Origin of the sequence: Microbulbifer elongatus, from assembly GCF_020524885.1 — a bacterium.
In the GTDB taxonomy this organism is placed as follows: Bacteria; Pseudomonadota; Gammaproteobacteria; order Pseudomonadales; family Cellvibrionaceae; genus Microbulbifer; species Microbulbifer elongatus_A.
Genome location: NZ_JAIVKJ010000002.1, coordinates 978,402 through 1,036,072, shown reverse-complemented (window position 1 = coordinate 1,036,072; position 57,671 = coordinate 978,402). Strand labels below are relative to the sequence as shown.

The following is a 57,671-nucleotide window of genomic DNA, read 5'->3' as shown; positions in this document are numbered from 1 at the left end:
TACGTCTGCACACCCATGAAACCACCCTGAGCGTTATCGGGGGCCATGGCGAAATAGAACTTCCAGTTCTTGTAACGGACTGCCGAAGGATGCGAGCCGCTGTAGTAAAAGACATAGTCGCGCGCGGACTCCCCCTTACCCTCCAGGTAGGCACGCTGGTCGACGCCGTCCAGGGTTGTCTTGACGATTCCAGAATACTTACCGGCCTCAATCTGTTGCTTCAACCCGTCCCCAGAGGGGCCGCCGGCAATATTGACCAGAGTGGGCACCCAATCCAGAACCGAGAATATCCCGTTCTCCACCCTGCCCGGCTCAATATGCCCCGGCCAGCGCACTAGCAGCGGTAAACGCATACCACCTTCCCAAGTGGTCAGCTTACCGCCCCGGAAAGGCGTTACACCGCCATCCGGATAGGTGATGGTTTCAGCGCCATTATCTGTGGTGAAGATGACGAGTGTGTTGTCGAGCTGCCCCATGTCCTCGAGCTTTTTCAAAACGTAGCCGATGTTGTCGTCGAGCTGCTTCATGCCGGCTTCGTTGAGGCCCCAGTCCTTGCCGCCCTTCTCTCCGAGCATATCCAGGTACTTGTCTGGAAGCATCGTGGTAACGTGCATACGCGCCGGGTTGTAGTAAACAAAGAAGGGCTTGCCCGTCTTCTTGGGATCATTTCGATCGAGGAAGTCAATCACCTTTGCGGATATTTCCTCATCCACGGTTTTCGACCGCTCCAGCGTCAACGGCCCCTCATCTTTGCAGGTCTGGTTCTTCTCCGTGCCGTCCGAGGAAGTGCACGCGATGATGGGGCGGGGAGGCGTCATACACAGCCCGTCCTTGGGATCGATGGCGCCCGGCGGGTCCGAAAGCCCCCTGACCGGAGTGTTCTTGCACGCTGGTACGACGGTCTGGTCGGTAGGCGATTTGTTGATATCTGGAAAACTCACCCCCTGCATAGCGTCTAAATGGTAGAGATAGCCCCAGAACTCTTGAAAGCCGTGTGCAGTTGGCAGTGAGCCAGTCTTGTCGCCGAGGTGGTTCTTACCAAACTGGCCCGTGTTGTAGCCAAGATCGTTAAGAAACTTGCCGATGGACGGCGTGCCGGGTAACAGGGAGCTGGTCGCACCGGGAAGCTGGGGCAGGAGCATCCCCGCGCGCAAGGGATTCATGCCGGTGACGAACGCTGTGCGCCCGGAAGTGCAGCTCTGCTGTCCGTAATAGTCGGTAAACAGCACACCCTCTTTTGCGATGCGGTCGATGTTTGGCGTCTCACCCACCATCAGCCCGCGGTGGTAGGCACCAACGTTAAAGATCCCGACATCGTCCGGCATAATGAAGAGAATGTTGGGCTTCGTGCCATCCGGCTCCGCGGCAGCAGCCAGCACGCTGGTAGCGACTATTGTCAATGCGCCAATACTGAAGACGAGCGCCGCTCTGCACAGACTGGCTACTACCAATTTCGATGTCCTTATCATTTCCGGTTTCGCTCCACCTTTAGGGTACTTGCGTTCATCGCACGTGAACGTCGGACACCAGCGCACGCGGGTGCTGACTCCGGTGTTTCCTATTTCGTTCCCATCGGCAGCACCACTTGATACCAGGGATCAAACGTATCCAACAGAGAGACGAACTCTTCAAACTTCTTGGCGTCACCATCGAGTTTTATCGAGCCCTTGGTAACCCCTTGTTCCACCTTCAGCTTGCCTGGTGCCGCAAGGGCTGAGGCATCAATAACACCATTGTCCGCAGCCCAGCGCAGAGCCACCGCTACTGGGAAAGAACCGGGGTACATGCGATCGAGGGATACCTCTAAAGCATGAAAGCCGAAACCGACTGCTGCCGGTGCTACACCCTTAACAAGCACACTGTATAGAGCAAATGGTGAATAACGGCTCAATAGCATTTCCATAAAGCCAGTAAAGCACGGTCAGCCCGAACCGTGGCTGATGGGTGCTGACTGAGATGCCGGAAAATTAAAGCAGGCTGGGGCTAGCAAGCAGGAGGGCACCTGACTCTTCTCCCCTGTGGGCGTCATCAGAACCTTACACCTAGACCTTTAAAATGTCGGACAAGCCCAATTCGCCGATTCATTATTGGCGCAGGTTTTCGCCGGCATTTCCAATTACCAGTGCAAGCTCAGGAAGTAGCGGGCGCAGGTCAAAAGCGATCGGCACGCAGCACTTTTTGTAACACCAGTTGTAACACCAGCACGGAAAACCCGCCCCAAAGGCCCGAACTATAACGGCTGGGGACGCGGGTTCGACTCCCGCCATCTATCTCAGTGCGTTACCGCCTGTAGTTGGCCCTTGACAAAGAGTCTGGTAGTTTTAAAACGTCGGTTTTACACACCAGTGGCTCAGAGCACGCCTGATTAGAATATCCTCGAAAAAGAGACACAATAATGACAACGATCTCCACAGATATCTGCCAGTACCTGACTCTCCCTGCACTGAACCAGGAAAAACTTCTTGTCAGATCTGAACCGTTTTCCTTCCTGGTTGCCCGCAACCTGCTCCCACGTGACTCTATTCACGAACTTCAGGAACATTTCCCCAAACTGAGGGGCGCAGGGTATCTTCCCTATGAAAAAGAGGATTGCGGGGAGAGCATCAATCAGCTCATCGATGAAATGACCTCGACAGAGTTTGCCAATGCGATAGGTGATCACCTGGGTGTCGAAGAACTGGCCCAGTACCCCACCTACATTTCCATTTCCCGCAGCCTGAAAAAACGCCACGGCAATATACACACCGACGGAAAATCCAAGATCGCCACCGCTCTGCTCTACCTCAACACTGACTGGCCGACAACGAGCGACGGTTGTCTGCGTTTTCTGAAAAGTATTGATAATTACGAGGATACGGTTGTTCCGGAGATCAAACCCGAGTATGGCACCCTGGCAGCCTTCAAACGGGCAGACAACTCTTTTCATGGCCACCTACCCTACCAGGGTGAGCGTTTGGTCATTCAGGTAGCCTGGCTGGTCAGCGCAAAAGACAAGGCACGCAAGGCCAAGCGCGGCAGGTTTGCGCATAAACTGAAAGCTCTACTGGGCAAGCTTGGGGGAAAAAGTGACGCTGTAACCACCTGAGCAATACTATGCCGGCACCGGGAGAGACGGCTCCAGACCAACCGGTATACCTGGACGGTGACCTGAGCGTGGAAGCTGTCTCTACTGGCGGGGTTACTGGTGGGATTGTCTTTCAAGAGATAGCTTAAAGGGAGATATTACGGCATCTCCAGCAAACTTTTCGACCACGTATTTACCTGCAAACTCTCAGGAATTGATTTCAATTTGGAAATCATGACACCGCACGCACTTGGGTGCGTAAAAAATTCGTTATCGAAGAAATTATTCTGGCCGGCGCTTCCACATTCGGATAATGGCCAATATTTTCGAGCTCCACGATATCAGGATTGGGAATGAGCTCCCGGTATCGCTCTACCATATGCGCACCCGAGATCGGATCGGATAACCCCACGGTCAACCGCGTGGGAATAGAGACTTTCTGCAGTGCCGATACCCAGCGCTCGCGGTACTGGCGCCGCTGATTCATGTAATCCATCAGCCGGTGCATAACCAGCTGCCCACGATTGTGGGTAATGAGTTGCCAAAAATCATCAATCTCTTGCTGCGAAGGCGCTGTAGCGGGGCCGAAAATCTTCCTGAAATTTTTCTCCAGTTTTTTCCGGCTGAACAACCGGGCAAGTAAGCCACCGCAAGGGCTAAGCATGAGTTTTTGGATCAACAATGCACGATGGGTTTCTGGGAACAAACCGCCATTCAAAAGATGCAGCGACTGGATAGAAAAAGTGAGCTCCCCGTCCAGTTGCCGCGACAGCAGTTCTTGTGCAACGGTATCGCCGTAATCATGGGCGATTAGGTGCGCAGCTTCCACACCCAGAGTATCCAGCAAATTTTCAAAGATATCGGCCTGTTCAGATATCAGGTATTTTTGCCGCGGTTTACTGCTGTAGCCAAAGCCCAGCATGTCCAGAGTGATACACCGGTAGTGCCGGGTTAATTCCGGCCAAACTTTTTTCCAGTCCCAGCTGGAGGTCGGAAAACCATGGATCAGCAGCAGCTCTGGCCCCTGACCTTCCACCCGGTAAAAAATTCTATGCCCACGGTAATCGAGATACTGCCCAGAGTCATGCCACGCGGATAACTGCATCGGCCTGCTCCCACGGTCATTTATTTATTGTGTTGAGGCAGTTCTAACATATAAATACAGATTACTCACCCGTTTTACCTGTCCAGGCTGATTTCGGTACCAGGCTGTCGGTACTCTTGGAATCTGGAACAGTCCCCTGCGCTATTCAGGTCTAATTCGGGGTATACCAGATCGGTGATGTCCAGGCGCGCTCCTGAATACTTACCGGCAAGTCTTCCGGTCTCTTTAGATTGTTTCGGACCGCGTCATAAGTGGACCAGCGGGGCGTGGGAATTTGCAGAACGCGGGCATAGTACATCGCGGGTTGCGCGGGATCGAACTCCGGGTCGGTCCAAGTGGCGACCAGCTGGTTATCGCCGATGGTGTTTTCATAGGTCGCATCTTTTTCGTTTACGGTATTGCCCACCGGCGGGATCTTCCCGTCGGGGCCGGGCTTCCTGTCACCGGAAAGTGCGACGTCAAAGATTTTTGACTGCTGCTTGCCTGACTTGTCGACCCAGCCTTTGATGATCTGGATGCGATCGAGGTTCGCGCCGTCTGGCTCCTTAAGAGCCTGTACGATGAAGGTCGGTGCGCCGTCTGTCGCTGCGGGCAAGTCTCCGCCCATCGGTACTCCCTTGGCATAGGCTTGTTTGACGCCATCCTCCGTGCCGAGTGAGATTCCGGACATGTCGAACCCACCGAAGAACCGCACCATTGGGCGGGGCCCGGAGGTAGCGTAAGTCTCTTTGCGTTTGATCGCTTCAAAGATGCCATCCCGGGTGTTGGATTCCGCCCAGACCGCCGCCACCCCACCAGAGCTGAAATCCCGTACCTGCTTGGCTCCTTTTTCATCCACGCCGGGAGGGCCCTCCAGCCGGTGTTTCGGGTCGATCTCGAAGCCAAACTTTCCGGTGTAGTTATCTTCCTCGATCGCTGAGGCGCCGTTATGCGTGTCGGAATCGCCGATAAAGCCAAATTTGAACGGGTTGCCCTTACCTTCACTTTCAAGCTTGAGCCCACGAATTAACGCTTCCCGCGCGTAGCCTCCCTTCTTGTGCTCGGGCGGTGTCGCGGTGGGCGCGAGGGTGTAATCCCAGAGCTCAAAATCACCGAACTCATCGTTGGGAAACAGGGCGGGATGCGTTTCGGAGGTTCCCTTGATTTGTGTAAGCTCATATACGGGTTCGTTGCGCATGCGCGCTGAGGCGTACTCCTTGTCCAGCGAGCTACCGCCAAAAGACTTATCCACAGGGAACATGATCCCATCGCTCGCGTTACCATTGTGCGGCACTGCGAGGAGATCATTGCCTGAGTCACGCTGCGCATCCATCCAGCGCCACAAGTCTTCGGGTTTACTGGAATCGAGGGCTGAGAATGGCGCATCGGGCACTTTGGCACTGTCACGGAAAATGACAACACGGTGGATATTTCGCCAGTCTGGTGCCGATGTCCACTCATATCCGGGCATGGTAGTGAACTTGCCCGGTCTGTAATACTTGTCCGCAATTTTTACGACTTCGGACCACACCGTTCTGGCAAATTTCTTATCGCCGAGAATCGGATCTACATTCGGCGGGTTGGCATACATACCATCACTGATGGTGCCATAAGCATCGAAGGATTTTTTCGGATCGTCACCAGTGATATCGGCCGCCAGCGGGTGCTTGCTGATGGGGCTATCAGGATCCTCCATTTGCGGCAGTGCACCGAGGTACTCCGCGTGATCGGAGACAATGTACCAGTCCAAAGCATTTTGAATTTGTAGCGGCTGCCCGATCCCGTTGCCAGCCGGTATCTCCTCACCCATCGCCCAGCGGTAGGCATCTTCGGGATTCACCCAGGCGGAGTTAATGTATGCGTCGAACGACCAGCGAGTGTGTACGTGTAGATTGCCGAAATACACGTCGCGATTAGGGTTGGCCTTCACCGATTTTGCCGCTGCCGTGTTTTCCGCTTCAGACGAATCGGTTTTAGGGGCATTCGTATCCTCCGCCGGACTCTGCTCACTTGCTGTCGTCGAGTCGGGCGCCCCGCCGGCGTTTTGTGCATCCTGGTTGCCTTTATCGGCGCTGCAAGCAGACAGTAGCGCGACAAACATTATGGTATAGAGCGGAAATCGCATGGGCTTCTCATTTGTTAGCGGAGTGAAGAGGGCTTTTTATCTGCTAATACATAGCAGACCAGAGGGTTCTTGTGGGGAAAAAGATGACGAACTAGAAACTGGCATCTTGATTTTCGCCCTTCACCTAACGCCTCAACCTAATCCCTCCGGACCAACGTGCACCACAAGCTTCCCAAAGTTCTCCCCCTGCAACAAACCGATGAACGCTGACCCCGCGTTTTCCAGACCGGAGACTATGTCCTCTTTGTATTTAATCTGACCCGACGACAACCACGGCACCATAGCGTTCTGAAACTCACCATAGCGATGGCCATAGTCATCAAACACAATAAAGCCCTGCATTTTTATACGTTTGACGAGTACGTTGCTCATTAATAATGGCATGCGATCTGGGCCCGCAGGTAAATCCGTCGCATTGTATTGAGATATCAATCCACACAATGGAATACGCGCTTTCGGATTTAGCAGTGGCAGCACCGCATCAAACACCTTGCCGCCAACATTTTCGTAGTAGATATCAATTCCCTTTGCACATGCCTTGGCAAGTTGCTGATCCAAGTCATCGGCGTGATGATTAAGGCACTCGTCAAACCCAAGTTCATTCACCGCGTAGTCGCATTTTTCCTGACTGCCCGCTATACCAATCACCTTACAGCCCTGGATTTTGCCAATTTGGCCAACCAAGCTGCCTACCGCACCTGTCGCTGCTGCCACCACCAGGGTTTCACCGGACTTGGGTTCACCAATATCCATTAGGCCCATATAGGCGGTTAACCCCGGCATGCCCAATACCCCCAAGCCATAGGATGGGTGTGACATGGCTTTGTCGAGTTTGATCAAACCCTCACCATTTGACAGGCAGTAGTCTTGCCAGCCGCCAAATGCCACCACCAAGTCGCCTTTTTCAAAATCTGCGTTCTTTGATTCTTCAATGCGACAAACGCTGCCACCGACCATCACATCGCCAATGGCAACGGGTTCTGCGTATGATTTTGCGTCGCTCATACGCCCACGCATGTATGGATCGAGCGACAGGTAAATAGTCCTAAGGAGCACCTCACCGTCAGCTGGCGTTGGCACAGCAGTTTCAACAAACTTGAAATTATCTGGTGTAGGCGCGCCGTGCGGGCGAGATGCCAAGGTAACCTGGCGGTTTGTATTGCGAGTTTGATTCATATAGGCACCTGTGCTCTGCTCCGGTGAAACCCAGTGCGATTTTGCACAGGGCATTGTCTATTGCTCGGGATCGGGCAAGCTTCCCCCCAATGAACCTAGCAGAGAGAACCTGGCAGAGACCTAAGATTTTTCATTGAAAAGGGTGCTATCGCCATTCGAAAGGCCAATAGGGATGCCTATACAGAACGGCTCAGGCGGCATGTCGTCTGGCAGCTCGATTACCGAGTAATCGAGTAAGGAACGGCTCCACTCTGCGGTGGAGCCTACTGACTTGGTCGCAGCATACAGAGTGCTGTGGGAGGGGTTGATGACAGACTTAGCGACCGCTTTCTTTGCGGATTTCCTCGATAAAGTCGACGGTAATTTCAGTGACCCCTCGCTCGCGCGCCGCTGCCTCTACCTTCTTCTTCACGGTACCGCGTACAAATACCGGCACAAAGTCCATCGACAGCTCCGCGGCCATATCCCACTTTATCTCAGACTCACTCATAGCTCAGCTCACTTATGGATAGATAGTCAGGTTAGACTTATCACCGGGCCGCACAGCGCAAAATGGAGTGGCGGGCACGATTTCATCTATCAAACCATTGCGCGCCCTACTTCGCCTTGTGGTTTGTCAAAAACACGAGAGAAATGCATCATTGCTCCGGTGTCACCTTTTGACAGCTGCCGCCTAGAAGCTCGATGACTGACAAGTTCTCAAAACCTGCGCGCCCTAGCCTCCACTTGTCTGCCAACCTATCTAGGGTTCGCCCCACTCTTTCCCTTCAACCCAGGTACTGATGAGAAATACTTTGACTTAACACACGGGTAGGCATAGAGTGCCCTTAGTTAAAAAGTAAGCCTCTTGTTTAAATCCTCAGTTTCGTCGTAGTCGTTTTTCTTCGTCCTGTAGCATCTAAATTCCAGTCTTTTTTTTGCTATTCATGCCTCATGAAGGCGTACCCTTGTTTGTTTACAGGAAATTATCATGTCCAATACTACTACCGGCACTGTTAAGTGGTTTAACGAATCCAAAGGTTTTGGCTTTATTGAACAAAAATCTGGTCCCGACGTTTTCGCGCATTTCAGCGAAATCGTAAGCTCAGGTTTCAAAACCCTGACCGAAGGCCAGGCTGTTGAGTTCACCGTGACTCAAGGCCCGAAAGGCCCGCAAGCTGAAAAGATCGTTTGCGCCTGAGCGAATACGCTCAAAGCTGTGGTGGACCAGTCACTGGTTCACTGCTGAGTGGCCTTGAGAGCCACTCCGGTTGCGCTACCCCGGGGGTCGCGCAACCTGAAAGACGGGCACTCCTCCCAAATTCATTGTGAATGCCCACTGCAATACCCACTCAACACTGTTGAGTCATATCCGCCTGCATATCTTGCCGAGTAACACCTGAACTGTCCTGATACATCACTCCAGTTTTTACCAAGCGCAATCTTATTGGCGGTTTTCCCAAGAGGAAATCATGAGTAAATCCCCAATAGCTGCGTTTAACCCACTGGACGCTGAAAAATACAGCCACCCTATTCCCGCGCGTGAGTTCATTATGAGCTTGCTCGAAAAGAACAAGAAAAAGCTCGATCGGGAGCAACTGGCAAAAGTCTTGCACCTCTCTGGCGATCAACAGAAAGAAGCGCTGCGCCGCCGTTTGCGCGCGATGGAGCGCGACGGGCAAATTCTTTTTGATCACGGCAAAGGCTACAGCCTGGTGAAACCCGAAGATCTGGTGAGCGGCCGCGTAATCGGCCACCCGGATGGCTTCGGCTTCCTGAGTAGCGATGACTCCGCCGAAGACCTGTTTTTATCCGACAACGAAATGCTGAGCGTCTTCGACGGCGACCACGTGCAGGCCCGCATCAGCGGTACCGATCGCCGTGGCCGCAAGACCGGCGTTATCGTCAATGTGCTGGAACGCAATACCACACACCTGGTGGGCCGATTGCAGTTTGAAGAGGACCACTACTTCCTCAAGCCGGAAAACAGCCGCATTCCCCATGAGATTGACCTCAATCGCGACGAACTGATGGGCGCGCAGCCCGGACAGTACGTGTTTGTCGAGATTACCGAATTCCCCAGCCGTCGCTACAACGCCTTTGGTCGCGTGACCGAATTACTTGGTGATTCCATGGGGCCCGGTATGGAGATTGACGTCGCCATCCGCAGCCACGGTATTCCCCACAACTGGCCACAAGAAGCAATCCGAGCAGCAAAGCGACTGGGCGGCAGCGTACCCGAGGCCGACAAGCTGCACCGCGCCGACCTGCGGGATTTGCCGTTCGTCACCATCGACGGTGAAGACGCCAAAGACTTTGACGATGCGGTGTATTGTGAAAAAGGCACAAACGGTGACTGGCGCCTGTTCGTGGCCATTGCTGACGTTTCCCACTATGTAGCACCTGCCAGTGCACTGGATCTGGAAGCGCAAAACCGCGCAACTTCCGTGTACTTCCCCGGCCGCGTGGTACCGATGCTGCCGGAGTCACTGTCGAACGGTTTGTGCTCGCTCAATCCGAAGGTAGACCGGCTAGTAATGGTCTGTGAGATGACCATCAGCAAGTCCGGCAAAATGACCGGTTACACGTTTTCCGAAGGCGTGATCCACTCCCATGCCCGACTTACCTATAACCAGGTAAACGCCCTCGTTACCGCTCCGGATTCACGTATGGGACGGGAGACCGCGCGCCGACTTGGCGATACCGCGCCGCACATCCATGCGCTGCACCGCTTGTATGCAGTGTTGAAACGTGCCCGCACCAATCGCGGCGCGATGGATTTTGAGAAACCGGAAGTACAGTTCAAATTCACCGACGACCGTAAGATCGAACGTATTGTCCCGGTCATTCGCAATGACGCGCACAAAATGATTGAAGAGTTCATGCTGAGTGCCAACGTGGCCACTGCAGACTTCCTCAAACGCCAGAAGATACCGGCGCTATATCGTGTGCATGAAGGACCGCGGGATAAAAAGCTCACCGCGTTGCGCTCCTTCCTGAGTGCCAGAGGGCTAAAACTGGCCGGCGGCAACAAGCCCTCGCCTGCGCATTACGATCAACTGTTGCGCAGTATTGATCAGCGACCGGACGCACAGACCATCCGCACCATGATGCTGCGCTCCCTGAGTCAGGCGGAGTACAGCCCGAATAATCTGGGACACTTTGGCCTGGCGTATTCCGCGTATGCACACTTCACCTCTCCCATTCGCCGTTATCCGGACTTGCTGGTCCACCGCGCGATCCGCTCGGAGATCCGCCGCGGGAAGCAACGCAACCCGCTTCGTCGCGCGCTCAAGTTTGTACTCAGTGGAGGCGACGCGCCGGTTAAGCGTTTTGCAAACGCCACACCGCTCGCGCAAGGCAAAAGTTATCCCTACGATAACGCGGAGATGCAGACTCTGGCAGCGCATTGCTCTAACGCCTCACGCCGCGCCGACAAGGCGAGTTGGGACGTCGAAGCCTGGCTGAAATGCGAATATATGCAGGACTTTATCGGTGACACTTTTCAAGGCACAGTGAGTAGCGTTACGGGCTTTGGCCTGTTTATCGAGCTCAACGAGACACTGGTGGAAGGCCTGATACATATCACCGCTTTAAAAAACGATTACTACCACTTTGATGCAAGCGCACAGCAGCTTGTTGGTGAACGCAGTAATAGCCGATTTACTATCGGTGATGGGATCAAGGTACGTGTGGTGGCAGTAGATATGGAGCGGCGTAAGATTGAGTTTGCACTCGCCAGCTAAGCTGGAACAAACATCCCAGAGAACCGTACAGCCTGCGCAATTAGAAACGCGGTTGCTAATCCCGCTGCCGAAAAGCGGTGGTGATGGCGATTTGGTAACGCGAGGAGAACGACAATGTCATTCTGCACTCCGATAGGGGGAGCCAGTTCACCCGCGGCGACTATCAATGCTATCTGAAACAGATAGGTCTCATCAGCAGTATGGGCACGGTGGGTCACTGTGCCGATAATGCTACGTGTGCGGGCAGTTTTTCGCTAACGACTTTTGCCCGCTCGCCGACAGCTCGGGTTTCCGGCCACGCACTGGATGGCCCGCTGTAGGTTATTCCCTTCGCGTTATCGTGGCTAAGTCAAAATACATTGGCTATATTCGACAGGCGCATAAAGCGCCAGTTGCGGGAAAAGACAGCACTGCTGCCTGCCGGCTGCTTACAAGTGCTCGCGTATCTCCTCTCGACTCAACACCGGAGTGATGGTGATATCCGCATTCAGAGCCGCAAAAAGAGCCTCGTTATAGCTCATCAATTTGCTCTGATTCGTCTCCTCCAATATGAACAACGCCGCCCGCTTTCCTTCATGCAGGAAAAAGTATGCGACCGATGGATTCGCCATATTCATAAAGTTATTGAATGCCGCTTCCATCGAGCCATCTAGCGCACTGGCATTTCCTTTCTCTACGGGAATCACCACTTGCATCAAAAGTCGCATACCCATCACCCTTTTATGGAAAACTCGGTTTAACAACCATAGATAACCACAAACCGCAGGTGCGGATTCTGCGGCCAAAGTAGAATGGGAATTTCAGGAAATGAATAGGTGAGTGCTGGCTTACTTGTCGACATGCGCTCAGCCCATGTGCTCAGCCAAAGAAACAAGAGGTCCATTTAGTCATCTCGCTCAACGAGCCTTGCCCTCAAAGCCTGTGACGCCTCCTAATATTCCCTCCAACGCACCTATCCAGTACGCACAAATGACGCTCAATGAATCTCGTACCGGCACAAAACACCTAACGTGATAAGCAAATCGACAAACAGGGTTAAATCATGCGCTTACAAGGAAAGGTTGCCGTAGCGACGGGGGTTTGCGGGGGGATCGGGCATTTTATCGTCAGAAAACTTGTGGACGAGGGAGCCCGTGTCGTTGCTGTCGACCTGTCCCAGGAATCGCTCGACAAGCTAAAGGCTGAATATGGCGATGAAGTCACAACGACGGTGGCCGATGTCTCCAAGTATCCTGATGTCGAGGCCATGATTCAAAAGGCGATTGATCAATACGGACAGGTCGACATTGTCATAAACAACGCCGGCATTGCTTTTCCCAAGCCGCTCCTCGAGCATGATCCCGAAAAAGACTTCGACGGTGTCACCGCGGTTAACCAGAAAGGTGTTTATCACGGCATCCTCGCCGCGGGCAAAGCCATGAAAAAGCAGGGACATGGCGGAGTGATCATTAATACATCGTCCGTCTACGGCACCATGGCCTCGGAGCTGACCTTTACCTACAACGTCAGCAAGGCCGCCGTGGATATGATGACCAAGTGCGCCGCGCTGGAGTATGGTGCGCACAAGATTCGGGTTTGCGCCATAGCCCCGGGGCGTGTAGATACGCCGATGCTCCACCAGTACAAAGATCTCGGCCTCTGGGATCATATCCGGCGTGAGCAGATGCGTGACGAGTTTACCAAACCGGAGGAAATCGCCGACGTGATTGCTTATCTCGCCAGTGATCAGGCCAGCTGTATCAATGGCTGCACAATCTATGCATCCGACGGCTTCGAGAACTTTAAATATCCGTTGAAGCCGGTGTAGCCAGTCGCCGACCGAAAGTGGTAAACCCCGCAATTCCACGATGAAGGTGCAGACTTTTATTCCATTGGCGCCGAACTCATTGAATAATAACAACGTTAAAATTCAATTAAGTTCATCATGATGCCATCGAACAAAATCTCGCTCGCAAGACTCCTTCATCACTGTATTTACCTGGCAATCATTGCAGTACTGGCGGTGGCACTATGGCAGTACCCACGGTGGTTTGGTCCGGAACTGCCGAACTATGGCAAGGCTAAGCGGGAAACAGTGGCGAGAGAGTTCCGCGCAGCCTGGGTGGCCACGGTCGCCAATATTGACTGGCCGAGCAAGCCAGGGCTGTCGGTCGCGCAACAGCAACAGGAGGCTATTGCGTTGCTGGATAAAGTTGCCGCGGCAAATATGAATGCGGTGATTTTTCAGGTTCGCCCTCAGGCAGATGCCCTGTATGTGAGTGAACTGGAGCCTTGGTCGTACTATCTTTCCGGTGAACAGGGGAAAGCGCCAGAGCCCTTCTATGACCCCCTCACATTCTGGATAGAGCAGGCCCACCAGCGCGGCCTTGAACTTCACGCCTGGGTGAACCCCTACCGTGCCCACCACACCCAGGGCGGGCCGGTATCAGAGCACTCTATTGTCAGTAAAAAGCCAGAACTGGTCGCTAAGCTTGCCAATGGTATGTACTGGATGGAGCCTACCCATAAGGAAACCATTGCGCATTCACTGGCGGTGATCGCGGATATTGTGCAGCGGTATGATATCGATGGCATTCACTACGATGATTATTTCTATCCTTACCCCTCATACAATCAGGGTGCGCCCTTTCCTGATAGCAAAAGCTATCACGCCTATCAACAGCAGGGTGGCCAGCTCGGTCTATCTGACTGGCGCCGCGACGCCGTTAATCGCTTCGTCGAAGAAATCTACCGCGAAGTAAAACGCATCAAGCCCCACGTAAAAGTCGGTATCAGCCCCTTCGGAATATGGCGCCCCAAGTACCCGGAAACCATCGCTGGCTTTGACCAGCATGAGCAACTCTATGCAGATGCCCGGCTCTGGCTGAACGAAGGCTGGCTGGATTATTTCACGCCCCAGCTGTACTGGAACATCAACCGCATTGAACAGAGTTATCCCATGCTCCTGGCTTGGTGGCATGGCGAAAACCACAAGCAGCGTCACCTATGGCCGGGTTTAAGTAGTAATCAAGTGGCAACGAGACAGGGCAGCGACGAAATCATTAACCAGATCCTTTTTACCCGCGCGATGTTACAAGAGCAAACCGGACAGGTTTTCTGGAATGTCAAAACCGTGAGTGAGAACCCCGGGTTCGCGCAGCTATTAAAAGATACGGTGTTTCATCACCAGGCTCTGGTACCCGCGTCACCCTGGCTGGATAGCAGCCCCCCCACGGCACCCGAGGTGCGCTATCAATCAACCGCCGACGGCCTGACCGTTCTGTGGGAACCTCGCGGTGACGAGGCGGCGTCCCGGTGGTTGCTGTATTATCAAGTCGGTGGGAGTTGGCACTATAAAATCTTCACCGGGGATGTACTGAATTACAAGTTTAACCTGCGGGATGAAGTTGCAGCGATTGCCGTTATCGCCATAGATCGTAATGGACTGGAGAGTGACCGTATCGATCATCAGATAGTGCTGACACCAAGCCCATCCTGAGGGACGAATATCCACCCCTCCGCTTTCGGCGTGTCCGCATCCGGCCAACATAATTCATCTGGCTGATGTTGGAATAACCAGGCCACAAGCGCACACAACAAGGCATCGCGCTTGTCTTCATGATCAATACCGAACCCAAATCCGGCAGTGGTCCACGCCTCCGCCTGTGTGGTTGCAGAATCAGTGCGGAAGGCTTGCAAGAAGTCGCGCATCTTCCGAGATGGCTTGCAGGCCGACGGATAGGCTTCGAAAGCGGTAAGCGCACTGCCTTTACACCAGACGCCGGCATCTGCGACCTCAGGCGCAAATCGGGCGAGCGTGTGCATTCCCTTGGTGGCCTGGCTGCCGATCATATCTTTAATCGGAGACAGTGGTCTCAGGCCATGCCGGAAAAGGAACTGCTCGGTGTGGCGGAACAGGTAGGGATTACTTGCTGAACTGCCAATATCGCCGGCGGCACCGCGACCGGTAACCAGCTGCAGGAAAGACTGAGAAAAACCAAGGGGAGTATCGATGGCCATCACCACCGGAGGGCAGTCCCCCTGAATATCGACTTCGCACAGGCGCAGGAGCGACTGAATCCACTCCTGTGTGTTCCCAGCCTCATTGATCGCAACGCGCAGGTTACCGCGCCAGGGTCGGCCAAGAATGTTGCGCTCGCGGTCCAACACCACCAGTGCATCACGGCTGCTGGCATTTTTATCGCAGTTCCATCCGCCCACATCCCAGCCAATGAAAAGCGCGTCGTCATTCTTCATTGCTTCAGGCTCTGTAAATATCGGTGGCTCTCGCCCTCCTCCACCTCACAACACCCGCGGGTCGCGAGATAGTGCTGATTGAATACCGCAAAATAATGCCGCAGTGTTTCCGCCGACTGTGTTTGCTGTGCCAGTAGCAGACAACTGATGGCCGCTTCCGCCGTTGAGAAGCGGTGGCTTCTCCCGGAATCCCTGACGGAGTAGGAGCGGACCAGGGTTTCCGGCAGACTCAGGCACGGAACATCGTCCAGCCAGCGGCTCAGGCCGATCATCCGACTGCACTGTTTCCAGGTACCGTCCAACAGGATCAGCGTGGTCTTCTTTTTTGCAGCGGGAAGTGCGTGCACCACCTTTCTGTTGCAGTTTTCGGTACCGTCTGCGGGAAAAACCACGTAACAATCTCTGCACGGGTCTTCAAGTATTTCCCTGAGCCCCTCGGGTACCTCCAGGCGATTCCACAGGAATGCCCTGGTACCGGGAAACACGTCGACAATCAGCCGCCCGGTATTTGTGGGTTTGAACAACTCCTTGCGGTGCATCAGCAACACAAACTCCACCGAACTCTCCGCAGTGGGGCGCAAGGCACACATGCAGGCAAAGGCCCCCATCTGGCAATCGGGGCACCGCTGAACGCTTTTACCTTTGGCCTGGAAGGGCTTGGTGGATTTGGCGAGTTCGCGCTCGCGCAGGCGGGTGTAATGATTGGAGTGCATGGCCAGTTTCATACTGCGGCTGGGTTGGCGAGATTTTACACGCACACGCCACCGCCCTGAACGGAATTTAGTAAGGGGATGGGCACCCGTCAGTCAGCGGTTTTCACGAACTATCTGTCACCCCTAGCCATCATACCAGTCGACCTTGCCTGTAAGACCAATCGTGGTAACATCTCATTACTGTCGAAAAACCAAGGCGAAACCAACGGGTAACTCGCCAGCGCGACCGATAGGAAAATTTACTCGCTCGGGAATATTATCAGTGAAAATAGACTATGCGTCCTCAGGCCGCCGCATTTATCAGCAGGTGGTTGAAAAGATGTTGACGCTGCTCGACAGCGGCGAATACCCACCCGGTGTGCGTCTGCCATCTGAGCGCGAGCTTTCGGAAATGTTCGATGTGAGCCGCCCCAGTATCCGTGAAGCCATCATCGCCCTTGAGGTAATGGGGCGGGTAGCGGTGCGTACCGGATCCGGTGTCTATGTGATCGAGCCGGTCAACAACTTTACCGACACTAAGGATTTCAGCCCGTTTGAGCTGACCGAGGCACGTGTTCTGGTAGAGGGCGAACTGGCGGCTTTGGCAGCAACCACCATTACCGAAGAACAGCTGGAAGACTTGCGCCTTGCATACCGGGATATGGTGCGTGAAAACGAAGAGGGCAACCTCACGTCCGAGCGCGCCGACCGCAAGTTTCACGAAGTGATTTCCCGCGCGACCAATAACCGAGTGCTCATGAGCACCATTGATCGCCTGTGGGATATCCAGGAGCACTCTCCGGACATCCAGAGTGCGCATAAATCGGTGTGCAAAAAAGACGGACAAAAGCGCCTGGCAGAACACAAGGCCATTCTTCAGGCCCTGGAAGCACGCGATCCCTGCGCGGCACGCAAGGCCATGCGCCTGCACTTTGCGCGCTCGCTGAATGCGCTACACGATGCCTCGGAAGCCAAAGCGGTTGAGGTAGTGCGCCGCGAAGTATCCGAGCGCCGCAAGCGCTTCTCTATCGATCGCCTCGACGACACCGTCGGCCTCTGATACCAGGCCAGAGTTTACTCAAAAACTAGAGCCATATAGCGGCAACGCTATACGGCTTTTCTTGTCCCCCGGATCCCCCCAAGAACAGCCTCTCCCCCAATCGCCACAAAAAAGATGGGCACAAAAAAGCCCGCACAAGGCGGGCGAATACTTTCCGACAGGCGGCACCTCGTCGGATGGAGAAGAGACAACCAATCAAACAAACCGAAGAACCTGCAACCTTTTCCAAGCGGATTGGTTGCAGGCCCTCCTGTGCCATGGATCCCGGGCCCAAGCAACGGGCCGTTTACTCGGGATCAGGTATAGCACTTAGAACTTGGCTTTCAGGCCAAGGAATACACGCGGACCGTAGCTGTTCAGCTCACCGAGGTTGTCCCGGGTATAGAAGTACTGCTTCTTCGGCTCATCAAACAGGTTAATGGCTTCCAGGCTCAGCTTCACTGCATCGGTCAGCTGGTAAGACGCCTTCATTTCCCAAACGCCTACATCACCTACATAGCGCAGTCGGGTACCGTTACTGGTGTAGGGCTGGAAGTACTCGCTGCGGTACTTGTAGATCAGGCTCGTATCGAGATCGCCGATCTGATAATACAGCTGCCCAGAGAAGACATTTTCAGAGAAACCGGGGATATTACCCGGCGCGACAATACCGATATTCTCGGAAACCACATTGCCGCTCTCATCCAGCACAACTGAGTCACCATACAGGCTGTCTTCAAACTCGAAGTCAGAGTCAGCATGGTTGAAGCTCGCCTTTACACCCAGGCCGCTCAAGTAGCTCGGCAGGTAAGAAAAGCGGTGCGTTGCGGTCATCTCGAAACCCGTCAGTGCACTGGTGTCGTCATCTGTGCGGGTAATCGCGAATTCGGCAGGAATGGTCTGACCATCGACTTCAAAATATTCGGTGATCTGGGCAGTCTCAAAGCCACCCTGGAAGCGCTTGTGGTACACACCGAATGCCAGCATGGTATCGTCATTCGGGTACCATTCGATCGCGGTATCGAAGTTCCAGGACGTCAGTGGCTGCATATTCGGGTTACCGTCACCGTCAACGCCGTCCAGTAGATCCGCAATATCGACAATGTCATCGGAACCGTTGGTATCAAAAGCGCGCTTGTAACCCAGGTCTGAAGGATCGGGGCGAGAGAGACCGCGATACACCGCGCCACGTAACTTGAGGTCGTCCCTCACGTCGGCAACCAGGTTCAGGCTCGGCAACACCTCGGTGTAATCACCACCGGCGGTTACCCGCTCAAGATCAGCACCATCAATTTCCTCCATGGCATAGGTGCCATCGGTATTGGTGATGATGGTATAAGGCGTACGGTAGCCAACGGATTCAATTTCAGTCTGCACAACACGCACACCAACATTACCGTAAACCGGAGTCCCTGCGAGGGAGCTGCCGAAGTCCGCCATTACATAAGCGGCGGTGGTGGTTTCCGTGACATCGGTGACGCCTGCGCTTACTTCTTCCAGCTCCGGGTAAGAGAAACTTTCACCAAGGTGTGACAGAACCATATCGGCCACGCATTGGGTATCGAAGGTCGCCCATTCGTTCGCAGTCCCGGTGACGTTGCCATTCTCGTCAACCATGGTCACGAGGTTACCGTTACTCTCAGCGTTCATGAAATCACTTTCCGGGAAGGCGATTGCACAGGCTTCGTTAATCGCCAGCAGTGCTGCTTCGCTTTCATCGTCGCCGCGATCGATTTCATAGGTATCACGCGCGCTGCCCAGATCTACATATTCCAGCTCGGCGTAGCGCAAACCACCTTTCACGCCGGTTATGAACCCACTATCCAGCGCAAGATCAAAGTCGGTACGGAAAGCCTCGTTGGTATTGCGGCGATCCACATCGTTGTCCACGCGGATACGGTATTCGTCGGAGAACAGAGTGTGATCGGTTACGTCAAAGTCGGTCACGGTGTACTGGCGAATCTCAGAGTTCATATCCCACTCGACCATGGGACGATAGCCGGCAGCAGTGGATTCACCAAAGATATCGCGGCTGTCGGATTGCGTGCGCAACAGGATCTGTTTTTCCTGGCGAGTGGTCTCGGAGAACGAGTAGTCCGCAGAAACAGTGAGGTTATCGGTAAATGCGTAGGAAACATTCAACCCATACCCGATATAGTCTTCCGCCCGCTCGTAGGTTTCACTGTTCGACTCGATCGCGGTCTCACCAGCCCAGTTCAGCACAGTGCCGGTATCAGTGAAGACCAGGTTTTCACCGGTAACACCTGCGGTTACCCGCTTCTGGTTGGCGAAATTCAGGTCATGACGTTGCTCCGCTTGAATACGCTCTGACTGCTGCAGGTCAAAATTGATATCGGTCTTGTCATTGGGCTGGAACTGCAACGCAACGAACACCGAATCGCGCTTATCCGAGGTGTCGTTCTGACGGTAGCCATTGGAGCTTGGGGCGAACGCGTAGCGAGTGCCATCACTCACAGCCTTGCCGGTCTCCGGATCTACAGCCGTCTGATAGCCCTGGTTACTGGAGCCATCAATCTGGTCCTCACAGTCACCTGAAGAGCTGCGGAAAAAACCTTCGTTGGGGTTATTGGGGTCATACAGACACGCAAAAAGAGACGTACCACTCGGGCTGGAGGAGCGCATCTCGGATTCAGGTTGGGAGATATCACTCTTCTCGAGGCCCAGGGAGACACCGAAGGCCATGCCGTTTTCAAATTCAAACTGGTCCACGTAGCTCGCACTGCCGCGGAACCCCATGTCACCGGCCATCGGATCATCAATATTGGCCTGATTCGGGTTGATATTTGCCTTGGTGTCCACCTGGAAACGACGCTCGCCATACTCTAGGGGCTTCAGGGTCTCCAACTCAATCAGACCGGCCACGCCACCCTCAATCAGGCTGGCGCCCTGGGTCTTGCGAATAGCGACCTTGTTCATCAGCTCCGACGGGAACTGAGAGAAGTTAACCGAGCGGTCGCCGCTACCATTGGTTGCGATACGACCGTTAAACGTCGTGGAACTCAGGTAGGGGCCCATACCACGGATAGAGATTTCAGTTGCACCGCCATTTTCACGGTGGGAGGAAGCGCCGGTTACGGACTCGAGTGCTTCACCGATGGACAGTGCAGGCAGCTCGCCAATCTCAGTCGCAGACATACCATCCACGATGGTCACCGAGTTACGCTTGATATCAATAGTGGTCTGAATAGTGGCGCGGGTGCCGGTGACAACAATTTCCTCCAACGACTCGTCGGATTCTGCCTTCGCGACTTCCTGTGCCTGGGCCATACCCATACAGGAAGCGGCAGCGATTGCGCTTACCAGGATGGATTTCTTAAATCGATTTCTCGAGAAGCTTTCTTCTTTCGCCATTACATCTCTCGCGTCTTTATTATTATCACGCATGATTACCCCCAAGGAAGTCTGCGCTGGTTGATAGTAACAAGGGCGCCGGGCATTGGCGCCTTTCTCATCGCTCATCTCGCGGTTTTTTTTATCAGCCCTTTGACCAGTGACAACCGCTTTTGGCTGGCTGTCCGCGATCTGGCCTGCACAAATTCTCACCCACCTGCAAGCCAGTCAACCAATTTTCAGAAAAACTTCACATTTTGGACTGACCCCTGCCTGTTTCTTGTGCGCATTATCGGAATATTCTGCGCTACGCACCAAATCAGAACATAATTTCGCGGCAAACTGGTTAACCCGATTGGTTGACAATTATTTTTGACCAATTTAGTCTGGCCCCATAATAACGCCGCAACGCCAATCCGCGCGCCGCGATGGTGCGCCCAGATAGGTAGGCCGGGATAACGAAAATCCGGAAAAGTAACTCAGGTGATCATGAGAGCTTCAGAAATCAAACCGCTACTGGCCGCCACGCTATTCACCTGCGGGCAGGCTTCGCTGTTCTGCGTTCAGGCTTCCGCCGAGGAATACCTTGTACATAACGAGAAGGAATACGCGAAGGTAGCCAAGAGCCTCGAAGCTGGCGACACCGTGGTGCTGGCAAATGGCGTCTGGAAGGATTTTGAAATTCTATTTACCGGGACTGGTAAAAAAGAGCACCCAATTACGCTGACGGTGGAGGAAAAGGGAGAGGTGGTCCTGAGCGGCCAGTCCAACCTTCGACTCGCAGGTGAGCACCTGGTGGTATCCGGTCTTGTATTCAAGGATGGCTATACCCCGAGCAGTGAAGTGATCGCCTTCCGTCGCAACAAGGATCACCTGGCGAACAATTCACGCGTGACCGAAGTTGTCATCGAAGACTTCAGCAAGCCGGAGCGTATGGACTCCGATTACTGGGTGAGCATCTACGGCAAGAACAACCGCTTCGATCACAGCCACCTGGCAGGCAAGCGCAACAAGGGTGTGACCATGGCGGTACGCCTGAACAGCGAAGACAGCCAGGAAAACCGTCACCGTATCGACCACAACTATTTCGGCCCGCGCCCGGTTCTGGGTTCCAACGGCGGTGAGACCCTGCGTATCGGCACCAGCCACTACTCCCTGACCGATTCCCTGACAGTGGTCGAAAACAACTTCTTCGACCGCTGCGACGGCGAGGTGGAAATCATCTCCGTCAAATCCGGCAAAAATATTCTGCGCAACAACACCTTCTTCGAATCCCGCGGCACCCTGACCATGCGTCACGGCAACGGCAACCTGATCGAAGGCAATGTGTTCCTGGGCAATGGCGTGGACCACACCGGCGGTATCCGTGTGATCAATGCCGACCAGGTGATTCGCAACAATTATCTCGAAGGTCTCACAGGCTATCGGTTTGGGAGTGGGTTCACCGTGATGAACGGTGTTCCCAACTCTCCCATCAATCGCTACCACCAGGTGGTAAACGCGAAGATCGAGAGCAATAGCTTTATCAATGTGGAGCATATCCACCTGGCTGCAGGCAGTGACCAGGAACGCAGCGCGACGCCGCAGGACTCCACTATTGCCGACAATATTTTCTATACCGAGAGCGGTAAGTCGCCCTTCTCCATTTTTGACGATATCTCCGGTATTACTTTTGCCAACAACGTTTCCAATGGCTTTGTGGACAAGAAGATTCACGAAGGTATAGATAAAGGTGTGGGCAGACTGAAGCGTGCCGACAATGGCCTGCTCTACCCGACCGACAAGTCCGTAGCGCATAAGGGCGCGAGCAAAGACTTGGTGGTTACCTCCAAGGAAATGACCGGCGCTTCCTGGTATCCCAAATCAGAACCGGTTACCCCGTTCGACAGCGGCAAGACCATCAGCGTGCGACCCGGTGAGAATGCCCTGTTCGACGCCATCGCCAGTGCAGCGGACGGCGACACCCTGGTGCTGGAAAACGGCGCCTACAACGCGACCAAGCGCCTGGATATCGACAAGACACTGACCATCAAGGCGAAGAAACAGGGCAAGGTAACCCTGACCAGCGGCCGCCCGGTGATGTTCGAGATTCAGGATGGCGGCAGCCTGTCGCTGGATGGTCTGGTGATTTCTGGCTCCAACAGCCCGGACAACGCAGGCAATATCCTGATCCGCACCGCGGTGTGGGGCATGCTGAAAAACTACCGTTTTTCCATGACCAACAGCCGTGTGGAAAACCTGGATATCAACCACTCCTACCACGTTTTCGATTCCGGCCTGCGCGCCTTTGCCGACACCATTACCTTCGCGAACAACGAGTTCGAGAACATCACCGGCGACCTGCTCAAGCTGAACAAAGAGACCGATGACCTCGGTGTGTACAACGCGGAATACGTGATTGTGACCGGCAATACCTTCAAAAATGTGCAGGGCGTGCTGGTAGACCTGTACCGCGGCGGTACCGATGAAAGCACCTTTGGCCCGCACATCGACTTTAGTAACAACGAGGTTATCGGCTCCGGCAAGGGCAAGCGCAACAAGGCGCAGGCACTGATCAAGCTACATGGCACCCAGGTAGCAGACATCCACGAAAACCGCATCGAAGACAGCGCAGGGATTGTGGTCGAACACACCGTGGGTGAGCCGGTTACACATATTGCCAACAACCAGTTCCTCAAGGCCCCTCTGCCAGAAGTCACTGAACTTGTCGCCGAGGGCCCGCACACCGCGACCCTTGCCAACAACACCGTGAAAAACTGATTTAGAGAAGAACTAAAACGATGTTTGGCAATTCAACTATTAAACAGCGTAAATCTCTCGCCGCCGGCGTGGCTCTGGCGGCAGGAGTATCCGCTGCCGTGTTTGCGGTCAATCCGCTGAGCGCCCTTGCCGCTGAGCACCCCAGCCTAGTGATCAGCGCTGCCGACGTCGACGCCATGCAGGGCGCGGTTGAGCAACCCGGCCGCTTTCGCACCGCCTTTCTAAGCACTCAGTCCGCGGTAGATCGCGCACTGCAAGCGCCCATCGCGGTGCCGATGCCCGCGGATGCCGGCGGCGGTTACACTCACGAACAGCACAAGAAAAATTACCAGCTGATGTACAACGCTGGGGTGCTGTATCAGGTAACCGAAGACGCAAAATACGCGGAGCGTGTGCGCGATATGCTGCTCGCCTATGCAGACATGTACCCGACGCTGCCACTGCATCCGAAGCGTCGCCCCGGCGCAGAGAATCCGGGAAAACTGTTCTGGCAGAGCCTGAACGAAGCGGTGTGGCTGGTGTACACCATTCAGGCCTACGACCTGATCCGCCCGTCCCTGACCGACGCGGAAGCGCAAAAAATTGAGCAGGGTGCACTGCGCCCGGTAGCCAACTTCCTTTCCGTCGATTCACCTAAAACCTTTAACAAGGTACACAATCACGGCACCTGGCTGACCGCCGGTGTGGGTATGGCCGGTTACGTGCTGGACGAGCCGGAGTGGGTTGAACAGGCACTTCTGGATCTGGATAAATCCGGCAAGGGCGGATTTCTTCGCCAGCTGAGCACCCTATTTTCTCCAGACGGCTACTACAACGAAGGCCCCTACTATCAGCGTTACGCGCTGATGCCTTTCGTGACCTTTGCCAAGGCCATTGACACCAACGAGCCGGAGCGGGGCATTTTCGATTACCGCGACGGTATCGTGATGAAGGCCATCGATACCACCATCCAGCTCAGCTACAACAACCTGTTTTTTCCTATCAACGATGCCATCAAGAGTAAGGGTATCGATACCTCGGAGCTGGTACTGGGCGTCACCATCGCCTACGGTGAATCCGGCAATCCGCAACTGCTGGACATTGCGGCACGCCAGGACCAGATTCTGCTGACCGGCGATGGACTCAAGGTTGCCCAGGCGCTGGACGCCGGTGCGCAACAGCCTTACGAGTTCAAATCGTTCGCGTTCCGGGACGGTAAAGATGGCGACGAAGGCGCGCTGGTGGTTCTGCGTCAGCACACCGCCGGCGACCAGGCGATTGTGTTCAAGCCCGCCGCACAGGGCATGGGCCACGGTCACTTCGACAAACTTTCCTGGCAGTTTTACGACCGTGGTGCCGAGATTGTTACCGACTACGGTGCCGCGCGCTTCCTGAATGTGGAGGCGAAAAACGGTGGTCGCTACCTGGAAGAAAACGAAACCTGGGCCAAGCAGACCGTCGCCCACAACACGATTGTGGTGGACGAGACTTCGCACTTCGACAACAGCCTGAAGGTGGCCAACCAGGAACATCCGGAACTGCTGTTCTTCCACGCGGATGATCAGGTCAAAATCAGCGCGGCAAAAATTGACTCCGCCTATCCAGGTGTTTCTCTCGAACGCACTCTGGCGCTGGTGAACAACCCGCAAAGCGGCAGCACCTTCGCCATCGACCTGTTTGACGTGACATCCAGCAGAAAGCACCAGTTCGATTTACCGCTGCACTACAACGGCCAGCTGGTGGATACCAATTTCAACTTGCAGGGTTACACCGACAGCTTGAAGGCTCTGGGTAGCAATAATGGATATCAACACCTGTGGCTGAAGGCCCGCGGCAAGCCGGAATCCGGCCTCGCCCAGGTCACCTGGCTGAACGACAACGGCCGTTTCTATACTCAGTCCAGTCTGATGGATGGCGAAACCGAACTGCTGTTTACCGAACTCGGCGCCAACGACCCGAACTTTAACCTGCGCTCCGAAAAAGGCTTTATTGCCCGCCGCGACAATGCCCGTGCACATAGCTTCCTGAGCGTGCTCGAGCCACACGGCGAGTACAACCCGGCCAAGGAATTCACTCTGAAAGCCGAAAGTCAGGTAAGCGCACTGGCGCACCAGCGCAACGGGGATTTGCAACTGATCTCGATTGACACCAAAGATGGCGTCACTCAGCTGCTGGCGTTCAACGGCAATCCCGACGCAGCCGACAATATCCAGAACACCTTTGAATTTGGCGGCAGTGAATACCACTTCACCGGTCGCGCCAAACTCTTTCAGATTAAAAATTAAAAAAGGCAAAACACGTTATGCCCGCAACTGATGCATTTGTTCAGGCCCAGGATGTTGAAGTCGAAGATCTCGGCGGCGGTATCAAGCGGCAGATTCTTGGCCACGACGACAACCTGATGATTGTTCGCGTGTGGTTTGAGGAAGGCAGTATCGGCTATGTGCACAAACACCCGCACACTCAGGTGAGCTACGTGGAAAGCGGTGAGTTTGAAGTGCAGGTAGATGGCCGCAAAAAGCTGCTCAAAGCGGGCGACAGCTTCTACATTGCGCCACATTTGGAACACGGCGCGGTGTGTAAAAAAGCCGGAGTGCTACTCGATACCTTCAGTCCCTACCGGGAAGACTTTCTGGAAAGCTAAACAGGACAATAATAATGAAGAACTTACGCTGGACCATTGTGTCCTTGGTGGCCCTGGCCACCATTATTAACTACATCGACCGTACAGCACTGTCGGTCATGTGGCCGGGTATTGCCGATGATCTCGGCATGGACAGTCACGATTACGCCAACATCATGAGTGTATTCCTGATTGCCTACGCCATCGGTCAGGCCGTATTCGGACGGGTATTTGATGCTATCGGTACCCGCCTCGGCTTTATGTTATCGATTGTGGTCTGGTCCATCTCCATCGCGCTGCACGCGCTGGCCACCTCTGTAGCCTCGTTCAGTGTTTTCCGCACCCTGCTGGGTTTCGGTGAAGCGGGTAACTGGCCCGGTGCCACCAAGGCCAATGCGGAGTGGTTCCCGGCCAAGGAGCGCGCTCTGGCACAAGGCATCTTCGGCGCCGGCGCCTCCGCGGGCAGCATTATTGCACCACCGCTGGTGGCCTTCCTGTACGCCTTCCTCGGGTGGCAGGCCACCTTCGTTGTGGTCGCACTGCTCGGCTTTATCTGGCTGGTACCCTGGCTGATCATCTACAAGAGCGGACCTGACGCTCACCCGTGGATCACCCCGGAAGAGCGCGAACTGATTCTGTCTGGCCAGATCACTGCCGAAAAAGATGAAGATGAGTATGTCCCTACCCTGCGCGAGCTGCTGTCGCACCGCCAGAGCTGGAGTGTGATTTCTGCGCGCTTCTTTATCGAGCCGATCTGGTGGCTGTTCGTGGCCTGGCTGCCGCTGTACCTGAACGACAAGTTCGGCTTTGACGTGAAGGCAATCGGCGCGTCCGCATGGATTCCTTACTGCGGCGCCGCCGCCGGTGCCCTGTTCGGCGGCTGGCTGTCCGGCAAGCTGATGAGTAGCGGCTGGAGCGTGAACAAATCCCGTAAGTTCGCCGTACTGGTTGGCGGCTGCTGCATGTTGCCTGCGCTACTCGCCACCACCGTTGCTGCCACACCCGCCGCAGCGCTGGCCCTGATTACGGTGATCCTGTTCGGTTTCCAGGCCGCTATCAACAATATCCAGACGCTGCCTAGTGATTACTTCTCTGGCAAGAGCGTCGCCAGCCTCGCCGGTATCAGTGGCGCGGTTGGTGTGATCAGCGTTATTACCGCCATCCAGCTGGTACCGATCATCACCAGCGATGGCACTTATTACCCGCCCTTCTTCATTCTCGGCGCTTCTCTGGTGCCGCTGATGTTGATCTCTGTTCTGTTTGTTGGGGGACGTATCGCACCAGTACGTAGCAAACAGGAAAAGAAGCAACTCGCTGAGGCAGCGAGATAAACCAGACTCGAAATATCTTCGATCAAAAATCGGAACACAAAAATACAGTTAGGAGTAGATATGAAACTTCAAGGTAAAGTAGCCATCGTCAGCGGTGGGGCGCGGGATATCGGTAAAGCAGTTTCCCTGAAGCTGGCGGCGGAAGGTGCAAAGGTAGTGGTTAACTACTTCAGTAATGCGCAGACCGCGGAGGAGACCCTGGCGGAAATCAAAGCGGCGGGTGGCGAAGCCATCATCGCCAAGGGCGACATGACAAAACAAGCGGATGTCGCCAGCGTAATTGCCGCGGCACAGGAAGCTTACGGGAAAACCATCGACATCTTGGTTAACGTGGCCGGGGGCTTGGTAGAGCGCAAGACCATCGAAGAGATGGACGAGGACTTCTTCAACAAGGTTATCGCCCTGAACCTGAACAGCACCTTCCTGCTGACCAAGGCGGTTGTACCACACATGGACGGCGGCGCTATAGTGAACCTGGCATCCCAGGCTGGCCGCGACGGCGGCGGCCCCGGTGCTTCTGCCTACGCCACCTCCAAGGGTGCAGTGATGACCTTTACCCGCGCCATGGCGAAAGAACTGGGCCCGAAAAATATCCGCGTGAACTCCCTGTGCCCGGGCATGATCAGCACCACTTTCCACGACACTTTCACCAAAGATGCCGTGCGTGAAAACGTGGCCAACGCCACTCCGCTGAAGCGCGAAGGTAAGGCGCCGGAAGTTGCCGACGCAGTTGCCTACCTGGCTTCTGACGAATCGTCCTTTATTACCGGTACCAACATCGACATCAACGGTGGCCTGTTCTTCTCCTGATTCAGGAGAAAGCAGTCAGATAGCTTTTTGAGGTAGATAGGCGTAAGCCTTAGGTGAAATAGTCATGCACAAGCGCATTGCAGTCATCGGCGAATGTATGCTGGAAATGAACCTGGACAGCGATTGTCGCAGCCACCACAGTGAGCCCCGCCTGAATGCGGGACTCTCCTTTGGCGGCGACACATTGAATACCGCGCTGTATATGTCCCGGCTCGGCGCCAGCGTCGATTACGTCACTGCGCTGGGTGACGATCATTTAAGTGATTGGATGGTCCGCCAGTGGCAGGCGGAAGGCATCGGCTGCGATCTGGTAAAGCGCGAGGCGAACGCAACGCCCGGGCTTTACCTGATCGAGACCGACGCCAGCGGCGAGCGCACTTTCCATTACTGGCGAGACCGCGCGCCTGCCAAACGGCTACTGGATAGCCCACAAGCGGCAAAACACTTATTTGCCCAACTGAAGCAGTTTGATGCGGCTTACCTGTCCGGCATTTCCCTCGCCATTCTGTCGCCCTATGGACGGGAGTGCCTCTACGACTTTCTCGCGGAATTTCGGCAAAGTGGCGGGCAAGTAATATTCGATGGCAATTACCGGCCGCGGCTTTGGGGCAGTGAAACCCTGACCCGCAAAGCCTATGAACAGATGTTACGGCTTACGGATATCGCACTGCCGACGTTCGAAGACGAACAGATGCTGTTTGAAGACAAGGATACCGATGCGGCACTAGCGCGCTTTCAGGAATGGGGCGTGGGTGAAATCGTATTGAAACTGGGCGGCGATGGCTGCCTTGTGGTTCAGCAAAACCGCGACCCGCAATTGGTGCCGGCAAATAAAGTAGTGCCGATTGATACGACCGCTGCAGGCGACTCGTTTAATGCGGGTTACCTGGCCAGCCGGCTCGCCGGCAACAGCGCCGAGGATGCCGCGCGCAATGGCCACCGGCTGGCGAGCACGGTGATCCAGCACCGCGGCGCAATCATTGCACAAAGCGCCATGCCACAGGGTGCAGAAGTGGCCTGACGTGGTTCGTGATACCAATGCAAATTCAGCGGCCTGCGGGCCGCTTTTTTGTGACTGGCTTTTGCGCCGGGATGTCGCAATTTTTAACTTATAGAGGCTCTCTCAAGAAGCTCTCAAGTCATTCTCAAAAAACTCTCATGAGGCGGCCAAATCACCCCACTTTACACATCTGTCACACCAATTGGTTTGACCCCTGCGTTCGATCAAGCGATAAATCACAAACATAAAAAATTATTCAATTTTCTTATTCTCGATAAAAACACCAAAAAACATATATAAAACAATCATTTAATACAAATACTACTTAACTTATCTTACCAATATCGCTTACCAATATTATTGACAGGTTTTCTCGAACGCGTTTAACTCGCCATGCTGCGAGCTAATAAAAATAAAATCGTTCTTACAATGAGAGGAAACTGTTAGATGGATAACTATAAATTTGGCAATAATAAAAAGTTCAACAAGTTCGATAAGCAGAGCGCACTGAGAGACCTCAGCGTGTTGATGCTGTCCGCCTCCGCTGTGGCATTCACCCCAATGACTTTCGCCCAGACTGATGATGCAGTGCTGGAAGAAATTTCCGTAACGGGTATTCGTGCCAGTCTGGAAGCCGCTGCCGACGCCAAGCGCGACGACGGCCGTGTTGTCGATGCGGTAGTCGCAGAAGATATTGGTAAACTCCCCGACAACAACATCGCCGAAGCGCTGCAGCGCGTTACCGGTGTTTCCATTACCCGTGAATTCGGTGTGGGTTCTGGGGTATCCATTCGCGGTCTCACCCAGAACCGTGTGGAAGTAAACGGTCGCTCCGTTATTGGCGATGCCCGCAGCGGTATCGACTTCCAGGATTTCCCCGCTGCATTCCTGCAGAAAGTAGAAGTCGTAAAGTCCCCGACCCCGGAAATGACCGAGGGCGCCCTCGGTGGCACCATCAGCCTGAAAATGGCGCGTCCCCTGGATCTAAACGCACCACTGGCCGCGGTTTCTGTTCAGGGCGAGTACGCCGACAAAGCAGAAAACTGGGCGCCGATCATCAGCTCCGGTGTTGGCAACAACTGGGATCTGGGCGACGCAGGCACCTTCGGTGTAATCGCCTCTCTGGCCTATCAGGACCGCACCCTGCGTCGCGACGAATCCCTAGTACAGCTGCAGGTAGGTCCGGTTGAAGGCCTGGGCCCGGCGCAAAATACCCCGAGCGGCAACTATGTGTATGCCCGCGAGCACACCTACAACCCGCGTACCGAAGACCGCGAGCGCACCGCATTCAACCTGGCGTTCCAGTGGGCGCCGGCTTCCGAGCAGGGTCAGTTCTACCTGGACCTGAACGCCGTTGAGCGCGCTGGGGGACAGGAAACCTTCTCCCTGCTGCACATCCTCGACGATCCGACCATTACGGCAGATACCTACGAAGATGAAAACGGCCAGCTGCAGAACTTCATGTACGACGAAGTTCAACCGCTGATGACCACCGGCTCCAGCTTCCGCCACAGTGAATCCTTCAGCCACGCGTTTGGTGGTGAGTGGAATTTCACCGAGCAGCTGAGTGTTAAAGGTGAGTTCTCCACGGCCTCGTCCGACAGCTACATTCCGTTCTCCGAGTTCCGCTTCCGCGGTATTGATCGCTCTCTGGAAGGCCAGGGTGCGGATGGCGAAAACAAATGGCTGATCCCGGTAACTTACCGTGGTAACGACAGCGGTGCACCGGTTGTAGACTTTGCCGACGGCTATGTATTCACTGACCAGCAGAACCAGGCATTCCGCCGCTACGAAGACACCCGCGATTACATCAAGAACAACGAAGACGCTTTCCGTTTTGACCTGAAGTACGTTGAGCCATTTGGCCTGGATTGGGTAAGTGCCATCAAATCCGGTGTACGCGTAACCACACGTGACTACGAGCAGAGCCGCGAGCAGTTCCGTATCACCAACATCTTCAAAGACCTGACCGATGCGGACGGCAACCCGGATATTATCTGGATGGAAGATGTTGTGGCTCAGTTCCCAGGGGCCATGACCGATTACGACTTCACCGGCGATGCGTTTGAGCACTCCGGTCGTGCCGGCGCCTATGATCTGGCGAAATTCACCGCCTACGATGCCAAACTGCTGCAAAACCAGCAGGCAACCTTCGATATCGTCAGGCAGCTGCTCGCCGGTACCAATATGGCAATCAACGGCAGCCTGGCGGACAACCTCGAATATCAGGAAGGTGCTTACGCGGAAGTGAACGAAGATACCTCCGCTGCCTACATTCAGGCAGAGCTGGACTTCGGTGACGTGCGCGCGATTGTCGGCGGCCGCTACGTGGGTACCGACCTCAGCACCAGTGCCTATCAGGACGGTGAAATCGTTTCTGGCACCAGCAGCTACAACGATTTCCTGCCTAGCCTGAACGTTACCTGGGGCCTCACCGAAGATACCCAGCTGCGTTTTGCTGCTGCCAAGGTGATGCGCCGTGCGGACTTCAACGAGCTGAGCCCAGCTTATGCCTATCGCGATGCCTACATCGCTGCCAGCCGCGGCAACCCGGACCTGGAGCCCTACCGTGCAACGCAGTACGATATCGCCGCAGAGCACTACTGGGACAACAACATGGTTTCCGCCACCCTGTTCTTCAAGGACGTGGAATCCTTCCTGACCCGTACCTACGAGTGTGAAAACCAGCCAGAAGTTGTCAACACCCAGACCAACGTGTCTGACTACGACAAGATCTGCCTTTGGCAGGCGAATGGCATTCAGTACGCGAACGAAAACACCCCGATCTCCGAGATGGGCATCCTGACCGACTTCATCACCAACGGTGAAAACGGCAAGGTGCAGGGTCTGGAACTGGGTTACCAGCAGGCATTCGACTTCCTGCCGGGCCGCTGGTCCGGCCTGGGCATCAGTGCCAACTACACCTACGCGGACAGCGAAGACCCCGACGGCACCCCGCTGGAAGATATCTCCAAGAACACCTTCAACACTCAGCTGTACTACGAGTATGAAGGCCTGGGTATCCGCCTGGCGTACACCTACCGCGACCGCTTCCTCGACAACGAAGAAACCAAGCGGGTACTGCCACTGGGTGAACTGGTACTGGCCAATGCTTCTCAGGATGACGACCCAACTCTGGGTAACGACTACCGCGAAGCAGTGGCGCAGCTGGACCTCTCCGCCAGCTACGACGTCACCGATAACATTACCGTTATCGGCAATGTTTCCAACCTGACCGGAGAACCCACCATCAACACCGGTACCAACGGCAGCGCTTTCCAGATTATGGAAAACGACCGTCGCTTCGTACTGGGTGTACGCGCCAAGTTCTAATTCGGCGCAACGGCCGGCGGCACTCTGCCGCCGGCCAACCATTCTCAATGGGTTGTCATTTACAAACTATCAGGTGAGCCGCCGTTTTCCCGGCGCCTTTGCCGTGGGCGGTTGACTGAATAGAAACCGCAGCAGTCAGCATTCGCTGCACTCATCCACACCCTACAAAAAAATAACGAGGGTTCCATGAAAACCAAATCTTTAGCGATGAAGATCAGCTGCGCTGCATTGCTGTCAGCCTGCATGACCAGTGCCAGCGCTTCCATTCAAAACCCAGGTTTCGAGAGCAACTGGGACAGCTGGACTGACAGTGATCCGTCGGCCATTTCCAGCGTTGCACACAGCGGCAGTAAGTCCGCCAAAATCTCTGGTAGTGGCGGAAAAATGGAGCAGGATGTTTCCGTCGAAAGCAATACCAATTACCGCCTCACTGCCTATGTCCGCGGTGCCGGCACCCTGGGTGCTACTGTCAACGGCACTACTTACGATACCAGCACGAACAGCACTGACTGGCAGCAGATTTCCGTGGACTTCTATTCCGGTAGCACCAGCAGTATTACCGTATTCGGTGCCTACAATGGCAATGAAGGCCGCTTCGACAGTTTTGCGTTGCAAAACCTCGGTGCTGGCAGCTCCTCTGGCGGCTCGTCCAGTTCAGGGGGCAGCACCTGTACATCTGGTAGCAACCTCGCCATTGCCTCCGCTTCCGATGACGGTACTAACGATGGCCACGGCCCGAGCAACGTAATCGACGGCAGTCTGGCCGATACCTCGCGCTGGTCCTCCCAGGGAATAAAGTGGATCACACTGGACCTGGGCGGCACGCAAACTGTAGAGAGTGTCGACATCGCCTGGTACAAGGGTGATCAGCGGTCCAGTTTCTTTACCATCGAAACCTCCACAGACAACAGCAACTGGAACATGGTACTTTCCAATGGACAGTCCAGCGGCAATAGCGCCGACCTGGAAAGTTACGATGTTGCCGATTCGAATGCCCGCTATGTACGTATTACCGGCAATGGAAATACGTCTAACAACTGGAACAGCATCCTCGAAGTGGACGTGATCGGCTGTGGTGATGGTGGCTCAAGCTCCGGAGGCTCTTCTTCAGGTTCCAGCGGCGGTACTGGAAGCTCCAGCTCTGGCGGCAACCTTGACCCGAACCTTCCCCCTTCCGGCAACTTCGACCTGAGCGCCTGGTACCTGAGCGTACCGACCGATAACAACGGTGATGGCAAAGCGGATTCCATCAAGGAAAACGAGCTGAATGCAGGCTACGCCGACAGTACTTACTTCTATACCGCAGCCGATGGCGGCATGGTATTTCGCTGCCCGGTCGACGGTTACAAAACCTCGACCAGCACTTCCTATACCCGTACCGAGCTGCGAGAAATGCTGCGTCGCGGCGATACCAGTATTGCCACCCAGGGCGTCAACGCCAACAACTGGGTATTCGGTTCTGCGCCACAACAAGCGCGTGATGCGGCCGGTGGCGTGGATGGCGTACTGCGCGCAACCCTTGCCGTAAACCATGTAACCACCACCGGTGACAGCGGCCAGGTTGGGCGAGTGATCGTTGGCCAGATCCACGCCAACAACGACGAGCCTCTGCGCCTGTACTACCGCAAACTGCCGGGCAACAGCAAGGGTTCCGTGTATATCGCCCACGAGCCCAACGGCGGCAGCGACAGCTGGTACGAAATGATCGGCAGTCGCTCCAGTAGCGCTTCCGATCCCTCAGACGGTATCGCACTCGACGAAGTCTGGAGCTACGAAGTCAAGGTGGTCGGTAACACCCTGACCGTTACCGTCTCGCGGGCAGGCAAGGCAGATGTGGTACAGGTGGTGGACATGAGCAACAGCGGTTACGACGTGTCTGATCAGTACCAGTACTTCAAGGCCGGCGTATACAACCAGAACAACACGGGTACCGCCAGCGACTATGTCCAGGCGACCTTCTACGCATTGGAACAGTCGCACGATTAAAACGATTTACCCTGAATCGTCAGCGCGTGGTGCGGGCGGCCTTATCCCCAACTAGAGGTCTGTCTCTAAGAGGTCGCCCCGCGGAAGCTTCCCGAAGCGGTGTCTGAAAATTTCGCCGCTTCGGGCTTTTTCATTTCTTTTTGCGACACCCGACAAAAAACAGCCACAACCCCTCCCGCAATTAACATTCGCTGTGTCACCTAAATCCCACTTTTTCTGAATAGTTCATCACACTAACATAGCGACTCAAATTAAAACAAAACTCTACAAACACTCGATACACCGCAAAATTATTGCGCCAAAAAATATCCGTTGATATGTTGTTCGCGTACCTGAATGGCTGTGCCATTTCGGTCACCCAAGAATAAATAGAGCAAATGGACGAGCAATCATCATGAAAAGACTTTTTACACGCCGAAATGTTTTATCCAGCGCCATTCTCGCAGCAATGGCCACAGCGACACCGCAAGTGCTGTTTGCCGCGGAGGAGAATGCGATAGAGGAAGTCGCCGTTGTCGGTTCTCGTATTCAACGCAACGCCGAATTCGAAACCGCAACGCCGATCCAGGTGATGGACCGGGAAGCCATAGAGAAGGCGGGCTATACCAACCTGCAGCAGATGTTTGAAAAGAATCCTGCGGCTGGTAACGGTACATTTTCCACCCGCGGAAATAACCAGGATTCCACCGCCAACGGCGCCGCGGCGGTTAGCCTGCGCGGCATGGGTGCCGATGCCACTCTGGTTCTGGTGAACGGTAAGCGCGTGGCCATCAGCGCCTTTGCCGAAAGTATCACAACGAATTTTGTCGACATTAATACTATCCCCGTCGCCGCAGTCGAGCGGGTCGAAATTTTGAAGGACGGCGCCTCGGCCATTTACGGTTCCGACGCCGTTGCCGGTGTGGTCAATCTGGTGCTGCGCAAGGATTTTGAGGGGACGGAAATAGCCGTGGATTACGGCGGCGCCGATGGCTACGACGAACAGTCGGTATCCGCGGTCTGGGGAGTAAATGGGGAAGACTCCAACCTCACCGTGATTTTTGATCACCACACCAATTCCACCCTCGCCAGTGTCGAGCGAAAGGGCCTGGATACTGCCGATCAATCCTTCCGCGGCGGTATGGATTTTCGCTCTTCACGCGGCTATCCCGGCCGCTTTATTGTCGATGGCGAAACCACCATTGACCCCAACTGCCCCGATGGCAATGCGTTCGGCCAGACCTGCGTATACGACTACGGCCCCTGGACACTGCTCACCCCTGAATCCGAGCGCACCGGTGTACTGATGCTGGGTCACGCCCAGCTGACGGACAACCTGGAGTTCTTCAGTGAACTGGCGGTGCAGCACAATACTTCGATCGCACAGGGAGCGCCGACGCCACTGGATGAAGATGCCGGACTGACCGTTCCCATCGATCATCCGAACAATCCCTTTGTGGGGGCCAGCAGTGTCAACGTCGGTCGCTACCGAACTGTCGACGCCGGCGCGCGGCAATGGGACATTGAAACCGATAACCTGCGCGGTGTTTTTGGCCTGCGCGGCAGTATTGCCGATTGGGACTGGGAAGCGTCCGTACAGCGTTCACGCAGCGAGTCCACCCAGAGCGGCGACCGCTCCCAAGGCTGGGTGCGCACGGATCTGCTGCAACAGGAAATTGATGCCGGCCGCTACAATCCATTTGGCGGTGTGCAGAACCCACAATCGGTTATCGATGCCTTTACCACCAGCCTGGTGCGACAGGGCAAGTCCGAGCTGCGCAGCGTAGACTTCACCATCAACGGCACACTGTTTGATACCAGCAATGGTGCTATCGCCATGGCCGCGGGTCTGGAACACCGTGAGGAGAAGGCTTCAGATATTCCCGATGACCAGTTCCAGCGCGGCCTGATCTTCGGTACCGAATCGGTTTCTGCTTCTGCCAGCCGCGACATCAGTTCGGCATTTGTGGAATTTGCCATTCCCCTGCCCGCCGATCTGGACCTGACACTGGCCGGCCGTTTTGACGACTACAGTGACTTTGGCAGCACCACAAACCCCATGGCCAATCTTCTGTGGACCGCCAGTGAACAGCTGTCACTACGCGCATCCTGGGGCACCGGGTTCCGCGCGCCCTCTCTGGCGCAGATAGGCCTGGGACCATCTGAGGAGTCGCTGTTTTTCACCGATACCTACGGTTGTGCAATCAATGACGCCTATTGCGCCAGCACCGACTACAACATCGTGTTTTCCGGCAACCCGGACCTTGAAGCCGAGGAATCCGAGTCGATCAACCTGGGGGCCGTGATCAAGCCAATCGACAATATGCAACTGTCGGTGGATGTATGGAGCATTACCCAGGAAGGCAAGATCGACGAGGTCCCCTTCGGCTACCTGTACAGTGCCTTCTGTAGTGACCAGAACAGCACCGTGTGTGTGCGTTCGGCTCCCCTGCCAGGCGAATCCCTCGGCTCTCTGCAGTCCATCAACAGCGGCTTTATCAATATCGGTGAACAGACCGTTTCGGGTATCGACCTGAGCATGGTGTACTCCGCACTTACCGTGGCGGGCGGCGACCTGGGTTTGCGACTGGATTATTCTTATCTGACCGAATTTGAGCGCGTGGAACTGGACTCCTCCGGAGACAATTTCCTGAAACGGGACCTGGCCGGCGAGTATGAATATCCGGAGCACCGCTGGGCAGCATCCGCGGACTGGGCCCGCGATACTTTCGCCTTCACTGTCGGGCTGAATTACATCGGCGAGTTCGAGGACACCCCGGATATCGACTTCGATGGCACTCAGGATTACGACACCAACCGCTCCCGCATTGTCGATTCCTTTATGACACTGAACCTGCAGGCCCGCTACACCGGGTTTGAGAACATGGTTCTGAGTCTCGGTGCCGATAACGCACTCGACGAAGAGCCACCATTCGCCATCGGCGACGGTGATTCAGACCTCTACGGCTATGTATCCAGCCAGCACGACCCTCGCGGCCGCTTTGTGTATGGCAAGATGACCTATAGCTTTTAACCGCTAAGGTTTACCGCAAAACGAAAAGGGAAGGCTCTGGCCTTCCCTTTTCTATATCTCCCTGCTGAATTGGCAGCGCTATTGGGGAAACACTTTTTCCTTATCCTTACGCCGCAAGCGGCTGAAATGTTTAAGCTCCCAGGGCCGCAGCGCGACCATCAAACTGGAGCCGAAACGCTCCTCCAGCGCCAGGCTGGTATCCATGTCATGCAGTTCATGGAACTGCTCCATCAGCCGGTCTATCTTTTTCATCAGTTCCGCATTGGCGGTGCGGGATAACATGCCGGTACGGAAAATCATTTTTTCACCCGGGCCCGCGAAGTCGGACGTGAGAAAGTCCGGCTGCACTTCCTGCCGGAAAAAGCGCTGTATCGGCCCATTGGGCAGCCAGTGAAATTCCTTGGCGACAATCAACCGGTAGCGGTTGAGGGGCAGCAGCTCAATCAGTTTCAACCGGTCGAGCCTCACCAGCAGCCGGATGCACTCCGGCTCACTCAGTTCATAGGTCTGCAGAATCTGCTCCACCGTCCACTGGTTGATAACGCACACGGTAACCAATAACAGGTGCGGATCACCGGCGACCTCGCGCTCCTGCTCCTCCGTCAGTGTCGTAATGCCGCGGCGGGCTTCTGCGGTTTTGCGTACCAGCTCGGAGAAATCCATGCCGGCGATTTCACACAGAGTCTCCAGCCGCGCAATCGAAAGGGTATCGCCGCTGAGGAGGCGCTTGATGCTGCTTTCCGACAACTGCAGTCGGTTGGCGACCTCGGCGTAGGTTATCCCCCTCGCCTTCAGCGCGCGCTTGAGAGTATTCATCAGTGCCTGTGTCTGGCTCATTTCACCACCAAGGTATCAATATTCAGTACTTTTGGAGTCATATCTCGAGACTTTACCGTTTCTAGGTGAATATTGTGAGCCCCTACCGCTAAATACTCCGGTGCCCGGGGCTATCCCGGCACATTTTTCTTTTCAGCCCCCGATGGCATCCGGAGGAACCGACAATGCAACGTATTTGGCAGAAACCCATCCACTGGCTCATCTGTCTGGTTTTGGGGGCACTCGCACCTCAACTGGCCGCTGCCGCAGGCCTACTGACACCCGCCGATGGCTCGCTACCCGCACTGGAGATCAAGGAACACCACGTGAATGTGGTGATCGAGGACGGCTACGCGATTACGGAAGTCGACCAGACCTTTTTTAACCCCAATGATCGCGCACTCGAAGCGGTATACAGCTTTCCCGTACCTGAAAAGGCATCCGTCGGCGAGTTCACCTACTGGATCGACGGCAAGCCGGTAACCGGCGAAGTACTGCCAAAACAGCAGGCCCGTGCCCTGTACGAGCAGGAAAAATCCCAGGGTAGAAGAACCGCGCTCACGGAGCAGGATGAATACCGCACCTTCGACAGCCGGGTCTATCCGGTACAACCCAATGACGCGGTGCGTATCCGCCTGGTGTATATCCAGCCGGTACACGCTGACCTCGGTATCGGGCGCTATGTATACCCGCTGGAAGAAGGTGGGGTAGACGAGGAGCGTATGGCGTTCTTTACTTACCAGGCCCATGTGCAGGAGGCCTTCAGCTTCAACCTCAGCATGCGCTCTTCCTACCCCATCGACCAGTTCCTGTTGCCGGCACATCCACAAGCGCAGATACAGCAGCAAACCGGACAGGAGTGGAAAGCCTCTTTCGCGAATACTGCGGGGAATGCCGCCATCGCCGACGAAGAGGGACAGTCACTGCCGGCCGCGCCAACAACGGGCAGCGCATTTACTCTCGATAAAGACATCGTTGTTTACTGGCGTCACCAGCAGGGGTTGCCCGGCGCGGTAGACATGGTGACCTATCGACCCGAAGGCAGTGACCGCGGCACCTTCATGCTGACGCTCACGCCAGGGGATGACTTGGGCCCGGCTACCCAGGGCCGGGACTGGACGTTTGTGCTGGATATGTCTGGCTCTATGGCCGGGAAATATCACAGTCTGGCCGAAGGGGTTCGCAAAGGCCTGAACAAGCTGCCTCCCACAGACCGCTTCCGTATGGTGCTGTTCAATAACGGTGCGCAGGATCTCACCGGCGGTTACGTCCCGGTTAGCGGTGCCAACGTGAATCACTACCTGCAGCAGCTGGAGTCCCTACAACCGAGCGGCGGCACCAACCTGTTCGCCGGCCTCAAGATGGCCTATGAGCATCTCGATGCCGACCGCCCAAGCGCCGTGATTCTGGTAACTGACGGTGTGGCCAATGTCGGGGTGACCGCAAAGAAGGCTTTCCTGAAGTTACTGGAACAACACGACATCCGCCTGTTCACCTTTGTCATGGGTAACAGCGCCAACCGGCCACTGCTGGATGGCATGGCCCGTGTATCCAACGGCTTTGCCATGGCTATCTCCAACAGCGACGATATTTCCGGGCGGCTGGTGCAGGCGGCGGACAAGTTACAACATGAGTCCTACCGCGATATCGACATCAAAATATCCGGCGTGAAGGTTCGCGACATTACGCCGCAGCGTATCGGCTCACTGTACCGCGGACAGCAACTGATCGTGTTTGGACACTACTGGGGCGACGGCGCGGCAAAGCTCACCATCGACGGCAAGGTCTCCGCGCGCGACGTGCGCTACACGTCAGACTTGCAGTTCCCCGCCACGGATGTCCGCAATCCCGAGCTGGAACGACTCTGGGCTTATGCGACCATCGAAGACATCCAGAACAAAATGGATTACCTGGGGCACGACGCCGACAGCGAGGACGCTATTGTGGACCTCGCGGTAGAAAACGGACTGGTGACACCCTACACGTCGCTGGTAGTCGTGGAGGAACAAGTGTTTGAACAGCAGGGTATCAAACGCAATAACAAGGCAAGAGTCGAACGCGAGCGTGCCGCACGTCAGAGCCGCAACTCGGCGCCCGTACAGGATCATCGACAGGACACTGCGCAGCCAGCCTTCAACGGTAACCGCTCTTACCCCAGCAGCAGCGGCGGCTCTACCGGTCCAGTGGTGATGTTACTGCTGCTGATCATTGTTCTGCTGCGGTTCAAGCGCCGCTGGTAAGCCCGCTATTCGTATGGCGTGAAATACTAATGGGCCTTTCCGGGCCCATTTTTTTAGGGAAAAACCAACGGTGATTGCGCGGTCAGTATTTAACCTGCAATGCGCGCACCCCATGCTACTTTTACTGATGTTTCTGATTTTCCCCGGCAGTTCCAATTTCAATAATTGCCGCGCCATCACAAGGCTTTTGACACGCCAATCGAGTTTAAAAGGATAAGCAGTATCGCGGCGGTCAATCGAAGTTAAATGGAGTTAACGATGAAAAAGCTCGGGCTGGCCGCAATCCTGGCACTTCTGTTCCCTGTATTAGCAAGTGCGCAGATTCCTGTTTCCGATGTAGATCTCAAACGGTTTTACCTGCGCCTGGGCGCGAGCTTTGTCTATCCGGATGATGAGGCGACTTCGCTAAAGGAATACGTACTCCAAGACTGGGACCTCTACCAGACAAAGTGGGATATCGAGGACGATACAACCTGGAATATTTCCGGCGTTTGGCGGCCGCTACCTTATCTGGGGCTGGAAATGATGTATGTCGGCGGGTCTGACCACTCACTGCGACTGGAGAATTTCCGCGCCTACCCGGGGCGCGACAATATTTACTTCGGCCGATTTACCATGTCCTCGGCCAACCTGTTCGTCAACTGGTATATGAATGACCTGGTTTGCCTGGGACAGCCCTACCTGGGAATTGGCGTCAACTACACGGACTTTTACGACGACGACCTCAACCCCGAGTTCCAGCGCTACCTGATGGAAAAGGGCATGACGAACCAGCTGGCAAAATATGGCATGGGCCACTCCTGGGGTGCCAGCGCGCAACTGGGTATCGACTGGCGTCTGGGACGCGGCATGGCCAGCTCCTGGATGATCAACGCCGCCGTAATGTACACCGATGCAGAAACAGACGGTGTTGTGACTTACCCAACCAATCCCGGCTACGACCGTCTGTATGCGGACTTTGAGACCGACCCTTGGACACTGAATCTGGGCATCACCTATGAATTCTGATAACCGCCGTTACGCCGGTTATCTCGTCGGTGTACTTTTTTGTGCGGGGATGAGTTTGCTCCCGACGGACACACGCGCAGAATGCACGCCCAGCAACACCGGAACCGCCGGCCCAGACCAAATCCTGTGCGACGAGGATAATGATGCCGCCGGCGCGGATGTGAATACGTTTGCCGGCGACGACACCCTCGATCTAAATGGCGGCACCATCGGTACCGTGGATGCGGGCAGCGGTAATGATCAGGTCAATATCAATGGCGCCGTGATCGAAACCAACCTGTTCACTGGTGATGGCAACGACACCGTGATCATGGACATTCGGGATTCCGAGATCGGCGGCTTTTTGGGGGGAGGGCTGGATACCGGAAGTGGCGATGATCACATCGAGGTGTACGATGGGGTAATTTTTAATTTGCACGCCGGTGACGGTAATGACTACATGCTGCTCGACGGCGGCTTTATTTTCCAAACGCTGGATATGGGCAGTGGTGACGACACCCTGTACTTCGATGAGGGAATTCTCAATCACTTCATCGGCGGTGACGGCTCCGACTATTTGGAAATCGATGCTTTTGCCTACGAAGGAGAGGCCATCCTCGACGGTGGTGACGACGTTACCGGAGACGATGGCTTTATTGACACCGTGCGTTTCAAGCTGGATCACCTGATCGACGGTGGCAACCTGATCAATTGGGAAAACATCATCATCAACGGCAGCTCCAAGCTGCGTCTGTCCAATACCCTGGTAGTCGGGGGCGGCACTAGCGGGGACCAGCAACTGGGCCTGGATATTCGCTTCGGCGGCATACTGGAACCCCAGGACGCGGACTTTTCCATCGCCGGTGATGTACACAATGCAGGGACCCTTTGGCTGGAAGACGGCAGGTTCAATCAACTGAACATTATCCCTCACGAAAGTGGCCGCTTCGGTAACTACAACGGTCGCGATGGGCGACTTTGGATGGACTCACGCCTGGCTGGCGACAACGCACCCAGTGACCTGTTCAATGTGTTGGGTGATGTCAGCGGCCGCACATCGGTGCGCATTTTCAACCTGGGTGGCGATGGTGCGCTGACCACCGGCAATGGCATCCCGATCATTCGGGTGCAGGGCAACAATCCGCGTAACGCCTTCACGCTCGACCCACACTACATTGGGTTCGATGGGCGGCCAGCGATCGTGGGCGGCGCTTACGGTTACACCCTGCACCGGGGTGCCCTCGACGACCCGGACGACGGTTACTGGTATCTGCGCTCCACCATTGCTGATCCGTTTAGCGGCAGTGACGAACTGGTTGCCCGCTGGCAGCCGGGTGCTGTGCTCTACGAAACCTACCCCCAGGCAATTCGCCGCATGAACGCCCCCACCACCCTGCGCAAGCGGGTGGGCAATCGCTTCTGGGCGGCAACCAGCTATAAAGATCGCGGCATATGCTGTTACGGCAACGCCGTGGAACGCACCATCGATGGCGGCGGCCTGTGGATGCGCGTGAACTCGGTTTACAACGAAAACGCCCCGGAGCATTCCACTACGACCGCCGAGTGGCAGCAGGATTTCGGGCAAGTGCAAATAGGCTCCGACTTTTCCTTTGATCCAGCCGTTTACCGCGGTCGCTTGATGCTCGGGATATTTGCCCAGTACGCCTACGGCAGCACCGAGCTGGACAGTTTTTTCGGGCAGGGCGATATCGACACCGAAAGTTATGGCGTTGGCACCACCTTTACCTGGTACGGTAGCCAGGGCAGCTATGCGGATGTGCAAGCACAGTTCAACTGGTTTGACTCGGATCTCTACTCCAGAGAGTTGTGGTACCTGGATACCGGAAACGATGCGATTGGCTTCAATTTTTCCGTGGAGGGCGGGCACAGTTTCAAACTCTGTGATTTCTACTCGCTAACACCACAGGTACAGCTCGTTTATACCGCAGAAGATATCGATGACAACTTCGATCCCTACGGTGCCTACCTGATCGACACCGACAACGAAGGTGGCTATGCGCGATTTGGGCTGGCCTTCGAGCAACGCGTCAGCCAACGCGTCAACCGCAATATGTACGGCAACCTGTTGCTCGAGCGGATTGGTCTCTACGCCATTGCAAATGCCTACTACCACTACAAGGATGAAACCGAAGTAAATGTTTCGGGCACTTACCTGTTCCAGGAGAGAGATGACTGGTGGGGGGAAGTGGGCATCGGCTTCACCTACGACCAGTGCGGCGACCGCTGCTCGGTATACGGCGAAGTCGACTACGCCAGCAGCCTGGAAAACTTTGGCGATAGCGACAGCGTTCAGCTTACGTTTGGATTTCGCTACAAGTGGTAGGGCATTTCCGGGAAAGGTGAACTTCCCTATACTCGCCCAATGAAGTTTACACTGCCCTCCGCCACCCCGGACCACTGGAACAATTTACTGTGGGCCTTACAGGCTCCGGATATCGCCGCCCGTTTTTCCCTGCCCTGGTTACCGGCATCCAGAAGAACAGCGCTTTACCAGTATTTTTCCACCGCTGACATTAGATCGCGACTCGCGCCGCAGCTCATGGAGCGGCTCAGCCAGGTTACCAGCAGGCGACTGGGCATTTATTTCGAAAACCTGTGGTCTTTCGCCTTTTCGCATCACCCGCACTACCAGCTGGTGCTGCAAAATTTTCCGATCCGCGATCAGGGCAAAACCCTCGGCGAGCTGGATTTCGTGGTACACCATCTCCCCGACGACAGCGTAGAACACTGGGAGTTGGCGCTGAAGTTTTACCTGCGGGTGGATAATTTCTGGGTAGGGCCAGGGCTGAAGGACCGACTGGATATCAAGCTCGAGCGTATGCGCGACCACCAGCTACCGGTTGCGTACAGCCCGATTGCCACCGACACCTTGCAGCGCGCGGGGGTAAAGCTGGACCGGCAGTGGGCACTGATGCCCGGCCGGTTGTTTGAACCATTGATAGACACGACCAACCTCGGCGCCCCCACACCAGCAACCCCCGCAAACTTCTGGTGGGCAGGCCTCACCCAATTTCTAAGTCAGGCCCCTGAGGTTTGTGGCGCATCCGGCACGCACTGGATACACCTGCCGAAAACCTGCTGGCTGTCGTCGCTCGCGGGCCAGCACCCAGACAACGCCTGCACTCCCAACACCGGCGAATCCGAGCTCAAGACGCGGCTGGAAGAGCGCGGCCCCCTGTGTGTCGCACTCCTCAGCCAGCAAGGTGAAATGGGCCGTGGGTTTGTGGTCCCCGATGACTGGCACAGGCGGGCCAACCAGTCCCTGCCCGCTGATATCTCCCCACTGATATCTCCCCACTGATATCTCCCCACTGATATCTCCCCACTGATATCTCCTCACTGATATCTCCCCGCTGATCCCCCATACCTCCCACTGAGCTTCACTCATTGCTCCCGATTGAGCCCTTTTTGCAACTCGTGCTTGACACAAATCAATTCAGGTTTACAATTTTCAGAAATTTCTGAAAGTTAAGAAAAAACAGAAAACAATGAAACTATCCAGTCAGGCTCAGGCCTTTGTACTGCACTTCGGCGAAATGGGTAGCCGTTGGGGATTCAACCGCACCGTAGGCCAGATGTTCGCGCTGCTAACCATTCACAGCGAACCGGTGAATGCGGACCAGCTGGCGGAGGCGCTGAAAATCAGTCGCGGCAACGTCAGCATGGGACTGAAGGAGCTTCAGGCCTGGCGGCTGATCGAATTGCACCACCAGCCCGGCGACCGCAAAGATTACTTTACCGCAGCCGGCTCCATCTGGGACCTGGCGCGCACCGTGTTTGAAGAGCGGCGCAAGCGCGAGCTGGACCCGACCCTTACCCTGCTGCGGCAATTGCTGTTAACAGAACCCCGGGATGAGCAGGAAAGTGAATCGCAGAAAAAAATCCAGGAGGTATACAGCCTGCTGGAGATGCTCGACCAGTTTGCCAACACCCTGAGCAAACTGGATGAAAAAGACCTGCTCAAGCTGATGAAACTGGGTTCCGGTCTCAGCAAATTACTGGAACTCAAATCCAGGGCGGGCGGCAAGAAGGCCGACACCAAGAAGTAGAGTACCACTCTCGACTCTTCATTCATCGTTTCTCGTTCGCCGCTCCTTGTTTGCCGGTCGTGTGACACCGGCCCGCCCAAGTCACACGCAGTTTTAGCCGCATCCGCTCCGGATGCGGCGCTCTCTAGAGGTGCCTATGCTGGATACACTGATCCTGTCGCGCATACAGTTTGCGGCCAACATCAGCTTTCACATTCTCTTTCCCACCATCACCATCGCGCTCTGCTGGATTCTGTTCTTTTTCAAACTTCGCTTCGATCTCACCGATAACCCGGTGTGGATGCGCGCTTACCGTTTCTGGGTAAAAATTTTCGCGCTGACCTTTGCCTTGGGCGTGGTAAGCGGTATCACCATGTCGTTTCAGTTCGGCACCAATTGGCCGGGCTATATGGAAACTGTGGGTAATATCGCCGGGCCGCTGCTTGGCTACGAAGTATTGACGGCGTTTTTCCTCGAGGCGACCTTTCTCGGCATTATGCTGTTCGGTATCAAGCGCGTTCCCAGCAAGGTACATACTTTCTCCGCACTGATGGTGGCCATCGGCACCACTCTGTCGGCTTTCTGGATACTTGCACTGAACTCCTGGATGCAGACACCGACGGGCTACGAAATACGCGACGGTGTAGTGCACGCGACCAGCTGGCTGGAAGTGATCTTCAATCCTTCTTTCCCCTACCGACTGGCACATATGCTACTGGCCTCAGGACTCACCGCGGCATTTTTTGTATGCGGCCTTTCCGCCTACCGAATTCTGAAAGGCGATGGCAAGCAGGCGCCAAGGCTGGCCCTGAAAACGGGACTGATTCTGGCGGCAGTGCTCGCGCCGCTACAGGCCTTTGTCGGCGACCTGCACGGACTCAATACGTTTGAACACCAGCCGCAAAAAATTGCCGCCATGGAAGGCGTTTGGGAAACCGAGCACGGCGCACCGCTGCTGCTGTTTGCCATCCCGGACGAAGAAACCCGAAGCAACCATTTCGAAGTGGGCGTTCCAAGGCTGGCCAGCCTGATCCTTACCCACAAGGCGGACGGGGAAATTCCGGGGCTCAATGAATTTGAAGGCGATCACCCTCCGGTAAAACCGATGTTTTTCGGTTTCCGCATCATGGTCGGTATGGGGCTGTTGATGCTCGCAACCGCCTGGGCCGGTTGCTACTTGCTGCGTCGTAGGAAAGCGCTACCCAAACCCTTTTTGAAGTTACTGGTGGCCATGACCTTTTCCGGCTGGGTGGCGACACTGGCGGGATGGTATGTCACCGAAATCGGGCGCCAGCCCTGGTTGGTAACCGGCATCCTGAAGACCGCCGACGCGGTCACTCCGGTGGCACCCGCCAATGTGGGCCTGTCGCTCGCACTGTACCTGATTGTGTATGTCATCCTGATGTGGGCGTATATCCACACACTGAAACGCATGGCTCTCAAGTCTGTGTATGTAGAAGAATTTGAAACCGCGGAACCCGTTGCCGATGGCAGCCTGACCAACCTGCCCCACTCCGCGCAAACATCTAACCGCGCCGGAGGTGCCGCATGAACGAAGTCATCAACCACAGCGGCGACTGGCTACCGGTAGTCTTTATCGGCCTCATGGGCCTCGCGGTACTGGCCTACGCGATTCTCGATGGCTACGACCTGGGTGTGGGGATTCTTCTCCCCATGGGTGAAGAAGACGAGCGACAACGGGATACCATGATCGCGTCTATCGGCCCCTTCTGGGACGCCAATGAAACCTGGCTGGTTTTGGCAGTGGGCCTGCTGTTGATCGCCTTTCCTGCCGCCCATAGCCTGATCCTGATGCAGCTGTATATTCCCGTGGCAATTATGCTGATCGGGCTCATCATGCGGGGAGTGGCGTTTGACTTCCGCGCCAAGGCAGCGGTGGATCACAAACTCGCGTGGGACCGCACCTTCAAGATTGGCTCTCTGATCACTACACTGACCCAGGGCTATATGCTCGGGCAGTATGTAATGGGGTTTGACCAGAGCCTGTCCGCTATATTGTTCTGTGGCCTCAGCGCATTCGGGGTGACGGCGGCCTATTGCTATATCGGCGCTGCCTGGCTGGTACTGAAGACAGAAGCGAAATTGCAAACACGCGCAGTGCGCTGGACCAGAAGAGCCGGCCGCGCATCGCTGCTCGGAGTGGTTGCCGTTTGCCTGGTCAATCCGCTGGTAAACCCCGGGGTATTTGACCGCTGGTTTACCTTCCCCCTGGTGATGTTTGTCCTGTTAATTCCCACACTGTGCTTTATCGGCTTTATCACCAATGATCTGCTGCTGCGCCGCTTACCCAAGACAGCAGATCGCCACAGTGCACTGCCATTTGCACTGGTGGTAGGAATATTTGTGCTGTGCTTCAGCGGGCTCGGCTTCAGCTTCTTTCCGGATATTGTCCCTGGCCAGATGAATATATGGGAAGCGGCCAGTGCGCGGGAGTCACTACAGTTTATTCTGGTGGGGGCGGTGATCGTGGTGCCGGTGATTCTGATGTACACCTTCTTTTCTTACCGGGTTTTCCACGGCAAGGCGACGGACCTGCACTATCACTAGCCATTCGCGTTTGAAGGCTGACATAGGAAAAAGAAAAGCCCCGGAGAATCATCCGGGGCTTTTGGTTCGCCTGCAGGCAGGCTCCTACAAGATGGGTTTGTTACTGCTTCCATCTGGCGTATTGCTTGAGCACTTTATGAGGTTGCTCGGTATACCAGGCGTACCCCTGGCGACGCTCTGCCGACACTTTATCCACATCAAAATACACCTTGCCATCGCGATCACCGAAAATCGGGCGGTCGCTGTGAATATCGTAAAAGCGTGCCCACAGTGGATCGGCATTTTCTTCCGGTATCAGTGAAGGCAGGGAACCGTCGCGGCGGTACTTCAGACCATTGATGCGGTGCCTCTCAAACCAGGCGCTGGCGCTTTCGATCGAATGTTGAACGTGTTCCGGTGGCTGCTCCAGTGTCATCAGGAACAGCACCAGGTCGGCACTTTCACTGGTGGCCAGGGCCACCGGCTCAAAGGCGCGGGCGGCAGTGGGCTCGAAGCTCTTCACATGGTGCTGAGCCCCCCAGATGGTCGGCTCACCGTTTACCTTTACCTGGGTGGCTACCACCATATTCAGTGCCCGCTGCAGGCTGTTCTGCGCGAGCGCACGCAATGCACCCGGAATAAATTCCAGGCGCGGATCACCATTGGCCGCGGCGGCGACAATCGTCAGCAGGCTGGTAATGGCGGTGTCATTGTAGGTGATGTAATCGTGGTACTTGCCCCGCAGTGGAAACGTCTGCGGCCAGCCGCCATTGGGATACTGGGCAATCAGGATGTACTTGAGCGCGCGCGCGGCGGAATCGCAGTAGCGTGCTTCTTTCAGGCTGTTGCAGGCATTCACCATCACCCAGAACTGGGTACTGGTGGCGAGGTTGTCGAAGGTGGGAATGTAATTTTTCTCGACGCCGAACTGGTGTCCCTTTTGCCGGGGCACCCCCATATCGGTGCGCTTGGACCAGCCGCCGGATGGTGTCTGGAAGCTCAGCACGTTTTCCGCGACCTGGCGCCCCTGTGCGGTGGCGATGAATTCGCTATCCGTGGTTGCCTTTCTCGCATCAAACCCAAAACGCTTGGCTTTTTTGGGCTTGGGCGCCTTGTCCAGACCGGCAGCTTTTGCCTCGGCCTCGATCGCGGCCTGATCGATACGGAAGAGCTGCTCTGACATGGCCCGGTATTCTTCCATGGTGCTGGCCGGTTGCAGCAGGTCGAGCGGGCCCGACTTGGCATTGCAGCCAGAGGCAGCCAGCGCCATCACTGCGCAGGCTAGCAGGCGACGGATCGGGTGACGAGAGACGTTCATACGGGGACTCGCTATGGGATTCTGTCAGGCAGAAAATTATTTTTGGTAAGGCCAAACGATAGTAGCAAAAGCCCCACAAGGAGGAAACAGGCACAAAAAAGCCGGGACACGCCCGGCTCTGTGGATCTGTGGCAGCAGTTCAGGTGGTGGCCCCTGCCAGCTCCGCGGCTTTGGCGCGACGCTTCTCTTTCCTCTTGTGGCGCGCATTGCGGCGCTTCTCGCGGCGCTGGTACCAGATATATACACCAGTAATCGACAGCAGCAGCGGTGACAAGCCAATCACACACCAGAGAACCTTGCTCACCAGGCCGGCAAAGTTGCCGAAATGCAGGCGGCGGTAGCTGTCGACAATGACCGCGCCCAGATCGGCATCGCGGATATCGTAGCTGAGCATATGCTCACCGCTTTGGGCGTTGTAGGTAACGTTGCTGGCGTACTCACTGACCAACGGATTGCCCGTGTGCACATCGCCCCAAAAGGTAAAGTTGGCGCCGGGCTCCCACGGGAAGGAAATGTAGGTGGTCTCGAAGTTGTGGATGCGGTTGCCGGTATCGTCCATCAGTCCCTGCAGGGAGAGGTCATCGCTGTAAAGGCGCTCGGCCATCTTGTAGTGCGCATGGCCATCCGCGTGCTCCTCCCACTCGTGGGCGAAGTGGGTGATGTTCCACCAGGCTCCGGTAAAGCCGAGTATCAGCAGGATAGGCGCGCCGATGATGCCGGTCATTTTATGCAGGTCGGAGAAGTACACGATCATCCGCGCATTCCAGCGCAGGGTGAAAAAGCTCTTCCAGAATTTGCGGTACAGAATAAATCCGGTAACGCCCAGCAGGCACAGCAGGATGGAGAAGACACTGGTAACCAGCATGCCCCAGTCCCCCAGCAGCAGGGTAAAGTGCAGATCCAGTAGCCAGTCGGTCAGGTGGTGAGTCAGCCCCATGGGTGGGCGTAATGGCTCGCCGGTGTACTGGTCCACCAGGGCATAGGTCCACTCGTCGGTACCGTGCTGCATGGTGTACACCAGGTCCGCACGGTCTTTGTCCTGAAACAGCGCCCAGCCCACTACCTCGTAGTTGGGGAAGTTGCTTTGCACGGAGGCTTCAAGCGTATCCAGGCTGAGGCGCTCGCGCCCGGCGGAATCCACACGCACCTTGTCCGCGAGCAGCGCGGCGTCAATCTCGTGTTTGAACACCAGGATACTGCCGGTAACACAGATCACCAGCAGCGGTACAAACGCGGCCAGCGCCATCCAGCTGTGCAGTTTGAACAGGGTTTTATTCATGATTTTTTACACGGTACTTAAATGCACAAACGGGACGACGGTGAACAGGCCCGCCGCCCCAGGAAATTCCCTCAACCTCCGCGCAGATCAGTAGCGCCAGTTCACCGATGCGCTAATGTTGCGCGGTGCTGCGTAAAAGCCCTGATCCCAGTACAGGCTGCTGATGTATTTCTCGTCGGTGAGGTTTTCACCATTGAGTGAGACGCTCAGCTGCTCGGTCACCTTGTAGTTGGCAAACAGTTGCAAGGTGGCATAGGCCTCCTGCTTGATCAGGTGCCCTGCCGCATGGGTGCGGGAAATGTCGTCCTGCCAATTGAGGCCACCGCCCACCTTCAGCCGGTCCAGCATGGCCGGACGATAGCTGGCGTACAGGCGCACAGTCTGGGCCGGAATAAAGTCGCGGTTCAGGCCATTGCCCGCCTTATTGTCGATATTCACCTTGGCGTAGCTGAACTCCAAGTTCAGGCCATCGACAGGCTGGCCACTCACCGTGAGGTCAAAGCCATCGCTTTCGTAATCGCGACCCTCGTAAAAATCGATCATGACCTGGTCGTTGATCGGGTCCGGCATCTGCCCTGCAAATTCCGCCACATTGTTCTGCTGGGTCTGGTAGTAGGCCAGGGTTGCCATCAGCTTGCCGTCGAGGAACTGGCCCTTCACACCCACTTCGTCATTCACGCCTTCGGTGGGGTCGATAAAACTGAGGTCCTCGGCGATATCATCCTGGGCGCGGAAGGTTTCGGTGTGGCTGGCATACAGGGAGTAGTTGTCGGTAGCCCGGTAAACAACGCCGGCATAGGGCAGCACCTTGCCATCGACTTCGGTAACTTTGCTGGTGCCGTACCCTTCGCCTTCGGCTTTCCAGTTCACTACGCGCGCGCCACCGACCAGGCTCAGGCTATCGGTAACATGGAAACGGGTCGCGGCGAACACGGCGCTCTGCTCGTCATTGAAATCACTGCCGGTCAGGCCGTCGGTATAGACCGGAACCACCGGCGTCTGGCCCTGCCACTCGGTGAAGTCACCAATCCACGGGAAGCCATTGGTGTAGTCGTACAATGAGGTTTCCGCTGTGGTGCCTTCGGACCAGTTGTAACCAAACAGCAGGTCGTGCTCGCGACCCAGCAAGCTATAGGTACCGGATAAGCGCAGGTCAAAAACATCCTGTTCCGCGTCCAGGGTGTACTCACTGGCGTAGCCGATTAGGCCTTCTTCGGTCTCGGCGTCCGGCAGGCTGTACATGTACAGCAGGTTGCTGTCGCCCTCGATATCCGCGGTGCTGTAATAGCCCTTGAGCTCCCAGCCATTGGCGAACTCGTGCTTGAGCTCGGCAAAGACTTCCTTCTCGATATTGTCCCAATAGGCCCACTCGGCAGAGGTAGAAGCCGATACGTCATAGTCGGTGGCGGAACCATCGCTGTATACCAGCGGCAAGGCGCCCCACATTGGGCTGTCCGCAAGGCTACTGTGGTAACTGGCCCCCAGGGTCAGCAACGTCGATTCACCCAGATCTTTCTCCAGTGCACCGTAGACGACGGATTTGTCCATGGCATAAAAGTCGAGATAAGACTCGCCCTCTTCCTTGGTCATCACCAGACGACCGCGCAGGCCATCGGTCAAGGTACCGGAGATATCACTTTCCACGCGCAGGTTATCCCAAGAGCCGGCGATGGCGCTGAAGGACATCTGCAAATCTTCCGTAGGTCGCTTGCGCACCATGTTGACGGTCGCAGACGGGTTGCCCGCGCCGCTCATCAGACCGTTGGCACCGCGTACAACCTCGATACGCTCGTAAATAGAGGTGTCGGTCTTGCCATTGCGGTTGCCATAGGTAGCCGGCAGGCCCACGCCGTCGACCTGGAAGTTGCTCACATCGAAGCCGCGTGAAGAGTAGTAAGTACGGTCGGTTTCCACGCTCTCTACCTGAATCCCGGGCACTGCCAGCAGCGCATCGTTCAGGTTGTACATGTTGAAATCCTGCAGCTGGGTGCTGCCGATAGCGGAAACAGATTGCGGGGTTTCCATGATGGAAAGCCCCAGGCCGGTAGCCGTGTCCAGGTCTTCCAGCAGGTAGGAGTCCACCTGCTCGCCGACCACCTCGACATTCTCAACACTGGCAAGCTTGTCAGATTTTTTGGCCTCAGCGGCGATGACGGTATTGGCCGCGGCAAGCGCGACGGCCAGCACAGAGCTGGCAAACAGATTGGATTGCATAATCGAGTCCCCAGGAATTACCCCTTTAATTTGCAGCGGAGTGTAACCACCTACTATCGATAATGCAACAGATTCTCATTTAGATTAGCATGAGCGCAATCCCTTTCTGCAGGCAATAAAAAAGGGCTTCCCGAGGAAGCCCTTTCTAGCTGGTCTCTTCAATCCTAATCCGATGCTTTCAAGGTACGATCGAAAAAGTCCTTCATCATCTGATACCAGTGCTTGCGGGTTTCCTTGCCCCGCAGGCTGTGCTTTTTACCCGGATAGGTCATCAACTCAAACTGCTGGCCGTTGTCCTGCAGCTGCTTGATCAACTTGGTGGTATTGGTAAACAACACATTGTCGTCCGCCATGCCATGGTAAATCAGCAACGGACCTTTCAGGTCTTTGGCGTGGGGGAACACCGAGGATGCCTCGTACGCTTCCGGCACTGTATTCGGGTTGCCCATGTAGCGCTCGGTGTAATGGGTGTCGTACAGGCCCCAGTCGGTTACCGGCGCACCGGAAATACCGGCCTTGAAGTAATCCCCGGCTTTGAACATGGTCATCAGCGCCATGTAGCCGCCGTAGCTATGGCCATACACACCGATGCGCTCGGGGTCCACGAACGGCAGGGTGCGCAGGAACTTCACTCCCGTAACCTGGTCGTCCACTTCCACGCTGCCCATTTTCTTGAAGATGGGGTCTTCAAATTTTTTGCCGCGATTGGCGGAGCCGCGATTATCCAGAGTGAATACGACATACCCCTGTTGGGCCATAAACTGGTTGAAGGGTCTATCCCAGCTGTTGGTGACCAGCTGCGCGTGGGGCCCGCCGTAGAGGAAGACCATGGTCGGGTAGGATTTTTTGGGATCAAAGCCCGCCGGTTTGTACATCCGGTAGTAAAGCGTATGTCCTTCCGGTGCCTGGATCTCCCCAAATTCCGGCTTAATCCAGTCACTCATGAACGGATACAGCGGGTGACCTTTTTCTACCTTGTTTTCCTGCAACCAGGTCACGCGCTTGCCATCAATACCGTGCAGGCTGACCTGGGCCGGGGTGGTGGGATTGGAATAGGTATCGATATAGCCAGAGGCATCGTCGGCAAACTCGATGCTGTGCATGCCCGCGCGGGAGGAGATCTTTTCAACCTTGCCGCTACCTTCCAGGTCGGTCACGTACAGGTGGCGCTCTAGCGGGGTGTCCTTGCGCCCAGAGAAATAGATCTTACCGGATTTCTCATCCAGTGCCTCCAGCTCATCAATGGCCCAGTCACCACTGGTCAACTGCGCCAGTTGTTTGCCGGAGAAGTCGTACAAGTAGAGGTGTTTGAAACCATCCTTCTCCGAAGCCCAGATAAAGCGATCGCTGCCTTTCAGGAAACGCAGGTCGTGGAACAGGTTCACCCAGGTATCACTGGTTTCCACCAGTGCGTTGCGGGTTTTTCCGCTGGGGATATCCACAAGCCGCAGCTCCAGTTTGTTCTGGCTGCGGTTCTGCCATTGATAGGACAGAAGGTTGTCACGCGCCCACTTGACCCGCGGGATATAGATATCTTCATTTTTCCCCAGATCCAGCCACTGGGTATTACCGCTGTCGAGATCCAGCACCCCGAGTTTGATTTTGACATTGGGACGACCGGCAGCAGGGTAACGCTGTTTAATCATATCGATGCGGTCAGCGTAGATCTCACTGCGGGTGACTTCGTCTACCGGACTCTCATCGACTTGCAGGTAGGCGATACGCTTTTCATCCGGCGACCACCAGTAACCGGTCATGCGATCCATTTCTTCCTGGGCGACAAACTCGGCCATACCGTTTTTGATTGCGCCCTTGCCATCGGTAGTGAGCTGTCGCTCCTTTCCGGAATCCAGGTCCACGACATAAATGTTCTGGTCGCGAATGAAGGAAACAAAATTCCCCTGGGGAGAAACGCGCACATCGGTTTCAAAGGCTTCGGTTTCGGTCAGACGCTTCGATTTGCCGTTTTCGAGTCGGTAGTAGAACACATCGCCGGCGAGTGGAAACAGCAGGGACTTGCCGTCTTTCGACCAGCTGTACTCCATAATGCCGCTGCCGAAAATCCGCTGGCGCTCACGGCGAGCCTTCTCTTCGTCGGAGAGAACTTCCTCGCCGGAGTGCAGCTTGTCAGAGTTCACCAGCATGCGGGTCTCGCCGTCCTTAAGGCGGTACTCCCACAGGTCGTAGCGGTTGTAATCCTCTTCACGCCCCTTGAGAAACGTGACCCGGCTACCATCCGGGGAATACTGCAGTGCACGCGGGCTTGTGCCGCTCAGCGCGGGATCGGAGAATATTCGCTCGATTGTGAGCTGCTCGGCAGAGCAAAATCCCGCGAAAGTGGCGGCAAACAGGGACAGGGTAAAACGCTTCATATCTACTTCGACTGCTACTCAGAATATCCGGTAAAAATGACATAAATCACCGGGAATTTGTAGTTGGCCGTCAAGAAACTGAGCGCAGTCTTGCCCTGACTAAACGGGTGACCACCGATACTAATCGTCGTATTGCCCCTCACCGACAATGTCAGAACGACGAGCGCGAATATCAGGGGCTGCATCACGCTTCGCGCTAGCAGCACTGGAGGTTTCTGCAACCGAACCGCTCTCTCCCTTCTGTTCACTGTCATTCTGGTTCCGCTCGGCAGGCAGAACCCGGATATCTGCTGAAGTCGCCTGGCCATCTTTCGCTTCGCCGAAATACAGAGTCTGATGGGGGAAGAGAATTTCAATATTGCGCTCATCAAACGCCAACTTCATACGGCGATTGAATTCTCGGCCGACAAACCATTTTTCATGGGCCCGCGTCCGTGTTCTCGCCTTGATCACCACGGCGCTATCATCAAATCGATCCACACCCAGAACCTCCAGGGGGTCAAGAATGGAAGGTCCGTACTCTTCACTCTCACGCAGCTCCCGATCGACATCGAGCAGGATGGAGATCACTTCATCGGTGTTTTCCCGATAGGCTACCCCCACTTCCAGCATGTAATAACTGAAGTCTTTGGTAAGGTTATCCACAATACTGATTTCACTAAACGGGACAGTATGCACAGTCCCATCCAGAGAGCGCATTTCCACTTTGCGCAGGGTAATCCTCTCAACAATACCCGTCGGCCCTCCTACGGTAACCACATCGTCCACCTACAAAAGATCTTCGATAAGAATCGTAAAGCCCGCCAGAAAATCTTTGGCCAGGGTCTGCGCACCGAAACCAATGGCGATACGCAGTACACCAGCACCCGCCAACAGGGGCATTACATCAACGCCGATTTCTGACAATACGACCAGCAGGGACATGATGGTAAGGAAAAATAGCATCCCAAACGTCACCGAGAACTTGATGGCGTTGTTCGCGCTGATTCCCATTCCATCCAGCACTTCTCCGTACTTATCCACAAGTCGGCTAGCGGCCTCCTCGGGAAGAGTGGTATCGGCTATGGCAAGCGGATTCTCGCTGGACACTTCGGCTTGCGCCTGCCTCAACCCTTCCAGATTACGGATGAACTGCTCTCTTTGCTCCTTGTCTCCCAGGATTTTGATCAGCTGATCCAACTGCTTGTTACTCAGTGTTTTCTCCGCCTCGGACCCGTTCATTCCGGCTTCGGCAGTGTCAACCAAGCTGGAGACCCCGAAACTCGGCACAGCAACAATAGAAGTCGCCAGGCACAGGCCAAGCGTAATGAGCAGCCGCTTTAAAACTCCAAGACCAGTGCGCAGGTGCATATTTGCAAGCACCGTTTTTCTGCTGTTTTACAGTGAAAATCGTGATTCTGTATAGAAGGTGCAACTTGGGTGCCAAGGTAAATCCCGCCTTGATGCCACGCAATATTGCGCGAAACCCGGCTTTTCTGGGTCTCTACCTTTCACTGGCAGACACCACCCGGTAAATTTTTCACAGTGCCATGAAAAAGTTGCAGGTTTACTTAGTTGTTACCGGCGATCATCCCCGCCCAAAATTCGCGCAAAACCAGCCGATATCCAGCAACCACGCGGCCTGTATAAAGTTGGTACACCCCTTGCGATGACCTCGGTGTACATCTCATAGATGAATCGAATCACACAGGAGAAAAGAAATGCTCGGTTGGTCGATCACATTCCTGATCATTGCACTGGTCGCCGCATTATTCGGCTTCGGAGGAATTGCCAGCGCTTCTGCAGGTATCGCAAAAATTATCTTTTTTGTTTTCATTGTTTTGTGGTTAACCGCGCTCGTTGCCGGTGCCATCAGGGGGCGAGGCCCTCGCCCGTAAACTGCTATTCCAGGGTCCCAGCAAAACTATTGATAACTTACTTGCATCCATCCACGTTTTACAGAAATCTTATTAGAAGACCAGGAGAAACAATATGAAAAATTTCAGCAAAATTATTTATGTGGCAATGTCTGTAGCAATCGCGAGCAGCCTCGCCGCGTGCAGTGAAGAGCCAACCGCGGAGTCTATCGGTGAGTCCATCGATGAAACGATCACTGGTACCGGCAACGCCATCGAAGACGCGTGTGAAGATGTCAAAGAAGAGGCAAACGCCAAAGACACCGACTGCTAACCCTGAACACCGGGTGGAATGAGTTTTGGTGTATTGCCGGTGGATCCTCACGGCGGCAATACACCAAAGAGTCTGACCATCGATCCAAGGTCTGCTCACCGGTGAGGTTGAAAGTAATATTGATCGTCGACTTGCTGAGGAGCTTATTGCCAGTATCGATGGTGTAAAGAACGTGAACAACAAGCTGACAATCGCCAATCGAGAACCGATCGGCGAAAAAATTAACCGCAAGTATGTCGATGCGAAAATCGCCACCGTGGTCAAGACGCGCCTGCTCATGGATAGAGAGATCGCGGGCACAGACATCGATGTTTCTTCGAAAAACGGCACGATCATTCTGCGCGGATTCGCTC

42 protein-coding genes and 1 pseudogene (2 of these 43 cut by a window edge) are annotated in these 57,671 nt (G+C 55.3%); 26 read left to right on the top strand and 17 right to left on the bottom strand.

Annotated features, from left to right (window positions below):
- Both LC059_RS11805 and LC059_RS11800 read right to left on the bottom strand, forming a co-directional pair.
- Window positions 1-1,469, bottom strand: the 5' portion of a protein-coding gene (locus LC059_RS11805) for an arylsulfatase (RefSeq protein ID WP_226704052.1). It extends 274 nt beyond the left edge of the window; only the first 1,469 of its 1,743 coding nucleotides appear in the window; it begins with the start codon at window positions 1,467-1,469; its stop codon lies off the left edge, out of view.
- Window positions 1,470-1,558: 89 nt separating this feature from the next.
- Window positions 1,559-1,891 carry an alkyl sulfatase C-terminal domain-containing protein gene (locus LC059_RS11800; protein WP_226704051.1) on the bottom strand — a complete coding sequence of 111 codons (333 nt, stop codon included), beginning with the start codon at window positions 1,889-1,891 and terminating at the stop codon, window positions 1,559-1,561.
- A 504-nt stretch (window positions 1,892-2,395) separates the two neighbouring features.
- Here LC059_RS11800 and LC059_RS11795 point away from each other — a divergent pair.
- Window positions 2,396-3,085 (top strand): 2OG-Fe(II) oxygenase, encoded by a 690-nt coding sequence (locus LC059_RS11795; RefSeq protein WP_226704050.1) that lies wholly within the window; start codon window positions 2,396-2,398, stop codon window positions 3,083-3,085.
- 211 nt (window positions 3,086-3,296) lie between these two features.
- Here the strand turns inward: LC059_RS11795 and LC059_RS11790 are convergent, their stop codons facing one another.
- From LC059_RS11790 to LC059_RS11775, 4 genes are all read right to left on the bottom strand, one after another.
- A complete protein-coding gene (locus LC059_RS11790; RefSeq protein WP_226704049.1) occupies window positions 3,297-4,100 on the bottom strand; it encodes an alpha/beta fold hydrolase in 804 nt (267 codons plus the stop codon).
- A 220-nt stretch (window positions 4,101-4,320) separates the two neighbouring features.
- A complete protein-coding gene (locus tag LC059_RS11785; RefSeq protein ID WP_226704048.1) occupies window positions 4,321-6,273 on the bottom strand; it encodes a DUF3604 domain-containing protein in 1,953 nt (650 codons plus the stop codon).
- A 132-nt stretch (window positions 6,274-6,405) separates the two neighbouring features.
- The gene (locus LC059_RS11780; protein WP_226704047.1) at window positions 6,406-7,449 is read right to left on the bottom strand and encodes an NADP-dependent oxidoreductase; all 1,044 of its coding nucleotides are present in this window, start codon (window positions 7,447-7,449) and stop codon (window positions 6,406-6,408) included.
- Between the two features lie 316 nt (window positions 7,450-7,765).
- On the bottom strand, window positions 7,766-7,939 hold the full coding sequence (locus LC059_RS11775) for a PCP reductase family protein (protein WP_226704046.1): 174 nt from the start codon (window positions 7,937-7,939) through the stop codon (window positions 7,766-7,768).
- 480 nt (window positions 7,940-8,419) lie between these two features.
- On the opposite strand from LC059_RS11775, the gene LC059_RS11770 reads away from it, so the two are divergent.
- The 3 genes and pseudogenes from LC059_RS11770 to LC059_RS11760 all read left to right on the top strand — a co-directional run.
- Complete coding sequence (locus tag LC059_RS11770; protein WP_226704045.1) at window positions 8,420-8,629, top strand: cold-shock protein; 210 nt, start codon at window positions 8,420-8,422, stop codon at window positions 8,627-8,629.
- A gap of 271 nt (window positions 8,630-8,900) precedes the next feature.
- Window positions 8,901-11,174: a ribonuclease R gene (rnr, locus tag LC059_RS11765; RefSeq protein ID WP_226704044.1), complete on the top strand. Its 2,274-nt coding sequence runs from the start codon at window positions 8,901-8,903 to the stop codon at window positions 11,172-11,174.
- A gap of 71 nt (window positions 11,175-11,245) precedes the next feature.
- Window positions 11,246-11,431: pseudogene (locus LC059_RS11760) on the top strand (IS3 family transposase); the annotation flags it as partial.
- A 171-nt stretch (window positions 11,432-11,602) separates the two neighbouring features.
- On the opposite strand, the gene LC059_RS11755 reads toward LC059_RS11760, so the two are convergent.
- Entirely contained in the window at window positions 11,603-11,881 is a 279-nt protein-coding gene (locus LC059_RS11755; protein WP_226704043.1) for a hypothetical protein, read from the bottom strand.
- A gap of 335 nt (window positions 11,882-12,216) precedes the next feature.
- Here LC059_RS11755 and LC059_RS11750 point away from each other — a divergent pair, with 335 nt between their 5' ends.
- Together LC059_RS11750 and LC059_RS11745 are read left to right on the top strand one after the other, a co-directional pair.
- Entirely contained in the window at window positions 12,217-12,981 is a 765-nt protein-coding gene (locus LC059_RS11750) for an SDR family NAD(P)-dependent oxidoreductase (protein ID WP_226704042.1), read from the top strand.
- Window positions 12,982-13,098: 117 nt separating this feature from the next.
- Window positions 13,099-14,652, top strand: coding sequence for a glycoside hydrolase family 10 protein (locus LC059_RS11745; protein WP_226704041.1), 1,554 nt, complete (start codon window positions 13,099-13,101; stop codon window positions 14,650-14,652).
- Here LC059_RS11745 and LC059_RS11740 read toward each other — a convergent pair.
- Window positions 14,622-15,410 carry a DUF429 domain-containing protein gene (locus LC059_RS11740; protein ID WP_226704040.1) on the bottom strand — a complete coding sequence of 263 codons (789 nt, stop codon included), beginning with the start codon at window positions 15,408-15,410 and terminating at the stop codon, window positions 14,622-14,624. The genes LC059_RS11745 and LC059_RS11740 overlap by 31 nt on opposite strands.
- Window positions 15,407-16,123 (bottom strand): tRNA-uridine aminocarboxypropyltransferase, encoded by a 717-nt coding sequence (locus tag LC059_RS11735; RefSeq protein WP_226704039.1) that lies wholly within the window; start codon window positions 16,121-16,123, stop codon window positions 15,407-15,409. Before LC059_RS11735 ends, LC059_RS11740 begins: the two co-directional genes overlap by 4 nt.
- Window positions 16,124-16,385: 262 nt before the next feature.
- Between LC059_RS11735 and LC059_RS11730 the strand changes: the two genes are divergently transcribed.
- On the top strand, window positions 16,386-17,162 hold the full coding sequence (locus tag LC059_RS11730; RefSeq protein ID WP_226704038.1) for a FadR/GntR family transcriptional regulator: 777 nt from the start codon (window positions 16,386-16,388) through the stop codon (window positions 17,160-17,162).
- Window positions 17,163-17,471: 309 nt separating this feature from the next.
- On the opposite strand, the gene LC059_RS11725 is transcribed toward LC059_RS11730, so the two are convergent.
- Window positions 17,472-20,546, bottom strand: coding sequence for a TonB-dependent receptor (locus LC059_RS11725; protein WP_226704037.1), 3,075 nt, complete (start codon window positions 20,544-20,546; stop codon window positions 17,472-17,474).
- Between the two features lie 435 nt (window positions 20,547-20,981).
- On the opposite strand from LC059_RS11725, the gene LC059_RS11720 reads away from it, so the two are divergent.
- The 9 genes from LC059_RS11720 (at window position 20,982) to LC059_RS11680 (ending at window position 37,327) form a co-directional block, all read left to right on the top strand.
- A complete protein-coding gene (locus LC059_RS11720) occupies window positions 20,982-23,252 on the top strand; it encodes a chondroitinase-B domain-containing protein (protein WP_226704036.1) in 2,271 nt (756 codons plus the stop codon).
- Between the two features lie 20 nt (window positions 23,253-23,272).
- Entirely contained in the window at window positions 23,273-25,516 is a 2,244-nt protein-coding gene (locus LC059_RS11715; protein WP_226704035.1) for a heparinase II/III family protein, read from the top strand.
- Between the two features lie 17 nt (window positions 25,517-25,533).
- Window positions 25,534-25,875 carry a cupin domain-containing protein gene (locus LC059_RS11710; RefSeq protein ID WP_226704034.1) on the top strand — a complete coding sequence of 114 codons (342 nt, stop codon included), beginning with the start codon at window positions 25,534-25,536 and terminating at the stop codon, window positions 25,873-25,875.
- A 14-nt stretch (window positions 25,876-25,889) separates the two neighbouring features.
- Complete coding sequence (locus LC059_RS11705; protein WP_226704033.1) at window positions 25,890-27,185, top strand: MFS transporter; 1,296 nt, start codon at window positions 25,890-25,892, stop codon at window positions 27,183-27,185.
- A 60-nt stretch (window positions 27,186-27,245) separates the two neighbouring features.
- Window positions 27,246-27,995: an SDR family NAD(P)-dependent oxidoreductase gene (locus tag LC059_RS11700; RefSeq protein ID WP_226704032.1), complete on the top strand. Its 750-nt coding sequence runs from the start codon at window positions 27,246-27,248 to the stop codon at window positions 27,993-27,995.
- A 64-nt stretch (window positions 27,996-28,059) separates the two neighbouring features.
- Complete coding sequence (locus LC059_RS11695; RefSeq protein WP_226704031.1) at window positions 28,060-29,016, top strand: sugar kinase; 957 nt, start codon at window positions 28,060-28,062, stop codon at window positions 29,014-29,016.
- Window positions 29,017-29,442: 426 nt separating this feature from the next.
- Entirely contained in the window at window positions 29,443-32,328 is a 2,886-nt protein-coding gene (locus LC059_RS11690) for a TonB-dependent receptor (RefSeq protein WP_226704030.1), read from the top strand.
- A gap of 186 nt (window positions 32,329-32,514) precedes the next feature.
- Entirely contained in the window at window positions 32,515-34,314 is a 1,800-nt protein-coding gene (locus tag LC059_RS11685) for a polysaccharide lyase family 7 protein (RefSeq protein ID WP_226704029.1), read from the top strand.
- A gap of 394 nt (window positions 34,315-34,708) precedes the next feature.
- Window positions 34,709-37,327, top strand: a complete 2,619-nt coding sequence (locus LC059_RS11680; protein ID WP_226704028.1) for a TonB-dependent receptor — start codon at window positions 34,709-34,711, stop codon at window positions 37,325-37,327.
- 78 nt (window positions 37,328-37,405) lie between these two features.
- Here the strand turns inward: LC059_RS11680 and LC059_RS11675 are convergent, their stop codons facing one another.
- Window positions 37,406-38,164 (bottom strand): helix-turn-helix domain-containing protein, encoded by a 759-nt coding sequence (locus tag LC059_RS11675; protein ID WP_226704027.1) that lies wholly within the window; start codon window positions 38,162-38,164, stop codon window positions 37,406-37,408.
- A gap of 164 nt (window positions 38,165-38,328) precedes the next feature.
- Between LC059_RS11675 and LC059_RS11670 the strand changes: the two genes are divergently transcribed.
- The 7 genes from LC059_RS11670 to LC059_RS11640 all read left to right on the top strand — a co-directional run bounded on the left by LC059_RS11670 (window position 38,329) and on the right by LC059_RS11640 (window position 47,987).
- A complete protein-coding gene (locus LC059_RS11670; RefSeq protein WP_226704026.1) occupies window positions 38,329-40,383 on the top strand; it encodes a VIT and vWA domain-containing protein in 2,055 nt (684 codons plus the stop codon).
- 258 nt (window positions 40,384-40,641) lie between these two features.
- Window positions 40,642-41,391, top strand: coding sequence for an OmpW/AlkL family protein (locus LC059_RS11665; protein ID WP_226704025.1), 750 nt, complete (start codon window positions 40,642-40,644; stop codon window positions 41,389-41,391).
- Entirely contained in the window at window positions 41,381-43,714 is a 2,334-nt protein-coding gene (locus LC059_RS11660; RefSeq protein WP_226704024.1) for an autotransporter outer membrane beta-barrel domain-containing protein, read from the top strand. The genes LC059_RS11665 and LC059_RS11660 overlap by 11 nt, the downstream gene beginning before the upstream one ends.
- A 39-nt stretch (window positions 43,715-43,753) precedes the next feature.
- On the top strand, window positions 43,754-44,692 hold the full coding sequence (locus tag LC059_RS11655) for a DUF1853 family protein (RefSeq protein WP_226704023.1): 939 nt from the start codon (window positions 43,754-43,756) through the stop codon (window positions 44,690-44,692).
- 187 nt (window positions 44,693-44,879) lie between these two features.
- Window positions 44,880-45,440 carry a GbsR/MarR family transcriptional regulator gene (locus LC059_RS11650; RefSeq protein ID WP_226704022.1) on the top strand — a complete coding sequence of 187 codons (561 nt, stop codon included), beginning with the start codon at window positions 44,880-44,882 and terminating at the stop codon, window positions 45,438-45,440.
- Between the two features lie 136 nt (window positions 45,441-45,576).
- Window positions 45,577-46,971 carry a cytochrome ubiquinol oxidase subunit I gene (locus LC059_RS11645; protein ID WP_226704021.1) on the top strand — a complete coding sequence of 465 codons (1,395 nt, stop codon included), beginning with the start codon at window positions 45,577-45,579 and terminating at the stop codon, window positions 46,969-46,971.
- Window positions 46,968-47,987 (top strand): cytochrome d ubiquinol oxidase subunit II, encoded by a 1,020-nt coding sequence (locus LC059_RS11640; protein WP_226704020.1) that lies wholly within the window; start codon window positions 46,968-46,970, stop codon window positions 47,985-47,987. Before LC059_RS11645 ends, LC059_RS11640 begins: the two co-directional genes overlap by 4 nt.
- 100 nt (window positions 47,988-48,087) lie before the next feature.
- Here the strand turns inward: LC059_RS11640 and pelA are convergent, their stop codons facing one another.
- The 6 genes from pelA to LC059_RS18120 form a co-directional block, all read right to left on the bottom strand.
- Window positions 48,088-49,284 (bottom strand): pectate lyase, encoded by a 1,197-nt coding sequence (pelA, locus tag LC059_RS11635; protein WP_226704019.1) that lies wholly within the window; start codon window positions 49,282-49,284, stop codon window positions 48,088-48,090.
- A gap of 139 nt (window positions 49,285-49,423) precedes the next feature.
- Entirely contained in the window at window positions 49,424-50,563 is a 1,140-nt protein-coding gene (locus tag LC059_RS11630; protein WP_226704018.1) for a PepSY-associated TM helix domain-containing protein, read from the bottom strand.
- Window positions 50,564-50,650: 87 nt separating this feature from the next.
- Window positions 50,651-52,777 (bottom strand): TonB-dependent siderophore receptor, encoded by a 2,127-nt coding sequence (locus LC059_RS11625; protein ID WP_226704017.1) that lies wholly within the window; start codon window positions 52,775-52,777, stop codon window positions 50,651-50,653.
- A 164-nt stretch (window positions 52,778-52,941) separates the two neighbouring features.
- Window positions 52,942-55,149: a DPP IV N-terminal domain-containing protein gene (locus LC059_RS11620; protein WP_226704016.1), complete on the bottom strand. Its 2,208-nt coding sequence runs from the start codon at window positions 55,147-55,149 to the stop codon at window positions 52,942-52,944.
- Window positions 55,150-55,269: 120 nt separating this feature from the next.
- Window positions 55,270-55,908 (bottom strand): mechanosensitive ion channel family protein, encoded by a 639-nt coding sequence (locus tag LC059_RS11615; RefSeq protein WP_413231559.1) that lies wholly within the window; start codon window positions 55,906-55,908, stop codon window positions 55,270-55,272.
- 9 nt (window positions 55,909-55,917) lie between these two features.
- Window positions 55,918-56,370, bottom strand: a complete 453-nt coding sequence (locus LC059_RS18120; protein WP_413231558.1) for a hypothetical protein — start codon at window positions 56,368-56,370, stop codon at window positions 55,918-55,920.
- A gap of 479 nt (window positions 56,371-56,849) precedes the next feature.
- Between LC059_RS18120 and LC059_RS11610 the strand changes: the two genes are divergently transcribed.
- The 3 genes from LC059_RS11610 to LC059_RS11600 form a co-directional block, all read left to right on the top strand.
- On the top strand, window positions 56,850-57,026 hold the full coding sequence (locus LC059_RS11610) for a DUF1328 domain-containing protein (protein ID WP_226704015.1): 177 nt from the start codon (window positions 56,850-56,852) through the stop codon (window positions 57,024-57,026).
- A gap of 94 nt (window positions 57,027-57,120) precedes the next feature.
- Entirely contained in the window at window positions 57,121-57,318 is a 198-nt protein-coding gene (locus LC059_RS11605) for a hypothetical protein (protein ID WP_226704014.1), read from the top strand.
- A gap of 82 nt (window positions 57,319-57,400) precedes the next feature.
- Window positions 57,401-57,671, top strand: partial view of a BON domain-containing protein gene (locus LC059_RS11600; RefSeq protein WP_319005108.1) — the 5' portion only. It continues 92 nt past the right edge of the window; 271 of the gene's 363 nt are visible here — the first part of the coding sequence; the start codon lies at window positions 57,401-57,403; its stop codon lies beyond the right edge, outside the window.

Excerpts from the sequence above, each read along its gene's own strand:
- LC059_RS11795 (WP_226704050.1), top strand. The coding sequence starts at position 2,396 with ATGACAACGATCTCCACAGATATCTGCCAGTACCTGACTCTCCCTGCA.
- LC059_RS11785 (WP_226704048.1), bottom strand. The coding sequence starts at position 6,273 with ATGCGATTTCCGCTCTATACCATAATGTTTGTCGCGCTACTGTCTGCT.
- LC059_RS11780 (WP_226704047.1), bottom strand. The coding sequence starts at position 7,449 with ATGAATCAAACTCGCAATACAAACCGCCAGGTTACCTTGGCATCTCGC.
- LC059_RS11775 (WP_226704046.1), bottom strand. The coding sequence starts at position 7,939 with ATGAGTGAGTCTGAGATAAAGTGGGATATGGCCGCGGAGCTGTCGATG.
- LC059_RS11770 (WP_226704045.1), top strand. The coding sequence starts at position 8,420 with ATGTCCAATACTACTACCGGCACTGTTAAGTGGTTTAACGAATCCAAA.
- rnr (WP_226704044.1), top strand. The coding sequence starts at position 8,901 with ATGAGTAAATCCCCAATAGCTGCGTTTAACCCACTGGACGCTGAAAAA.
- LC059_RS11755 (WP_226704043.1), bottom strand. The coding sequence starts at position 11,881 with ATGCGACTTTTGATGCAAGTGGTGATTCCCGTAGAGAAAGGAAATGCC.
- LC059_RS11750 (WP_226704042.1), top strand. The coding sequence starts at position 12,217 with ATGCGCTTACAAGGAAAGGTTGCCGTAGCGACGGGGGTTTGCGGGGGG.
- LC059_RS11745 (WP_226704041.1), top strand. The coding sequence starts at position 13,099 with ATGATGCCATCGAACAAAATCTCGCTCGCAAGACTCCTTCATCACTGT.
- LC059_RS11740 (WP_226704040.1), bottom strand. The coding sequence starts at position 15,410 with ATGAAGAATGACGACGCGCTTTTCATTGGCTGGGATGTGGGCGGATGG.
- LC059_RS11735 (WP_226704039.1), bottom strand. The coding sequence starts at position 16,123 with ATGCACTCCAATCATTACACCCGCCTGCGCGAGCGCGAACTCGCCAAA.
- LC059_RS11725 (WP_226704037.1), bottom strand. The coding sequence starts at position 20,546 with ATGCGTGATAATAATAAAGACGCGAGAGATGTAATGGCGAAAGAAGAA.
- LC059_RS11720 (WP_226704036.1), top strand. The coding sequence starts at position 20,982 with ATGAGAGCTTCAGAAATCAAACCGCTACTGGCCGCCACGCTATTCACC.
- LC059_RS11715 (WP_226704035.1), top strand. The coding sequence starts at position 23,273 with ATGTTTGGCAATTCAACTATTAAACAGCGTAAATCTCTCGCCGCCGGC.
- LC059_RS11710 (WP_226704034.1), top strand. The coding sequence starts at position 25,534 with ATGCCCGCAACTGATGCATTTGTTCAGGCCCAGGATGTTGAAGTCGAA.
- LC059_RS11705 (WP_226704033.1), top strand. The coding sequence starts at position 25,890 with ATGAAGAACTTACGCTGGACCATTGTGTCCTTGGTGGCCCTGGCCACC.
- LC059_RS11700 (WP_226704032.1), top strand. The coding sequence starts at position 27,246 with ATGAAACTTCAAGGTAAAGTAGCCATCGTCAGCGGTGGGGCGCGGGAT.
- LC059_RS11695 (WP_226704031.1), top strand. The coding sequence starts at position 28,060 with ATGCACAAGCGCATTGCAGTCATCGGCGAATGTATGCTGGAAATGAAC.
- LC059_RS11690 (WP_226704030.1), top strand. The coding sequence starts at position 29,443 with ATGGATAACTATAAATTTGGCAATAATAAAAAGTTCAACAAGTTCGAT.
- LC059_RS11685 (WP_226704029.1), top strand. The coding sequence starts at position 32,515 with ATGAAAACCAAATCTTTAGCGATGAAGATCAGCTGCGCTGCATTGCTG.
- LC059_RS11680 (WP_226704028.1), top strand. The coding sequence starts at position 34,709 with ATGAAAAGACTTTTTACACGCCGAAATGTTTTATCCAGCGCCATTCTC.
- LC059_RS11675 (WP_226704027.1), bottom strand. The coding sequence starts at position 38,164 with ATGAGCCAGACACAGGCACTGATGAATACTCTCAAGCGCGCGCTGAAG.
- LC059_RS11670 (WP_226704026.1), top strand. The coding sequence starts at position 38,329 with ATGCAACGTATTTGGCAGAAACCCATCCACTGGCTCATCTGTCTGGTT.
- LC059_RS11665 (WP_226704025.1), top strand. The coding sequence starts at position 40,642 with ATGAAAAAGCTCGGGCTGGCCGCAATCCTGGCACTTCTGTTCCCTGTA.
- LC059_RS11660 (WP_226704024.1), top strand. The coding sequence starts at position 41,381 with ATGAATTCTGATAACCGCCGTTACGCCGGTTATCTCGTCGGTGTACTT.
- LC059_RS11655 (WP_226704023.1), top strand. The coding sequence starts at position 43,754 with ATGAAGTTTACACTGCCCTCCGCCACCCCGGACCACTGGAACAATTTA.
- LC059_RS11650 (WP_226704022.1), top strand. The coding sequence starts at position 44,880 with ATGAAACTATCCAGTCAGGCTCAGGCCTTTGTACTGCACTTCGGCGAA.
- LC059_RS11645 (WP_226704021.1), top strand. The coding sequence starts at position 45,577 with ATGCTGGATACACTGATCCTGTCGCGCATACAGTTTGCGGCCAACATC.
- LC059_RS11640 (WP_226704020.1), top strand. The coding sequence starts at position 46,968 with ATGAACGAAGTCATCAACCACAGCGGCGACTGGCTACCGGTAGTCTTT.
- pelA (WP_226704019.1), bottom strand. The coding sequence starts at position 49,284 with ATGAACGTCTCTCGTCACCCGATCCGTCGCCTGCTAGCCTGCGCAGTG.
- LC059_RS11630 (WP_226704018.1), bottom strand. The coding sequence starts at position 50,563 with ATGAATAAAACCCTGTTCAAACTGCACAGCTGGATGGCGCTGGCCGCG.
- LC059_RS11625 (WP_226704017.1), bottom strand. The coding sequence starts at position 52,777 with ATGCAATCCAATCTGTTTGCCAGCTCTGTGCTGGCCGTCGCGCTTGCC.
- LC059_RS11620 (WP_226704016.1), bottom strand. The coding sequence starts at position 55,149 with ATGAAGCGTTTTACCCTGTCCCTGTTTGCCGCCACTTTCGCGGGATTT.
- LC059_RS18120 (WP_413231558.1), bottom strand. The coding sequence starts at position 56,370 with ATGAACGGGTCCGAGGCGGAGAAAACACTGAGTAACAAGCAGTTGGAT.
- LC059_RS11610 (WP_226704015.1), top strand. The coding sequence starts at position 56,850 with ATGCTCGGTTGGTCGATCACATTCCTGATCATTGCACTGGTCGCCGCA.
- LC059_RS11605 (WP_226704014.1), top strand. The coding sequence starts at position 57,121 with ATGAAAAATTTCAGCAAAATTATTTATGTGGCAATGTCTGTAGCAATC.